Raw genomic sequence first — 57,097 nt, forward strand, 5'->3', positions numbered from 1 at the left:
GCCAGCTTGCGAAAACGTTTGTTTACACGTGCCAGAGTGCTCAGCGTTCGGTTGAGAAGGTTTCGTTTGTCCTCACCGCGTTTTTTAAGCCAAAAGGTTTGCTCTGCCCAGCGAAAGTGATAGACGTAATTTTGTTTTTTCATTTTACTTATGATCACGTACTTTGTGTTGAGTCGTGAGACTATAAAACAGTGTACAATTGCAGCAAGATAAGAAAATTTCACAACACTTTGAATAGGGGAATAAAACCTGGAGTGTCTTTCGTTGAGGGTAACCTTATCTGTGACGGCGTCACTCAAAGGTGGCCGATCTGTAACCCTTTATTTATCTCGTCGCATCCTATCTTATCGGTGATAACCGACCGTAAACTTTTGGTATTTTCGCGGAACTGCGCAAAGTCACAAACCGTGCTTAACTGAATACCAGCAATGTATACCTAGTGCACTATAACTAATTTCATGCTTTGCGAAATCATCATGAGAATCCCAATAGACGTCATATCAGTGACACCAGACTAACAGCTTCAAACAGAAACAAGCACTGCGACGCTGAGCGAAATTGTATTAGATAATGGTTTCTGATAGCAAAATCAGTTCATGCAATGAAACCTATATAGTAATGATTGCAACAGTCCGAGGGTGGCGTCGGCTGGCTGACGATTAATGATGGCATTATCGAGTTCGGTACTAGCCATAGACCACCCGGAATTACTCACCGCCAGTGTGACCAATATGGTGGCCTGATTGGTACGGCTATACCTGTGCTGCTTGGCCTGTGGGAAGTCGTTCGGAAAGACTTCAAATAAATGGTAGAGCAGGTGATAACAGGCCGGTCGAATGGGGTACGTCGAGTTACACCACGGTGATTGCCCTTAAAACGGATATTGGTTGGATAAAGAAAATCATTGAGCAGTTTGATGAGCGATTGAAAATAATAGAAAACAGATAAAGCCTGTCTATTTCTAAATAAAATGTTATACACTGCATAGACTTTAACCGATGGAGTTATGCAAATGATTAAGCCAGAAGAGTTTATTAAACAGAATGAAAGCACTATTGTTAAAATAGTAGATGCCTTTATAAGTCGACAAGAAGCTGTTATTGAGAATAATGGCTATGCCTATGAGGTGTTAACCATGACAAACTGTGCTGCGGGGCTACTTGATGAAATAGGCCTACGAGTACAAAATCACTTTGCAAAAAGCTTATGGGATGTGTCGTGTGAAATAGATAAGAGAAATCGGAAAATATCGTTTGAAATCACGCCTTCTAAAAAACCAATGGCTAGGCCAAAAACTAGCTACGGTTATTAAAATGACAGCGACTATATCTGAACTATTAATCGGTGCCAGTTGTGCATTGTTAGGTGCAATTATAGGTGCGTTTTTAGGCGCCTATTTCACCCGAATAGACAATAAAAAAAGAACAGAAAAAATGGAACATGCTTTTTATTATGAGTTTCAGCATACATCAGAAACTCTGATAAATTGGTTTCAGACATTAGTAGAGGAATATAATAATCCACTCAGAAATGAATACTCTGGACTACCAAATATAGATTTATCTTTAGTTGATGCTCTTGTTGTTGAGCTAGCGGCTACGGATAGGATGGTAACTACACCCAATCGACAGCTAATTTTACGTATGAAACCCAGTTTAACAAGTCTTCATAGCGCAGAAATTAAACGTGATGAGTTCATAAGTTCTTGGCTAACATCTGGTCATCTAATGGATAATGAGAAAAAAAGAGAATGTCGCAGAAAGATTAAGTATTTTACAGGGCGACTTTTGATTGATGTAACACAACTAATTTTCTATCTACAGAAGTTAGATGCCGAAAGAGAGCGCTTTGTATTTATGCAAGATGTTTCTAGGGTCGATATGGTTAGAGCATGTTGTATTACTACTGGTATGAACTATGACCATCACATGTGGATTCCCTTGTTGAAACAATATGGACTTGAACACGAGTAAAGTCCGCAATCGCGGGCTTTTTGCTATTTAAATTTTGTCGGGATCCACGGGGCGGCGGTCATGCGGCGACCACCCCGAAACGGCAACAAGTTTGGCTTGGCCGGGTAAATCTTGGGGTACTCAATGTGACCGTGTAACTCAATCAATTGTTGGTATTCATCGCGCCAGATGGCAAAGGACTCTAATTCTTTGGGATTGAATTCGCGGCCGGTCGGCGTTATGAGCACGCCACGCGGTTCGTCAATGCGAAAGCCTGGCCAGCGGTTGTCGTTGGGCAGATAACCCAGCGCTTTGATCAGCAGCTTTTCCGCCATGGGATTAATGACGACAGAGCCATTGGGTCAGCGTCGGTGACCGGTTGCTCAGCGCCAGCAAATGTTGATGAAGCACGTAAAGATAACTGGAGTGCGTATGAAATCCAAAGGGAAGCTTTGATAAGCTAACGTACATTGAATGTAACCAGGGTAAACCGGACAACTGTGCTAAGAAAGTCGCTGACGTCCCGCACCAAAGTTTAAGATGCTGTGGTGATCTTCTACGACAAACTCGGGCCCTTAACCGCGATGATGGCCATGCACTTAGCTTAACTCTGCGCAGCACTCGATAGACACTTCGGTCATCGTGTCGGTGTCAAAGCTGGCGCGTTAATGAATGAATGGGTTGAAACGATGAAAGAGCCAAATTTACTGGAGTCAAACTGCGTTCGAAAATCCCAGTCGATACCAAGTTCATTGGCTGGGTGATCTTATCAATGGCTTTGGACGGACTAATGCTGGCGGCGTACACCTCTTTAGATTAATTGCTCCAGTGCGCATTATGTCTGCTTATGTTGAATATGGTTGCATATGCGGTAACAAATACCCTTTCAGATAAGAAAGGGTTTTACGGTGCACTACAGAAAAATGAGTAAGAATTACATTTTTCGCAAGTTTGAATGCGGATTGAGCAAGGAAGAGACTGCAAAATTATGTTTTAAAACTGTGAGAACTGTCACGGGTTGGGATAATGGGCGGGACATACCGCCGGAATGTAGACGACTTATGAGAATGGTAAAAGGAAGAGAGCTTAGCCATATAGAGGCTTGGAAAGGTTTCAAAATAAATTATGAATTCCTAGAAGTACCTACAGGAGAGAGATTAACTCCTCAACAGATTCTGACTGGAGTAGCTTTACTGCAGATTCAATCTGAATTGGAGTTGAAAACCACAACAAAGCTACTAAGAATAGCTAGAAAGCTAGCAACGATAAAACACAAGAAAATTTAGAGGCCTGTTTCTTTGGTAGTGTTTAGAAATCTGTGTCATTTCAGTATGATATACAAAACAGGAATGACACATGAACAAAGACTTCGATCTAGAACAAGCTATTAAAGCCCTTCAGTCAGGCCAAGACCTGACAGGTAAAGATGGCTTCTTAACTCCGCTCATTAAACAAATCACAGAAGCTGCTTTGAAAGCAGAACTCGAACAGCACCTTGAAGGTGATGAGCAACCTAACCGTAAGAACGGCTCAAGCAAGAAAACGATTAAGTCTTCTGTCGGCACGTTTGAACTGGATACCCCACGCGACCGCTCTGGAACATTTGAACCCCAGTTAGTTAAGAAGAACCAGACTAAATTGACCGATGAGATCGACCGTAAGATCCTATCCATGTTCTCGCTCGGTATGAGCTACCGTGATATCCGTGGTCACGTCGAAGATATGTATGGCATTGAGGTCTCTGAGGCCACCATCACAGGTGTTACCGACCGTTTGATACCTGAACTGAAGGAGTGGCAGCAACGTCCGCTCGATGCGCTCTATCCGTTTGTCTGGCTCGATGCAATCCACTACAAAATTAAAGAAGACGGACGCTATGTCAGTAAAGCGATATACACAATCCTAGGGTTAAACATTGAAGGTAAAAAGGAACTTCTTGGGCTGTACCTATCAGAGTCAGAAGGGGCAAACTATTGGCTATCAGTGCTGACAGATTTGTATAACCGTGGCGTTGAAGATATCTTGATCGCCTGCGTAGATGGGCTAACAGGCTTCCCAGAAGCGATAGCAACCATCTATCCTGATACAGAAGTTCAGCAATGCATCATTCACCAAATCCGTAACTCTATGAAATATGTTGCCTCTAAGCATCAGAAGGCGTTTATGGCCGACTTGAAGCCAGTCTATCGGGCTGTGAGTAAAGAAGCGGCCGAGATGGAGTTGGATAGTTTGGAAGCCAAATGGGGACAGCAATACCCAATAGTGATTCGTTCCTGGCGGAACAAATGGGCAAATTTATCGGTTTACTTCAAATATCCAGAATACGTCCGAAAGGCTATTTACACGACAAATGCTATTGAAGCCGTACATCGCCAATTCCGCAAACTGACCAAAACTAAGGGAGGGTTCCCAAATGAAAATAGCTTGCTCAAGCTACTGTATGCTGGGATATTGAATGCTTCTAAGAAATGGACAATGCCAATACAGAATTGGAATATGACATTGTCTCAACTGGCGATTCATTTTGAAGGTCGCTTGGATGACGTCTTAGATATTTAGCCAAAATTAGCTGACACAGAATTCTGAACGCCCTCGTTTCTTTTCTGAACTCTTCAATAAGTTTCAAAAGTTCTTGTGTAGAGTGCGTTATATTATGGTTACAATCAAGAGCTGCGCCATGTATATCTGGGAATAGAACTCGTGTAAGAATGTTCATGTTTTTAAAGTCATTCATAGCCTCATCTCTAGATTTTTCCGGAATGTTAATCTTTACAAAATGAGCATTTATGTCTTGAGCTCCAAGCCATGCCTCTAACGACACTCCAGTTTTTATCTTTAAAAACAAACCAGATTGGGATTTGACTCTATGATTTTCATCTAGTAACGAATCAATAACCTCAAACTCTAGATCTCGGGGTGGTTTAATACCTTTATTATTAAGGTTTTCTAAATCCACCCTATCTTTATGTCTTGTAAATACATCTGACGAATTCATTAAATAGACAGTCCTAAACCCAGTACTCGATGGAGTGCGATCGTGAAAAGCAAAGTACGCAGCGATATATGGTGAGTAGGTCCAATCAGTAAAAGGCGTAGCAAGTCCATAATGCTGACCCAACTCCCAAAGCTCGTTGTTATTTAAATCTTTGGGGTTTGTGCCCCTTAAACCAACAAGGTTTTTCTTAAATCGGCTTAATTGATACTCTTCGAAATATTCTGTTTTAAAAGGAACTGAGTTATCTCGTGTTAGCCTGGTTAAAGTTGATTCTACAACCCATGATGAGTCCCTTTGTCCCCTAAAGATTAGATCATCGGTATAACTAACATTTTCTGATATATAATCCCTAAACGCAGACCAACTATTGACGTTAACTTCTAATACCATTTATTTACAATCCTATCAGCCACCTAAATCTGAATCAGTCATTATGCACAAAGGTGAAAATAAGAAAACAAATTTAGGTATCTGCGGGAACACTTTCATAAAATATTATTGAACGATGTGTAAAGATAGTTGAAGTGACTCGCAAACAAAACTTCATACGGTTTTAACTTTGACTATTTCTCGTAGAATCCTTTTTGTGCCTTGAGCACATATAAAAAGAAAGTAGCCACATAGGTAGCTTCGTGTTTGATGACAGGAAAAGATACCGCCCCTCGGGGCGGTTTTCTTTTGCCTGGAGTTCAGCAACCGTAAGAGGTTACGTGGAATTTACCCCCGTAATACAGAACGGGGGTTGGCTCCGCAGCTCCTCCTCCTCAGTCCTCGTCGTCGTCCGCTGCACCGCCAACACCAAACACCCATCGCTATTTGTTCAGAGAAAGAAGCAGAGCAGTGTCTGCGCTGGCCGTCAGCAATGGCTTGGCAGGAGGGAGGCTGTTTCTGTTTTCCCTGGACAAAGCAAAGCCCACCGAAGTGGGCTTGTCTCGCGCCGTTGGCAGCTTCTGATTGATTGACTCCGGAGCGGGGCGCTTATCCCTTCGCTGCAGCTCAGGGCATGTTATTCGGTTTTGAGGGCATCAAAGGCACTGACGAACCCGTCAACTCTGTTACGCAGGCTTCTGAGTTCATCTCTTAGCCTTTCGTTCTCGCTTCGCTCTCTTTGGTAGAGGTCGTGATACTGCAATGCCAGGTAACCACCTTTGATTAGGCTCTTTGACATGGTCGGGATGCGGGTCAGCTCTTTTAGGTCTGACAGCATTTTGTCGTGCTGCTCGGTATCTCTAATCGTTATCGCCATCATTTGTCCTTTCTGCAGAAATTACCTGGTCAAAATATGATAGCAATTTAACTCGATTATTCCAGGAAAAATCGCGTTTGTGATTGCACAATTCGACCTGGAACACCATCGCCGGCTTGAATAATGATAGCACTGAAAGGAAAGGCGCTTTGCGCCAGTGTCGCGCACTAAGGCGCGAGATACCAACGGTTAAAACACCGAGTTGAGCTGGATATCGGCTCGTTGTGGTGCTGCTTGCTGTGCGTCCGCTCTTGGCTTGCAGAACACATTCAGATGCACGGCCTGCTTGGTCAGCTTCAACAGACAATCGTCATAGTGCACATACGCGATGTCGTTCGCTCTCAGGAACGTATCATCGAACCGATAAACACCCTCCGGCGTTTTCGCTTCCAGCGTGACCATGAACTTGAAACCACTATTAGTCTTTTGGGTCGTATGGCCGGTGTAGTAAAGGGTCTGTATTTCGTACAGACCCAACATTTGCCGCATCAGTTCAACCCGACCTGCTGCAAGAGAAACTGAATCACGGGAACCGCCGTCAGCCGAATCACCAGACCGACCATCAGGTAAAACGCCATGACTCTCAGGAAGCTTTTTACCCACCCCATTGGCCGGTGAAGAAACCGCAGATTGAGTTTGTGACGTTGTCGCGTTTTGTACTTCCTCAGAAGCACCAAAAACCAAACCGGATACACCATAAAGAAAATACCCCATGCACCCAATACCCGCCGCGAATGCGCCCAGGAACTTGGGATTTTTGAACAGAACATTCACCGCACCGGAGCCTTGCGCTTTACCGGTTGCCGTGGACTTATAAAGTAGAAAAGCCTCAAGCGGGATTTTCACTTTCATCACGTTTGGATCTTTGCCCTTGGGTATCATCGGCGTGGCCGTGTTCTTCGCATGCTTGTACACGAATGGCCGCCGCCGCGCCCAGAACATGCCGTCATTCGCCTTATGGAAAAAGCACTGTTCAGCACAGGCGCGAATCGCGGTATCAATCTGACCCCAGTCCGGAGACAGCAGCTCAATATCCCAGTTGTATTTGCGGTGCCGCATGAATCCCTCGTTAAAGGAAAACGGGTAGATGATGCGGCCTTGCGCATCATATTCGGCCTGTCCGCGGTCGTCCACTTCGGACGCATCGAGCTGGGTCATGTCGACCGGTACATATCGCGAGTAAAAGAAATTGTCATAGTCCTTGGGCAGATACGGGAGGAAATCCGACAGGGGACGCGCCATGACTTTATCCATACGAAAGCCGATGTTCTTCGAGAAAATATCCTGGCATTCGTCTATGACAATGAGCGCCCCAATCGGACACCAACAAAAGAAGTGCTGCCACAGGTCAACGCCGTTTTTGTCACGGCTGAAAATACGAATCAGGCGGGTCGTGCTGGGAAACTTAATGTCCAGACGCCGTTCGATTTCTTCCAGTGGTTGCATGCCCTCGATGTTGGTGACGACAACGCGACCCGCTTTCAATGCTTCCAGGATAACGAAGTGCGCCACATAAGAAGATTTGTAAGCACCGTTTGCGCCGGTGCGAATCGTAATGGCCATAATGATTACCTCAGCATTTTCATAACAAAGCCAGTGGCCAGAAAGTTGAAATAGACACTGATTGCGCGAGGCAGACCAAACGCATGCGCGTAGTAACGCATTTCATCGGGAAGCGCATTAAACGCCGAAGCGATGGCCTGAGTAAAACCGATATCGTCCAGGAGCATTTGCGCCGTCGCGTAATACACCTGGAGCGACCAAATCAGACCGACCAATTTCAGTTTGATGTACCACACGTTAATGTACGCGACCAGCTGCTGAAAGTAAGTCGGGATGAAGTCAAAGAAATCGACAATGGTCTGGCCGAAATCGCCCAGGGAAGAAATGAGATCAACAAGAAATTGCATGGTGCCTCCTTAATCCGTTAAGGCACGAATACCAGCCATCACCGCAATAAAAAGCAAGATAGCCGCTATCAGGTTAGCGTTAGAGAGCAGAGCAGGGAACACGCCCGAACTGAAATTGACGGTTTCGCCAGTCATGAAGTGGAACTGCCATTTATGCTCAACGTATTCACCTGGATTGAGCTCGCTGGCGTCAAAGCTAAACAGGGATTTGAACTGGCCCATTTGCTTCTGGTACTGATCTTCTAAGGTTTCAATTTCGGCCTGCAACTCTTCAATGGCCCCCTCTGAGTACAGAGAGTTACTTTCGAAATCGACTTTCCCCTCAAACGACCGGCCAGACAGGCCGTCACCGTCTAACGTGGACTGGATACCATCGAGGCGGGACTCAACGCCGGACATATCAATATCTTCGCCGGTTCCTTCGCCCATTTGGGAAGCGAGTGCATCGACATTAGAGGACAACGCATTAATAGCCGCAGAGTTTTGCTCAAGATAGGATAAGATTTCCCCGTTGCCCATTCTGGTTGTGTTGGTGAGTTCATTTAAGTAACCGTTGGTTTGATCAATTCGGCCATTGACGCCACCAAACTGACCCAACAGGCCGGAAGTGTTATTCATCAATGCAGGGAAATAGTAGTTAGCCATGCCATAGAGGCTGGCGACCTGACCGGTATCACCTTTGACGGCCTGCAGATTGCCGGACAACGCACTGACCGCAGAGTTGAGCGAATTAAGCGCCGTGGCATTTGCATTATTCCCATCTTCAACAAGATCCTGAGTACGATAAATCATCTGCGGAATCTCGTGTTCCAAAGACTCACGAATGAAAGGCATTCCCTCACGGCTCATGTATCCGGCATATTGCCAAATGTTCTTTAAGTAAGCGGTGATAGCAGGGTTAACGGATACCTCACCACTACAGGTCAGCAAACCGGGATTGCAGCGCATGTTTATGCGATTTTGGATTTCGGTTGTATCGTTGTCTGAATCATCGGGTTCCCCATCTTGACCGTCTTCGCCGTCCTCACCAGTGCCTTCACCAGAACCCCCATCTGAACCGTCATCGGTACCAGAGTCGCCACCGTCAGAACCACCATCCGATCCACCGCCTCCGGGTTCATCGGGTTCAACGGCAACATCACCACCCGGCCACATCATATTGCCGCCTTGACCTTCACTCTCTGTGCAACGGCCACCCGTAGACACGAAAGAGCCGTAACAGTCATAACTGCCGTCATTTGAACAAATAGACGAATAGTCGAGTCGATAACGACAGTTGCCTGAATTCCCCAAACAAAGATAAGGTGCATCGCCATATATTCGTTGGTCCCAGGTCTGAATACCTGTAGTAACACCAATCGGACAAGTGTTTTCCTCCGAACTGGCAAAGGCCGCCGAGGAAAGGAACGCGGTCAGGAAGAAAAGGAGAGTTAAAGAGGAATTAATCGCAGTTCGCATACGCCGCCCCAGAGCAAAACGCCCCCGTTAGGAGGCGTTGATTCCAGTGTAAAAGCCGTAAATAAACGCGCCACCATTCGCCAGAGCGATAAGGATAGTGGTCACGTTAGAGACCAGCTCAAACATGGCTTAACGCATCGCGCCCATGATAGCGCGCAGACCAAAGCCAATGGCCGCCAGACCAATCAGGCCAACAACCACAATGCCGTAGTTGCCTTGACCGTTAGATACCGCTTGGTTCAGCGTTTCTTCAACGTTGGCGTTGGCCGCTGCAGAGGCCAGCAAAGTACCGGCAACAGTACCGATTTGGACAGAGCGTTTTTTCAAAGTGTTGGTAAGTTTCATGGGAGTATCTCCGTTGTTAGTGAACATTATGATTAGCCTCGACCGAGGCCTTTAACGATTCGACCCAAAATGTGGCCGCCGACCAGGGACAACAGCAGATACCCCGTGACCGATGAATACAATTCGGAATCGATACTTAACGAACCGGTTGTGCTGTCTTGCAAGGTTTGCAGTTCAACCGGCGTTAACACCACGTAATCGCAGCCACTGGATGTGGTCATCAGGTAGCCGTTGTAGTCGATTACGCACTTGCTCATGACAGCCCCTTATTTCTTGAGCTGTTCAGCAAAGTATTTCTTTGCATCTTCATCGACTGGCACAATCTCAGCGACAACCACATCAAGTGGATCATCCGGATTGCTGCCAAAGCGAATGTCATATTCGCGGTTAGGCAAAAACGCCCGTGAACTCACCAGTTTCTGTGCGTATTCCAGATTCACGCGCAGCGCCTGTTTGTTGTAAGGAATGTCCGTATTAAACCCCAGACCGTATTGCTCGAACTTCTCAGCATTGACTGTTTCAACCGGACGTAACACGCACAGTTCAGCGATTTTGGTGCCCGATTTCGGGAAGGTTTTTATTGCGATGCCTGTAATGGTTGCCATTGCCTTAACTCCGTTATGGTGTGTTTCAGATGTGAATAAGAGTCCGGAACGCCGTATTCATCAAAGGTGGCGCGCCGATGTTTTTCAGGAATGAGCATGCCAAATGCTTCACCCAAATCACCCTCAGTCATGGCGATAATCTCAGCCAGAGCCACGCCACATTGACGACGAACCCAGGCAATACGTGAGAAAAATTCCAGACCTTGTGCTTTCTTGTTTTTACTGAACTTGACCGGCGCAGCTGGCTCAATCGAGGCCGCAAAATCACACAGACCAGCAAACGAAGAGGCAGGCGAGGCGAGGTAATCCACATCGCACTTTTTCAGCTCCACTTCATTGCGGTACCAGACCAGCTCAGGGTCTGTGATTTTCTGCTCCAGCTTTTTGTTGTAGACGCGCCAGTAAACGGTCGAAGAGCGTGAGCCAACCAGTGTGGCTTCCTCCATCAGTTCGCCGCTTTCAGTAATGCGTTTATGAGGAACCATTGACGGCCCACGACCGCGATTAGCGGTGCGGAATGCGCCCTCATAAAAGCACTTTTCAGCATATTTCGCGTCAAAGTTGCCGGTGTAATCGTCAACGGCCAAATCAAGACGGGCGAGGCGAGTCACACCTAAAATGGTGGCTAACCACCAATGCAGTTTGGTGTGTGAGATACGCTCAAACAGACGTGTGCAGCCAGTACCGTTAATCTGAACAAACACGGTATCAAGGTTGCCGCCGATGCCGACCAGACCACACTCAACTGTGCCGGTCATGTCCAGAATGACCATCGAATCGTTGTAACCATGCAGGCCGCGACCGCGCATTGGTGATAGACGAAAGCCCATCACTTTCTGCATGAACTCCTCAAAGCGATGTGACAGAACCTTGCGCACCTTGTTTTTGTACTGAGTGATGGCGTTATCCAGTTGCTCAGGCGTAGACAAGGCCGGCTCCCGATATTCAGGAAACTGCAGGTTGATGAAGTCCTGGTCATTGGAACGATCCAAGTGTTTCAAGTCCGAATACGCGAACGTAAACGCCAGGTGGTCAACCTTGACCGGACGCACTTGATCATGAAATGGGTTCAGTGGCTTTTTAGATGGCATGAAAAACTCCTTTGAGCAGCAGCTCCTGGTAGTTTTCATCGGTGATTTCGACCATCTGATAAGGGTCACTGCAGTAGTGAGTTGACAGGTACAAGTCGAACTCAAACTGAGATTTGAAGAAACGGTGACCCCAAGGGAAATAGGCATTGATGCCTATGTTGGGTTCGTTGTCGAAGTAGATGGTATCCATATCAGTGACCATCCACAGTGCGAGATTCAGAAGACGTCACGCCGTAACGTTCGAGTAGAGTCAGGAAGAAGCGACCAAGTATGCAGCCGATAAAACAGAACAGCGACACATACAGTGCCAGGAACAAAGCGAGATCCTGAACGTTCTGGGCAGTAAGCAAAATTGAGTTGTTCGCCATAACCAAACACCTTAACCAGTTGGGTGGCCACCAAGGCGTCGGGTTAAGGCCGAGCTGCCAAGGTGACCGAATTCGATTTATCGGAACTTTAAATTCGATTAATCGAATGTGCAAGATGCGAAAAATCGGAACTTTAACGCTAGAATTGAAAAAAACTGGAGGTGGCCATGTACGCAAATGAACTGTTAGACGCCTATAAAGAGGCTCAAAACTACGTACAAGACAAACAGATTGCCCATGATTTGAATGTTCAAGCGAACAAGATTAGTAAAATGCGCAATGGCATTCGCTATATCACTGATGAGGAAGCAATTTTTCTTGCTAAAGGCGCAGGAATCGACCCAGAAGTGGCGTTACTAGGTTGTCACGCTGACCGCAACGATAATCCAACCATTAAAGCGATGTGGAACAACATTGCAAAAAAGTATAACGGGCTGGGATTACAAGGATTATCAATGGCTTGCGGTAGCTTGGCTTTATACGCGGCAGACGCGAATGCAGGATTAGAGCAACTACTCCAGTGCGCATTATGTACGTTATGTTAAATTATATTCGCTATTAAGAAGAGTACCTGTCTGAGGTACTCTTCTCTCTTTTCTGGTGGAAAGCTTTGTGCGGTTTACGGCATGGTTTATTGAACATAACTGTATTTACCATAAAATAGCTAATAACTACTTTGCTATCTGCCGATATCAACCTGGTTATTAGCCGATTAACCGCCGGCTAATTTGACCTTAAAACCTTTCTTTTCCAGCAGCGCTTTAATTTTGTCGCGCATGTCGCCTTGGATCTCGATGTCGCCATCTTTTACTGAACCACCGCAACCGCAGACTTTCTTAAGTTCCGCTGCCAAAAGTTTGAGTGGCGCGTCTTCCAGGTCCAGACCTTTGACGATGCAAACGCCTTTGCCTTTACGGCCTTTGGTTTCTTTGTGAATACGAACGATACCATCACCTTTAGGACGTTCGGTTTTCTCTGGTTCCTGTTGAATTCGGCCGACTTCTGTCGAATATACAAGTGTCATAACAATCTACTACTTCTTTTGTTGGGCTTCAGCGCGCTGTCTAGCGAGTAAGTATGCCTCGATATGCTTTTGAATGGCAACTTTTGAGCCTTTAATTAAGCGTCCATTGAAAAAACAATACCAACCATTCGCTTCACCAGTGTCGTTCTTCAGAGCAAATCCGTTAAAGTTCTCCTGAATTCCGGCAGCAGCTTCCCGTTTACGTCCAACCGAATCGAACTCTTTCGGGTCGATGATCGAAGCGGTTTCACACCACCAGTCGATGCTCTTTTTTACCGCGGCTAAGTTACCAGTTAAAAGATGGTTCTTAATCTTAACTTGCCATATTTCCGTAGAATTGTTCGCAGATTGGAGGTTAAACCCTCGATAAGTCGCTATTGGCATAAGCATCTGTTTCTTTTGGTTACGGTTAATTAAATAATAATTGTATATTTCGTGTTAGCAAGTATATTTATTGGTAAACAAGTTAGTTATAGTGCGTGAGAATGAAAAAAAATCTAACTGTGATCACAGATCAAGCCATTGTAAAACAGAAGGTTACTGAATTCGGTCGTCTAGTCACTCGTGACCAACTGAATGAGCTGACTCAGCACCAGTACAGTGCAAACTCGTTACTGGCATTCACGAAAGATTGGAATATCTTCCTGGAATTCTGCATTTCTCGTTCGGTACGCCCTATTCCTGCTTCTGCGACGGCTGTTCGTCAATTCCTTGAGTTTGAGGCTCGTTCCAGAAAATACAGCACGATAAAGCGTTACGCGGTCACAATAAGCCTGATTCATACCTTGCTTAATCAGAAGGATCCGACAGCGACCAGCCAGGTAAAAACGACACTCACCTCATTACGACTTGAGAAACATGGTGACGATACTCAGGCAGCCAGCTTTGATCAACATCACCTGGATGACCTGTTTGAACTGCTCAATGATAATCCGGCGACCCGAGTTATCCGCGATTTGGCCATTTATCACGTTATGTTTGAGTGCGCATTGAAGCGGTCGGAGTTGAAAAAACTCAGCTTTGAGCAATTGGTTTGCCTGAGTGAAGACAGCGATGATTATGCGATTCAGTTTGGTGAAACGACCTATGCTTTATCGTCGCAGGCCAAAGTGACGCTATCACGTTGGGTGGCATTACTGCCCCAGCAACAAGGTGTGTTATTCCGTGCTATCGATCGCCACGGCAATATCTCCGCTGGAGCTTTGGATGACTCATCTATCTTCAGAATTCTGAGAAATGCTGGCGAATATCTGCAGCAGCCTGAGTTGAAATTCTCCGGCCATTCGGCGCGAATTGGTGCTGCACGTCAGTTGGCAAAACAAGGGTATAAAGCGAGGGATATTCAGGAATTCGGACGCTGGCTCAGTGCCGCGATGCCTTACCAGTACATAGGGAGTAAGAACACCGCGGAACAAGAAAAGCTGAAATTTGTCAGCTTTAAGCCGCTGGATTGATTACGCTTTTGCGCTCAGTGATGAGCGTACGCAATCGGCCAGGAATTCTGAAAATTTGTGGCCGTTATGTTCCAGCATTTTCGGGAACATAGAGATTGGTGTCATGCCCGGGAAGGTATTCACTTCGTTCAGGTACACGTTACCTTCCGGTGTCAGGAAGAAATCAATCCGAGACAAATGACGCAGCTTCATGTGGGTAAACACCTTACGCGCGACATCCTGAATCAGTTGTTGCTGATCATCGCTTAGATTTTGTGCTTCAACTTCAGTTCTCGAGTGGCTTGAAGCACTGTATTTTTCTTCATAGGTGTAGAACACATCTTCCGGAGCAATAATTTCACCAGGCTTGGTGATAAACAGTTCACCGTTCAGCTCATACGCGGCCACTTCCAGTTCGCGTGGTTTAACGGCTTTTTCAACCAATACCTGTTCAGAAAACTTAAATGCATTCTGGATAGCATCAGCAACTTCATGCTCTTTAGTGACCTTATAACAACCTACTGAAGAGCCCTGGCGTGCAGCCTTGATAAACAGACTTCCCCACTGACGAAAGGCCGCTAATGTATCCTGATACGCCTGCTCACTGTTTTCAGACAAGAAAAGATAAGGCGTGTTCGGAATGTTTAACGCGTCATACCAGAGTTTGGAGGTGATCTTATTGAAGCTGTTAGAACTCGCTTCCGGACCACAGCCAAGGTAAGGAATTCCGGCCAGTTCGAACATCGACTGAATATCGCCGGTCTCGCCCGGATAGCCGTGAATACAAGGAACCACAAAGTCGATCTTCACTGACAGCGCTTCACCGTTCAGTGTCGCCGAATTGGTATCCAGATAAACAATCTCACCGGCGTCGGTAAACCAGCCGTCTTGTTTCATTTCGACGCGAATAACATCGAAATCTGCAGTCAAAGCTAATTGCTGCTGAAGGTAGTTTGCAGAAACAAGTGACACTTCATGTTCAGAAGAGCCACCGCCACACAACAGTAAGATAGTGTTTTTTGTCATTGAAATCTTTCCGTGACATCAGGAATTATTAGCTGGCTATGATAATCAATTCGCGCTCAACTTACACCGTTCCTGCGAATTTCTCACACAATCATGGTTTAAATGGTCATAGAACAAACAATAAAGGGGCTTCCTGCCCCTTTAATCATGACTCGTCAGAGTTAGTTCAGTTTATTCAGCGTCGGGAACTGTGAATTTTTAATCGTATCGATGCTCTTCACGAACGGTTTAAGGGACTTAAATTCGCCCGGCAAAGTTGCGATTGCGGCCTCCGCTTCTTTACGAGTGGCGTAATCACCAAATAGCACGGTATACCATTTGGTGCCGTTTACGACTTTGTAGTTTTCCCAGATAGGCTGGCCGTTGCCAGGCAGTTTATTCGCAAACTCGTCGACTTTATTCTGAGTGCCAACCGCTACCACTTGAATGGTGAACCCGTAACGCGGGTTCATCGCCACCTGTTTCGCAGATGGGGGTGTGATAGAAACCGTTGGTTTTTGCTGAGCAGCAGGTTTTGTCTGAACTGTGTTGGTTGGCGCGGCAACCGGAGCCGTTCTGACAACATTCATTTCAACATTTTGCTCTGTCACGCCTTGTGCGGTGCCCTGTGCAGACACAACAGGCTGAGAAACCGGTGCGGCAGCGTACTCTTCAGTATGACTTTCGGTCGTTACGTCTGTAATGTAGCTCCCCGATGAACATGCACCGAGTAGCGCTGACAGGCCGACTATTGCAATTTTTTTCATGGAATCTTAAACACTCTGAGTAGAAAGTAATTAAATCATGCCGATAGCAGCGCTCAGAATCAAGCGCAGCAGTAGAATTATCATCGATATCCTGTGATTTATGACACAAAGTCGCATCACCTGCATGCTGTCAGGATCACAACCAGATTAAATACAGTAACAGAGGTATAGGTTATTGGTTAAGATATATCCACGTCATCTGTGCGCGTGTGAGCCTAATTCATGAATAATTTAAGCCAGTTATTGAAACCGAAATCCGTTGCCGTGATCGGTGCATCGGTTCGCCCGTTCCGGGCCGGCAATATCGTGATGAAGAACCTGCTTCAGGGCGGCTTTGATGGTGCGATTATGCCCGTTACGCCTTATTATCCTTCAGTGTGCGGCGTTCTGGCCTATAAAACGATTGAGGCTTTGCCGCTGGTTCCTGACATTGCGATTCTATGTACACACGCTTCACGCAACACCGCTATTTTTCAGCAACTGGCTGAAAAAGGTGTGTCCTGCGTCATTGTGCTCTCGTCAGATATGCATACGCTGGATGCGCAAGGTAACGAGATTCAGCAGCAGTGCCAGTCGATCGCCAAAAGAGCCGGAATGCGTATTCTCGGCCCAAACAGCCTGGGGCTCATTCTGCCATGGATAAATTTTAACGGTTCGTTCTCACCAGTTACCGCCCTGAAAGGTAATATTGCTTTCATTTCCCAGTCAGCCGCCGTGTGCACCACCATTCTAGATTGGGCGAACGATAAACAAATTGGCTTTTCAGCCTTTGTCTCCCTCGGCAACGCCAGTGATATTGAATTCTCAGACTTGCTCGATTGCCTCAGTACGGACAAACACACTGATGCTATTCTGCTCTACGTCGACACCATCCAGGACGCACGTCGGTTCATCTCGGCTGCTCGTGCAGCGTCGCGTAACCGCCGCATTCTGGTCCTCAAAGGTGGCCGCACTGCCGCTGGTCGTAAGGCGGCGCAAATGCACACCGGCGGTGATGATACGTTAGACATCATTTACGATTCGGCGATTCGGCGTTCCGGTATGCTGCGGGTCAACAACAGCCACGAATTATTCGCGGCGGTAGAGACCTTAACCCACTCGGTACCGCTGCGCGGTGAACGCCTGGCGATCATCACCAACGGTGGCGGGCCTGCGATTATGGCGATTGATACCCTGCTCGAACGCGGTGGCAAGCTGGCCGAACTGGAAGAGAACGTTTATGAGAAGCTTAACCAGTGCCTGCCACAAAGCTGGTCGCACAGTAATCCGATTGATATCGTCGGCGATGGTGACCACACGCGTTACGTGAATGCATTAAAAGCGGTGCTTGATGGCGACAACATTGACGCCATTTTGATCATGCACAGTCCTTCTGCGATTGCTCAGTCAGAGCAGACCGCACAAGCGATTGTGGATGTAATCAAATCACACCCGCGCTCTCGTCGGTTTAATATTCTGACCAACTGGTCCGGAGAACAAACCGCCCGTCCGGCGCGACAAATCTTTGCCCAGGCCGGGATCCCCACTTACCGGACTCCGGAAAGCGCGGTGGTCGCCTTCATGCACCTGGTCGAATACCGCAGAAACCAGAAGCAACTGATGGAAACGCCCACCACAGCAGAAGCCGTTCACGTCTCAGAAGTGAACAGTGCCAAACAGTGGATTGACGAGCATCTGCAAGACAGTGATCAGGTCGAGCTTGATACCCACCAAATTGGCAGCCTGCTCAAATGTTTTAATTTCAGCGTCTTGCCGACCTGGATTGCATCCGATGCCAGTGAAGCGGTTCATATTGCGGAAACCATAGGGTATCCGGTCGCGGTGAAATTACGTTCTCCGGATATTACGCACAAATCCGATGTTCAGGGGGTCATGCTCAACCTGCGTAACAGCACCGAAGTGGCCAATGCCGCCCAGGCGATTCTCGACCGCACCCAACTCACCTATCCTTCGGCTAATATCCACGGCCTGCTGGTTCAGGGCATGGCCAAATTAGCCGGTGGTGAAGAGCTGCGAATTAAAGTCAAACATGACAACACCTTCGGGCCGGTGATTCTGCTCGGCCAGGGCGGTTCGGAATGGAATGAGGCGATCGATGCGGCTGCCGCGCTGCCGCCGCTTAATATGACCCTGGCCCGCTATCTGATTGTGCGGGCCATTCGCGGAGGCAAGATACGGCTGCAGAAACTGCCCGTCCCGATTGATGTGGATGGTCTGTCGGAGTTTTTAGTCCGAATCTCGCAAATGGTGGTCGAATGCCCGCAAGTACACGAACTGGATATCCATCCAGTTTTGGTCAACGGCAGCCAATTTACTATTCTCGATGCGGATTTAACGCTCAAGCGCTTTAAGGGTGATGTCCAGGGCCGGTTGGCTATCCGACCTTACCCATCAGAGATGGCGGAAGAAGTAACGGCAAAAGATGGTGACGTTGTCACGATACGCCCTATTCTGCCTGAAGATGAACCAGACCATGCCGCGTTTATTAAAAAGGTCAGCAAGGAAGATCTCTACAAACGCTTCTTTTCTGATGTCGGCGAATTCAACCATGAAGCCTTGGCCAATCTGACTCAGATTGATTATGACCGGGAAATGGCCTTCGTTGCTGTGACTCATCAGGGCGACAAGCCAGAAATTATCGGCGTGTCACGCGCGCTGATTAACCCGGAAAATACCGATGCCGAGTTTGCGATCCTGATCCGCTCTGATCTTAAGGGGAAAGGCCTGGGTAAAATTCTGATGGGTAAAATCATCGATTACTGCCGCAGTAAAGGCACCCTACAGATGTCAGGCATGACAATGCCAACCAACCGTGGAATGTTAGGGCTGGCAAAAGGATTGGGATTTGCCGTGGACGTTCATTTTGAAGACGGGACCGCCGATATGGTCCTCAAGCTTGAAGCGGTGCAAGAAAATGAAGCCCGACAAGCCATTTAGCCTGCCGGGCTACGTCATCATTATGCCGCCAATACCTCAACGATGTTTCGGGTTAAACCAGAGACCAGTGCTTTTTGAGATACTGGATGCACCAGGATTTGGCTTCACCAATTTTGTTGCGGCGCCAGGCCATAATCAGTTCCATATGACTTTCCGGACTACCCTCAATAATCTTCAGCTTACCTTCGGCAATCAGCGGTTCTGCGACGTGTTTCGGAATAGTGCCGATCCCTAGGCCGCTTAACAACGCCTGACATTTGGCATTAAAGTTTGTTACGGTAAGACGGGGCTGCTTTTGCAGAATGTTAACGCTCATTGCCGGCTGGTCACGTGCAGTGTCAGCAATCGCGATAGCGCGGTACTTTTGCCGTGCTTCGGCATCAAACCCACCAGTGCGTTTATGCACATAGTGATGGGTTGCTGCCACCCACACCATCTCCATACTGCCCAGCGTTTCTGCTTTGACATCTTGTGGCAAAGTTTCGATACGTGGACAAATTAACAAATCAGCGCGATCGTCAGCCAAAGACTCCCAACAGCCGGCCAGAATCTCTTCCTGGAGACGAATCCGCGTTTTGCTGACATTTCCCAGAGCTTCGACCAGCGGAAAAAAGTTAGCAATAGGGATAATGCCGTCGAACGCTAAAGTAATATCAAGTTCCCAACCATTCGCCAGCAGAGTGGAGTCATTGACCAGTTTTTCGGTCGCGTTCAGAATGCCACGACCCCGTTCCAGGATCAGCTTACCCGCATCGGTAAAATTGGCTTTGTGTCCTGAACGATCAAAGATCATGATATCCAGATCCTGCTCGAGCTTTTGAATCTGGTAACTGAGTGAACTCGGCGCGCGATTGAGCTCATTTGCTGCCGCCGCAAAACTGCCCCGACGGTCAATGGCATCCAGAATATGGAGCGCCTCTAACGTAATTGGACTTTGCAAATTATTATCCTCTCATTACAGAATGGCATACCTAACGGTGATCTTCGTCACACTTAGTTAATAAAGTAAAAACTTTACAACTTGCCAGTTTAGTTTTATAACCACTTGATTAATATCAAAATAAACATACATTTATTCGCAGAGGATCACAAAAAATCGCAATAATACAAATGCAAATGATAGTAATTATTATTTAGATCCAATAAACTCTGCCGCCGACAACGTTAATGAACTATAACAAGGTAAAGCAGATGTATAATCGATCCTTATTGTCTATTGCTATATTGCTTGCGCTCTCTCCTACTGCTTATGCAGATGATAATGCCCCAACAGAAAAAATTGTGGTATCCGCGACGCGGACAAACACTCAAATTACCGATACCGCCGCGTCTGTCACGGTGATTGACGATAAAGAGATTGAAAAGAATCTGGTTTCGGATCTCGATAGCCTGTTCAAGTATACCCCGGGGGTAACTTTGGAGACGAACGCCAGACAAGGTGTTCAGAGTATCAATATTCGTGGTATTGAAGGCAACCGTATTAAGGTAATTGTGGACGGTGTGTCACAGGCCAACCAGTTCAACTCAGGCTCTTCTTTTGTAAACTCTTCGCGTGTTGAAGTGGATACCGATATGCTCAAATCGGTAGAGATTGTCAAAGGCGCGGCCTCCTCTTTACAAGGGTCTGATGCAATTGGTGGTATTGTCGCATTCGAAACCAAAGATCCGGCCGATATACTCAAAGGTCGCCATTTTGGTGGTTATGCCAAACTGCAATACGGCTCCGCGGACAAAACCTTCAGCGAGTCGATCGCTCTGGCTAATAAAACCGGCGATCTGGAGTCTCTGGTTGCCTACACTCGCCGTGATGGAGAGCAACAAGACAACTTTGGTAGCCCGGATGAAACCGACCACAGCGCAAATAACCTGTTGGTAAAACTGCAGTATCAACTCAATCCGGAGCATCGCCTGGAGTTCTCAGGCAACTTTATTCGTAACAAAGATGACCTGAAAGAGTTGGCATATAATGGTTACACTAATGCCAGCGGCCAGAACGAAACCGAACAGTACCAAATCGGCATTAAGCATATCTGGGATGCAGGTTTTCTGATTGCGGACCGCATCACCTGGCAAGCGGACTGGATGAGCAAAGAAGAAACCGGTATCACTGACCGTACCAGCTCTTCAACCGGTAATGTGCAGCACAAAGATTACCTGTATAAAGATGAAGGCATTCAGCTGGATGCCCAGTTTGATAAGTCTTTTGCCCTGGGTAGTTCCGATCACTACTTGGTCTACGGCGCCTCTTTCAGCGATAAAGATATCGAAAATACCAACAAAGAGTTTAACAGCGTCGGTTCTGACCAGGTGATTTTCTACATTCCAGAAGCGAGCGAAACCCGCTATGGACTGTTTGTTCAGGATGAAATTACCTTGGATGATTTTATCATCACTCCAGGCGTACGTTACGATTCATTTGAAACCAATCCGGGTGACGCCAGTGCGAACCCTAGCCTGAACGATGTCAGTGAATATACCAAGTACTCAGACTCGGCAGTAACCGCGCGTCTGGGCACCGTTTATAAAATGACTGAACAACATCGCTTGTTTGCCCAGGTCAGCCAGGGATTCCGCGCACCGGATTTCCAGGAATTGTACTACTCTTACGGTAACCCGGCCTTCGGCTATGTCAACAAGCCCAATCCGGATCTTAAATCAGAAAAGAGTCTCTCTTACGAGATGGGCTGGCGGTTCAATACCGATGCCAGCAGCACCGAAGTATCAGTATTCTACAGTGACTACGATGACTTCATCGACAATCAACTGGTTTCAGGTAGTTTTGCGACACGCGATGCGGTGTATCAGTCAATCAACATCGACGAAGCAACAATCAAAGGCGTCGAATTCTCTAACCAACTATCATGGGACAGCTTCTTACCCGTTCAGGGCTTCAGCACCCGTATCGTTGCCGCATACAGTGAAGGTGAAGATGATGAAGGTAACCCGCTTAACAGCGTGAGCCCTTGGAACGCGGTGGCCGGTATCAATTACGATTCCGCCAGTGACTGGGGAACCAGCCTGACACTGAACTACACCGCGAAGAAGAAACAGAGCGATATTAACGGCGATTACCAGCCGATTTCAGCCGCTACTGTGGTTGATATCACCGCTTACTACAAGCCGATTAAAGACCTCACCCTGCGCGCTGGTGTATTCAACCTGACGGATGAAGAATACTACCACTGGAACGATGTTCGTGCTCAGTCTGCTGAAGATAAAGATCTGACGCAACCAAAACGTAACTTCTCACTGACGGCGAAGTACGAGTTCTGATTGAGTACACGAAGACTTAAACTAAAAAAGCCAGCGAAAGCTGGCTTTTTACATTTTACTCGTTTTGAGAAACTTAACTTATTCAAAAATGGATAAAAAAGATTGCGAATAGGTTAATTATTTGTTCTCAGCCATCTCTTTTTTGACCATAACGACAGCAGCAACGATAAAAGTAATGATTAACGCGAGTTCCATTGAATCCCCCTGGCAGAATTTTTAAACAGCAATATATAAACTGCGCGTAGTTTACCATTTCACCGCCATAATGGTAGTTTATTAACCAGAAAATGACAGTTTTTATAGATAAAAATCAAATTCTTTTCGGAAGCGGTAAAAACATATATTTTCTTTGCTGTATTTGTGAATTTTTACTCACTTAACTCTAAAAAAGGCTACTTTATCATCACCTTACCACCAGCAATTTTCAGCGCGGGCGTACCTCGAATTAAAGTAGAGCGGGCAAATTCACTGCCACATTGCGGGCAGATACCTTCATGCAGAGTAAAATCCTGACTAATCCTCTCTTTAAAGCATTTCACCAAAGCACCTTTGCCACCCTTGTGATATTTAAGCAACTGGGTACGGCATTTACTGCAGAATATATCGACGGTTTTTTCGGGTAACTTCTTACGTGGTTTTGCCATTTCAGTCCAACTCCGGCTTGACCCAGACCTGACTGAAATCAAACCAGCCTAACGCATTGCATTTTGCGTTTTGTAACGAACCACATTGATCTTTCGACACACCGAGCCAACAGTGGAACATAGGAACAATTTGCTGCTGTTCCACCAACGCTTTACCGAGTTCTTTAGCCGGAAATACCGCCTTCGCCTCTGCTCGCCATTCATCAACCAGCTCGCACCAGCTGTTAAAGTCATCGGCCCGGCTCATGTATTCGATATCCGAGTAATTGAGCAGCCAGCCGGCTAGCGCGTCATCACGATGGTTCGCGATCCCCATGGCTTTTATCCAGATATCCACCTGTTCGACTTCCGCGACCGTTACTTCATATTTGATAAACTCTACATCAATACCATCTTCGTTAAGCAGTTGCCGAATCACTTGTGCCAAGGTGGGAAACATCGGGTGCTGGGCATGATAAGCTACGGTGACTTTGTGCGCTGACGGCGGCTGAATGCTGCTATTGCTCGGAGCCTGATGATACCAGCCCGGTTTCAGCCCGTACGCAGGCAGTACACCAAGCTCAACAACTTTCTCTTCAGGAAGACGCCGGAACAGGTTCAGTGTGCTGAGTTTATTCTGAAAATAAGTCGCCCATTGATCATTCGCAGCGATACCGTTTTTGCGGTTAAGCAACAGATAGGTACAACCGGGATCGAGTTCGACATCCTCGGTAAACGATCCACGAGCTGTTTTGATTGGATTCGACAGGCTCGGGAACACCAGTGAAGAATGCGCTTCATCAATGACCCAGACTTCAATTCTGTCCAGCAGTGGCCGGAATCCGAAATAGCCGTCATAAGCCTGTAATACCAAACGTTTCTCGTCATTGACGACGACTTTGTAAGGCCCGCTGCCAATCGGCATCAGGTCGAAATTATCCGGGCGTTCTGCTTCGGGTAACAAGATTTTGGCACACGCTTCAGCCATCAGCAGCGGCAGACGATGATCCGCTTTTTGCAGGTGCACGTCGACCACCCAGTCTCCCGGAGAATCAACCCGGTCAATATGAGCAAATAAGTTAACAAACCGCAGCGCCCACAGACTCTGCTTCACAACCTCGGTAGTCAGTAGTTCGCCGTTATGAAAACGAACCCCCGGACGCAAATAAAAACGCCATTGCAGAGGTGTGATCGCCTGCCAGGTATGAGCTAAATCCGGCTGCAGCTGTTCATCTTCATCCAGTCGGGTTAAGCCACTGAAAATTTGTCGGGCGATGTGTTGCTCCGAGCGGCGCATCGGTTTGGCGGGGTTAAGAATAGAAAGCGGACGGTAATACGGCAGACGTACAACCTGCAAACCTTCCTGATGCTGAACGCCAAGGTAGCTTTGAATCACCTGAGTCAGCTTAGCCGCATCCTGATCCAGTACAGAGAGAGCCTGACCAATTTTGCCTTCATCCAGATAACGGCGGGCCAGCGTTTCGCTGACATCAGAGCGACTACGCTTGAAAATCAAGCGCGATAACTTACCCCGTCCGGCCGCCGGATGCCATTCCAGCCAACCGGCCTCTTCCATCTTATTGAGCACTATCCGCGCGTTCCGACGGGTACAGAACAGAATCTCTGTGACGTCCTCTAACTGGGTTTCAGCATCAAGACCGTTGAAGTGTTCAAACAGGGTTTCAAACTGGATTCGTAACCGCGGGCTGCTCATAAAGGAGGAAATCTCTTAGATCGATATTGTTAAGATATTTTCCTTATTTTAGGCTCATATTACAAGTGGGCGTGTCACAGGATTTCACACCCTAGTTCAGCCGCAATCTGCTGCAACTGCTGTTCGTTATCCAGCTTGATTGACCACTTGGCTTCACTACCATTGACCGAGATAACATTCGCGCCTTTTCCGATCAGCTGTACAGCCTCGCTTTGTGCTTGCAACGTGACTCGATGTTCACCATTGAGGCGGACAACCAGTTCAAAGGGCGTCACAACGATTTTTCCGCTTTTAAAATCAATAACCATTCAGACACCGCTATTTAGTTTTTGTTTGTTGTTTTTCGCTTTCTGCACAGCCATCGTCAAACGACTGGTGCATACCAGGCGGCCGCGCGGATCCGTAATGGTAATCTGCCACACCTGAGTCGAGACGCCCAAATGCAGTGGCTCTGCTTTGCCAGTCACATGCCCTTCACGCATAGAACGGATATGGTTGGCATTAATATCCAGACCGACACAATACGAGTCATCATCCACACAAAAGTTTGCCGCAACCGAACCCAGAGTTTCCGCCAGTACCACGGATGCTCCGCCATGTAACATGCCTAACGGCTGGTGAGTAAAATGGCATACCGGCATTGTGGCCGAGATAAAGTTATCGCCGATTTCGCTGTAAACAATATTAAGGTGTTCAATCAATGTATTAGCCGATGTGCGATTGAGGATCTCAAGACTGATCGGCTTTTTCCAAATTTCCATGCAGTATTCCTGACGGTGATAAATCGCTGTCTGCGCTGCCCGGAGCAAGGCATGCGAGCGACATTAACGATAAAAAAATATGGTAACGAGCTGAATGATAATGAAAAACCGCCAAAATCATTCCATTTTTCTTGCGTCATGTTAGGATTTAAATCTATCACATTTTATTCGTGTTGTTTTGATCGGGAGACTCCAATGCGTTCATGGACCAAAGCCTGCTGTGCGCTGGCTGTTATCGGTTTAACAGCCTGCTCGGCATCACCAACCGGGCGTAACCAACTGCTACTTTTTTCCAGCCAGGATATGACCAGCCTGGGTGACCAGTCATTTAGCCAGATGAAGCAGGAAGTGCCAATTAATCAGGACGCAAAAACCAATGCGTATGTACAGTGTGTGGCTAACGCGATTACCCGCCAGATCCCTAAACAAAGTGGCTTTGATAACTGGGAAGTGGTGGTATTCAACAGTGATGAAGTTAACGCATTTGCCCTGCCGGGCGGTAAGATCGGCGTTTATTCCGGTCTGTTGAAAGTCGCAGTTAATGAAGATCAACTGGCGACCGTGCTGGGTCATGAAGTCTCCCACGTCCTCGCCAACCATAGTAATGAACGTCTGTCCCAAACCCAGTTAGCCAATGTCGGCATGCAAATTACCGATGTTGCGATCGGTTCTACCCAGTATGCTCAATATAAAGAAGCAACCATGGCCGCGCTCGGCCTGGGTGTGCAATATGGCGTAATACTGCCTTATGGCCGCTCGCAGGAGTCTGAAGCCGATATTGTAGGCCTGGAATTGATGGCCAAGGCTGGTTTTGATCCTAAGCAGAGTATTGAACTGTGGAAAAATATGGATAAAGCCTCAGGTGGCGGTCAACCGCCTGAACTGCTCTCTACCCACCCTTCACACAATACCCGAATTAAAGACCTGACGGCTAAAATCCAGTCGATGCCCGCTTTTTCGACCCCGCGTCCTAACTGTGGCAGTGCTTAATTACAGCGATTGTGGGTTATTTATCAGCAATTATCGGTAAATAACCCACTGATTTTAAGTGTAAGTCAGAATATCCCTTTCTTTCTTGTGTGTAACGTGGATAATACGCGCTTACTAAAATTTATAAGGTGGGACTTATGTCTACTGAAGCAACACTACTTGAGCGCTGCGAATCTAAATGTGAACTTTGTGCAGCCCAATCTTCACTGTCTCCGTTCGTGGTGGCGCCGCATACTCAAATCACTGTCGATCACGCGGTTATGCTGTGTGATACATGTAAAGGTCAGATTGAAGAGCCAGAGACAGTAGATGTAAACCACTGGCGTTGTCTGAATGACAGCATGTGGAGCCAGGTGCAGCCGGTTCAGGTACTGGCATGGCGTCAACTAAAGCGCTTGTCAGCAGAAAGCTGGGCTCAGGACCTGCTGGAAATGATGTACCTAGACGAAGAAACCCAGAAATGGGCAGAAATCGGCCTGGACGACGACGCTGAAAAACCGCGTGATGTGAACGGCGTTGAGCTGAAAAAAGGTGACGACGTAACGGTAATCAAAGACCTGCCGGTGAAAGGCTCTTCTATGGTGATCAAACAAGGCACTGTCGTTCGTGGCATTAGCCTGAGCGACGATCCTAAGCACGTTTCAGGCAAGGTCAACGGCCAGTCAATGTTCATCATTGCTGAGTACTGCCGTAAGAAATAAGTCCGAACAACGACCTCAATTAAAAGAAAAAAGGAGCCCTATTCAGGCTCCTTTTTTGTCCCCTACGACTTAGCGTCAGAAAGTGACACTGTCATATTTAGCCCTATTTGACGGCTCGTTTTGCCCCAAAACTGCCCCAAAACGCCCCACGTAAAAATCAAATTGCCCCAAAGAGACATAATCATAAATAGAAAGAGCAAGTTCACTGTTTTCCTAATATAGCGCGCCGCTAAAAGTAAGCACTAGTGACTACAAAAATGAGCACAATTCTTTGTGCTCATTTTTTCTATTAAACGGCGTTTAAATACTATTTAAACTGAAAGAGCTCTAACTTTGAGCCTTCTCGCCAAACTGTGTATGAAACATAAACGGCGTCAAGGCGCTCGGTGTACGCATTGAGCACAGATTTCAGTTCAGAAACCGACGTTTCTCGCACTGAGTTGTCTGCGAGGATCCACTGCCGAACAGTATCTTCGGACATTCCCAAGCGTTCAGCATACGCGATAGCAGAGGTCATATTATCCCGACCAGACGCATCAACTTGCCAAACGACATTAAACAACTCGATGTTGCTTTCAACCACGCTTTCTCGGGTCGATTTAGCGAGTTCCTGATGATAGTCCGCCACTATCTGACTCTCATCCGATATTGCTAAAATAGGCTCATCAAGTTGCCACGCATCGATCGCAGCATCATAAAGCGCTGGCGAAAATACCGGTTCAGACTCCTCATCGATGCGCTCCAGAAATGCGCTGTCATCGAGTACGGGGGTTCGTTCAAGCCAGGCCAGATACTCATCATGAAACGCCCATTTCTCCGCTTCACACGCTTTGCTGATGGTGTATTTCACAGATTCAGGATCACCACGCTCTTTTGCTAATGAGACAAAGGCCCAACTTTTAAGGTCATCACGCGGGTTCTCAACTAGGAATGACACATCAATGTATTCATCAACTAAACGTACGGTTTCTTGCTCTACACCATCCTCATCCTGGTATTTATATACCGATGAAATTTTATTTCCCGTAGGCAATGTCCTCAGTTCTTCGTGATAGAAATTACGAATGGGATCTGGTAGGTCGAACAGCGTTCCTTGAGTATTATCAAACATTACAAGTCGACTCCTTTAGTTTGAAAACCAGCGCGCGCACGATTATCAATAAATCCATAGGGAATGGCTAATTCAGAGCAGCCACATAACAATGTGTTATTGTTTAAATCAGTGTATGAACTTATCCCATCGACGATGGTCATTACATTGCTATCCCCCCAGTCATTCCCAACAAATCGCAATTCATTCCACTGGAACTGCAATGTTCGCACCCCATCTTTAGCAATAGGATATGTGAGAACTTTTCCGGCGATTGAGCTGTTATTGGGGGCACCTAAAGGCACTTTTGCGTGGCTTGGCCCTGGAACATTTCGTATGACTCCACTATTGCCAGAGGAATTACAAGACAACACGGAAAGATGATCATATTGAACGCCTGATGAATTAGAAGAGCAGACTTTATTAATCATTGATGCTAATAAATTTCGTCCATTCATGTCCTTAGAATCGCAAGAAACAAACACACCAAGATTACATGTCGGCCCCCCTAACATTGGCATCCTTGCACTACTTGGCCAAGTGATAGCCGCCCACACATCGTAGAACAAAAGACAGATTGAGCCCTCAGCTAACGTAGCCGAGTATTGATTCAATTCTTTGTCTGTAGAACTTAATGTAACCGGTCCTATGACCCAGGTTGTCCCATAATTATTAGACCTTGCATATGTGATCGCAGGTGCTGATGCAGGGCGTGATAATGGGAACGAAGAATAGTTACCATTCGGTGCAACATGGACGAACCCACCAAGCCACCCCTCCGATAATATAGGGCTGTTGATTATAGACTCGATACTCGCTACTACATCCATCATTTTAAATGTGCCGGAAACGGAAATGCCTGCGCTTTCAAGTGCCAGAATGTACAATTCGCTGGTTGAAGCCATTGCTGTAGCAAATCCCCATTGACTCGCGGAATTCTCAACATATTGGCACCAAACATTATCGCTAGCCACATTAAATACTATTGCCTTAACAACTTCATTCAAGCCGGAATGATATAGGTATATAACATCACCTACCTTCAAAAATGACGTGTAGCTGCGTCCTAGCGTATCGTTTCCATACACTTGTACCCTTGAGCTTGTCGTATACACCCCGAATGTATTTCCATTCCGACCAGACTCATTTCCGCGAGTTAAACGGGCCTGCTTTAGCTTTTCTAACCCACGGTAAGAGCTGTTTTTACATTTCTCCAGGACTTTAGCATCATCAATAACAGAAGATGGATATGCTGGCTTACGCCAATCAATGACACCCCCAACGCCACCACCAAATATAATATCGTGCAATTTTCCATCAGGCCGTATTGCGTTGTAGTTACTCGGTTCATTAACGGAACCAGTATCCACGTATCGCCCTGGAACAAATTCTTGGCCATAGGTATTCCCTGTTTTAAACAAATAGGCTGCCGTTCTATAGTGCGCCAATGCTATCATCTGTTGCTGTATATTTGTGGCTACTTTGGAACTTGGATTGATACTGTCTGGTACCGTGGCTGTCGCTGTACCGTGTGGGTTCTTGGTCGGGTGCCATACTCCCTGATTAAGACGAGGAACAGTAGATAATACGTAAAGGTAGCACTCTCCATTTACAGCGACCCCAAGATCCTGAGCACTTCGAGAAGTAAACATTCCGACTTCTGGCAGAGTATTGTAACCGTTGCTCTCATTATCATAATAAGCAGACGGTGATGGCGAATCGAGCTGACCTCTCGCCGTGACTAATCCTGAAGAAAAGGTAGAATAACGAACTCCCGTAACTGCGTTAGATTGGAGGTTTTGCCAGTCACCATTCCCGGCACCTCTAATCGTGCGTTGTGATACTGTCCATTGGACAATTTTACCATCGCTTAATCGATAAACTTTATGCTTCTTGTTCTGGAAAATTTGAGCTAATTGTTCCTCACTCAAGCTACCGTTGAGAATATTGAAACCTCTGCCTGCTGGAGCCCCTTGGCCTGGGTAGGCATCGAAATGACTACGTGGTCGAAAATCATTAACAACTGTAGAAATACCATCAACTTGCGTCAGGGCGCATTGCTGCATCCCGTATGGATAAAGAATCGGATCATCCGTATTTATTTCACGTAAATAAATCTCAAGAGTGACAAGGTCTACGGGATGAGTTACTACACTACGAGACACGGGCGTTAGAGTAATACTATTTATAACCATAGTTCCTCCCGTATTATTGTCGTCTCTTATGCGTAGCTGAATCTTATCTCCTGAGTTTTCAGGGACTTTAAAAATTTTAGTATGAACTCCTGCATCGGCTACCCTTAGATAATCATGTGCAGAAGCTCCCGCATACGCCATCTCAGCATAGAACGTGCAACCAGGTTGCAGTTCTTCTATATCAACTTCAAATACGAACTCTGTACCGTCTGGAATGTCCATCCATTGATGGATGTATGAGTCTCCTGATGATTGGTAATCTTCAATTAACAGTGCACCATCAATAACTTCGGCTCTCTTTAGTAGGGTATCCTGACTCCAACCGTCCAAGCCATATTGGAAGAATCCATTCTTTACCAAACCTTCATGAGCACGCAACACTGCTTCGTCTCTTGTCAAAGCAACGTTCCCGTAACGAGGGTCTAAATCTGTCTCGTAATTGATGTGCTCCCCTGTTGAGGCATCATATACTTCCGTTCCTTGCGGTGCGGGAGGTAGGCTAAATTGAAACTCCTGTTCAACATTCCTACCTACACCTTTTAATGCCATTGAAACGCGCGACAAATTAAACTCTGCATGAGGGGTTTTCGATGTTCCGCTAGGGTCAGATCCCAAAGGTCTACCAACTATTATTTTATTCGCAAACGCAGCTTGATTGCTTAGTACCCATAAACCTTCGTTTATGATCGATGCGCTGCTGTTATAAGCTCGCCCTGCGTGGATCATCCCACTACCAGCATATTCTCTCTGCATGGCCTCTCTGTCTGCGATCAAGTCAGATTCTGAGCGCAGGTTTTTAAATGCAGACATATCAGTAAAAATAGACTGAGCTTGTTGCTCAAACTCTGCGATTATTTCACGGCCATTAATTTCTAGTTCTTCGATATCAGAATCCATCTGTTTGGCACTGCGCACTTGGTGCTCAATGCCATTCTGGCCTTTAAATATCACGCTTCCTTGCTGGGTCCACCATGCTTCCATCGCAGCCAGATTACCCTGTGTCGTTTGAGTAAACTGGCGCATTGTGGCGGCAGCATTGTCGAAGTCGCCAAACGTTGGCATAACCGCCGCTGCACTGCCATTCTGTGCTGCATTCTCCCAATTGCTGGCGATACGCAAGCTGTCAGCGTATACGCCCGTGATTTCCACCGGGCTGAACCCAGCGATCACTAAAGCATCACCGACACGCACAGAGACCGTAGAAAGGTTGTTATTGACTGTGACAATATTGCTGCCGTTCGTCACCGTGACATTTAGTTGAATCCAACTCATTAAGTATTTCCTCAAAAAAAGAAAACCCAGCCGAAGCTGGGTTTGAATCATGGTTAAATTTAATTGTAAAAAGCAGAGCCGGACCGAAACACCTGAGCTACGGTGTCGCATTCCGCACGCATAGTCGCGGTGCCGTCACCATTCCCGAAGTTTTGCATTTCACAATAGATTTGAAGCGTTAGCGTAAATTCTTCATCCGCTTCAATTTTTCTGCAGTAGGTCGGTGACATAAAGCTCGCGTATCTTATGGATGAACCACCTCCGGTCTCTGACCACAAGCGGCTGGATGTCCTGGCCACCTCACTACCGTTATAAAGCACACGGCAATAATACGTACCATAACCTCTCATCTGTTCGTCACGATTAGGGCTTAAACCATACTGGGTATAAATTGAAATCGGATTCAAAACCACCGAAGCCAAATGACCAGTATTGTTAATGCCTGATATTGTACCGACTGATTTCCACGATGCGGATTTGTGCTCGCTCTTATTGATCGTGACAGATTCAGCGCTGACCACGTCACCAATAATTTGGTTAGCTCTCACTCTACCCATAACGTCAACATTACTACCGATCGTCAGGTTATCCAGGTAACCGCCACCGACCGAATACAAGTTGCCGTTGCCCTGCACAGCAAACACCACGTTACCGGACGAATTAACCACCTCAATAACGTTATAGCCGGCATTGGTCACACTGCGCATAAACACGCGATAGCCACCGGCTGACCCGATTTCAACTTTATCGATGAAAGAGCCATCCTGCGCGCGAACCGCACCGGAAAACTCGCCGGTGCCACCTTTGAGTACCGGCGTCTGGATTTCCGTACCGGCCACAAAACGGTCGCCCGTTACCGTGCCGGTCGTGATCTGGTCACCGTGAACGATCATGGTCGGCGTTGACCATGCCGCACCTGTCCAGCGCTTCATCGATGACGCTGTGCCCGCCGCATTGCGGTAGGTCAGGTGCGCATCCTTTTCCGGCGCGCGGCCATAGGTCGATACAAAGTCATTAGTGGCTGTTGCATCATCCGGGAACGCGCCATTTCGCAGCGTGAGCGTGTATGACCCGGCCCCGACTTGCGCTTGAATTGAGGCGGCGTTTTTCAACTCAACCCCATCGCCGAGGATCATACGGCCTCGCAGTATCAGCTCGCGAAGTTCCGCATCCAGCTGCAGTAATGGCACAAAATTATCGCCCTGCATGACTCCTACACGCAGATAATCGGCGATAAGATCCAGTGCTGACTGCTCACCGTCGTTTGTGTTGACCATCCCGCTGACCCGTCCGTTGACGTCCGTAGTCAGGCCACCTTTGGCCGTCGCTTTGCCATCCTTATCCACAAAAGCTTCTGCGTGATAAGCCACTTTCGCCGCTTGCTCACCTATCTGTGCAGTCAGCTGCTGAGTGGCGGTCGCTAAAGACTGAGCCGAATCACTCACTACTTGCGAAATTGCATTGATGCGCGCCTGGCTTTCGTCATCCAGCTGGCTTTCCAGCGTGTTCTGCAGTGTGGCCAGAGACTGAGCCGTGTCACTCATCACCTGCGAAATTGAATTGATGCGCGCCTGGCTTTCGTCATCCAGCTGGCTTTCCAGCGTGTTCTGCAGTGTGGCCAGAGACTGAGCCGTGTCACTCATCACCTGCGAAATTGCATTGATACGCGCCTGGCTTTCGTCATCCAGCTGACTTTCCAGCGTGTTCTGCAGCGTCGCCAGAGACTGAGCCTTGTCACTCATCACCTGCGAAATTGCATTGATACGCGCCTGGCTCTCATCGTCTATCTGAGAGCTCAGTGTCTCGCTGCTTTCTGCGATAGCCTGCTCATTGTCCGCTACCACTTTATCCAAACGGGTCAGTTGGGCCTGCTGAGCATTTCGCGCCGCGAACAAATCCAGCAAAGATTGAGCCTGACTGGCCAGTTTGGTGGTCAGTGTCGTTAAACGTTGATTGGCGTAGGACAACGAAATGTCCTGGTCGCTAATTTTCTCCTCTTGTCGGTGGCTGTCGAACGCCGCCAGCAGCGCATCCCGGCCCGCATCGCTGGGTAACTGGTTCTCAACGTTGGAAATCTGAGACACAAGCATCTGCTCAGAATCCGCCCGGGCCTGATCCGCATCTGAGACCACTTTAGAAATGGCCTGGACACGCGCCTGTGTCTCATCATCCAACTTGCTTTCCAGATTACTCTGCAGCGTCGCCATCGACTGATTCAAGTCACTCAGCACCTGAGACACGGCATTGATGCGCGCCTGGCTCTCATCGTCCAGCTGACTTTCCAGATTGCTCTGCAGCGTCGCCATCGACTGATTCAGGTCACTCAAAACCTGTGACACGGCATTGATGCGCGCCTGGCTCTCATCGTCCAGCTGACTTTCCAGATTGCTCTGCAGCGTCGCCAGCGACTGATTCAGGTCACTCAAAACCTGTGACACGGCATTGATGCGCGCCTGGCTCTCATCGTCCAGCTGACTTTCCAGATTGCTCTGCAGCGTCGCCATCGACTGATTCAGGTCACTCAAAACCTGTGACACGGCACTGATGCGCGCCTGGCTTTCGTCCTCAATCTGAGCGGTCAGTGTTTGATTAGATTCAGCTATCGCCTGCTCGTTATCAGCGGTCGCTTTATCCAATCGCACAAGGCTGGCTTGCTGGGCATCTCTCGATGCGAAAAGTTGCAACAGTGACTGAGCCTGGCTGGCCAGCTCCGTGCTGTGAGCGTTGATTTTCTGCTGCGCGTAAGACAGCGAGACTTTTTCTGTCTCGATCTCCCCAGTACGCAGAAAGTCATTAAAACTCTCCAGCATGGATTGATAGCCACGCTCACGGTCACCGGCCGCATTCCGGACGTCGGTGATGCTGACCACAGTCTGATCAATCTCGGCATCCAGAGCATCAATTTTCTGCTGCGCCGCCTGCAGTTGTTCTGCCTGCTCGGCCAGCTGATCATCGGTGCCGCCCGATTTCCCGTTGTAAGCCACCACCAAATCGGTGATATGCGCGTCAGCGCCATCAATCCAGCTTTGTGCGGAGTTGGCTTTGTCCACCGTGCCATTGTCCGACAGTGTCTGCAGTGTGGCCGTGACGCCATAGGTGCTGTTCCAGGCATCGATTTGAGTACGGACATCAGATTGCTGCAGCGCGTTCTTATTCCAGAAATCCTGGGTGATGTACACCGACCAGCGCGCATTCTCGGCATCCAGTTCTTGTTCTGCCTGCGTCACGCGATAAGACAGGTCACGCAGTTGCAGCTCTGACGCCGACGGCTTACCAATTTCGATGCTGGCGATTTCCGCATCCATCACCAGGCGAATGCTGTTAATGGGTCCGGTCCAGCCATCTTCCGGTGACAAAGCAAGGATCACCGTTTCAAATTCACCAGGTACGCCAGGCGCTGGCATCGCGACAGCTTGGTTTCCGCCGTTCCAGGACAGAGTGCCGCCACTGGCCGCATTGACCCGGAGTCGGATCGCGGTGTTTTCATCCGCATCAAAGGATAAGTCCGAGCGGCTGAACACGGTGCCGGTAATGGTCCCGCCCACATTCCAAGTGACATCCGGCCATCCCTCGGCGGTCGTGTTGAACTGCCACGAGTACGCAGGCGTAATTGCGGCCATGGCCCCAGAGATCGCCTCATTCACATCGGAGTATGATGCTTTCTGTGTGATAGCCGACGCATTGAGCTGAATTGCCGCCTCTGCCGACACCAGGCGATCACCGGTTTCCGTTTCGACCCGGTTGATGTCTTGCGTCGCCAGCAGGATTTGCGCGGCCACGCCATCGATACGCAGCGAGGCTTCACTGTAACGGGTATCCGTGTACTGGTAAGCCCGGTTAATGATCAGACCCGTTTCCCGGTCACGATACACCACCGCATCGGTCAGGGTTTCCCCCTCAAGTAACCGGCGCTCATGCTCCTGCATGAATGTCTGCATCCGGACTGCAGAATCAAACACGCTCTTGGCTGCACTTTCACTGCTGCGAGTCAGCGATTGTAGCTGCATATCTTTGCGCTGCAGGTCCGCTTTGACCGCTTCAATACTTTCCGTCGCCGCGATCCGGTTGACTTCGGTGACGTCTTTCAGTTCTACCACTGAACGTTCAACGTCACCAATCATGTCTGTCAACGCCACTTCGCTGGCAGCCTGATTCTCATGCAACGCCGATAACGACTCATCCAGTGAGTCAAAATAGGCGTTAAGATTGTCGTCCAGGATTTCCCGGGTCAGATTGCCGGCCAGAATATCCAGCAGTACCGAAGCATCATTTGTCGTCGCTGCGGATACCTGCACGAACTCGCTCTGCCCGACCGCATTCACGGCGCGTACCTGGAAAGAATACAAGGTTTCCGGCTGCAGTCCCTCGATCTGCCAAGCAACGCCAGTGCCACGTAACTCCCCGTTAAACCAAAATTCGTACTCCGTACCAAACGCCAATGTGGTCGATTTGGGACGCAGGATGATGTACGTGTTCCCGGCGTCCACTTGGATTTCAAAAGGAGCATCTGGGGCGACTATGTCGATACTCAATACCGACCAGCCCGATACCGCAATCGCACCGACCGTTCTGACGGCAAGCTCATAGCGACCGCTCAAAAAGACCGGAATGGCGACATACTTGGTGCGGGTTCTCTGGCGCCAGATTTCCTCGCCATCGGCCACGACGATGACGTCATAGCCGTCGGTGTAGCCACCGGCGCTGTTCCATGCCAGGACGCCGGATACGCCCGGTAGGTCTGACACTAAAAAAGAAAGGTCGCTCGGAGGAGCGACCTTGTTTGGATTGGGCAGTTCAGTGTCCGGATAATCCGGCTTCGGTGGCTTTTGGTGCCACAAGTAATGACTGTCCTGATACTCGACCAGCTTTAACTTGGTCTCTTTTTCCTTGTAGCTGATTTCCCGGACAGAGAAGGGCTTCGCGATCCAGCCTCTCGACTGAGACGCGACGGTGACCACATCCATCTCTTCCACTTGCCAGCCAACAAATGACTGCACCGACAAGTTGAGTGTGGTTGAGTCCCGGCTGGCTCTCGCCAGTACCTCGGCATATTGCATGGCATGCTCAAAGGTATCGATACCCGACACGGTTTCTTCTTTGGTTAAATCAACACCGTTGTCTTCTTCTAACCATTGAAGATGGAGTGCGCTGTTTTTCTCCGGGAACGTGACTTCATCCGTTTTCCACTTCAAATCCTTATTAGGAAAACGAATGGTCACCGAGTTGTAGCGTTGGTTAATATTGACCGACGCGGACGACATTCCACCGGTCAGCATGTCTTCACTAACGTGCATGACCGGATCTTTGGCGCGGTCAATTTCGAGCTTCAGACCGAACTGGCCCTCAATCAAATAACCGCGACAGGTTTGCAGGATGTCTTCCACGTTCTCCTGCAATTTTTTTTCGGTATCAATGACCATATTACAGGTCATTAATCGCTGCCCATCATAGACGTTATTGCAATACGAACGCATGAGTTCGTTATGCTCTGCATCCCAGTCGACATCCCACCCACAACCATAGTCAGAATTGAACAGGTAGTCGTAGATCACGTCAACGGGATTGGATGAGCGCGCAGTTATCGTGGCTTTGAACTCAGGACGGCCTTGCGGATAACGTTTGTATTCGTCATCCATGCGCAATTTGAGATAAGTGACTGCCAAACCACGAAAGTCCATGCCGGACATGTCATCCGGGGCTTCATTACGAAACCATGCTGGCATAGTCTGATCATCACTGCCGTAGCAATGCTCTAATCGTTGGTCCCCTGGCGTCGCAGACACACCAAAGGTTGAATAAGGTAAATCATCAAAAGTGAAATCTGACAGACTGGTAATCGGGCCGACCGTCCAGACCAGAATCGCATAGTAGACTTCATTATCCGGATCGCCGGATACATCTTTGACTCCTTGGTACACGATAACCGGCGGAACCTGCCTGGTTCCGTAAATCACCGGGATAGACTTATCGATACCAAACCGGTTAACGGCCAGACCACCACGCTCCTGGTCCGGCATCTTCATCCGCTTAGCCATAGCAATGCTATAGGCAGCGGTTGCAAGAGAAACAACTATTGCAATTAATCCAAACACTATTTCGCTCCTGCTTTCCCGGCCCAATACACGGTATTTGAGGCCATGGCCGCATATTTCATCGCTTCATCTTCAGAATGACGTTTCTTATGCGAATGTGGGGAGGTTCGCCATGTGTTTGTCCGCTCAAACTGAGACCACCGGCTAGCGGCGGTCAGTTGAATCTGGCCGTCAGAATCATCGTCAGATTTGCCCACCACGGTTCCGCTCCACACTCTTTCAACGAACAACACTTCACCGGTTGTCTGGCTGAGGTACGCACGTTCAACTCGAACTTCACGTTTAAAAACATCCGTGCCCAGGATAGTGGCGACAATCGCCGGGTCCGCCATGCTGAAACCAAACTTCACTTCCGACACGCGCATTTCAGCGGTTCGGTTGAGTGAATCTAACCCCTGAAACGAACCTGATGCCTGATAGACAGAACCACCATATTCAATATCATGGCCACCACTGGTAAACGTCAGCTCATTTTCAAGCGAAAACTTGACTAAGTAGACATACGACACCAACCGGCTTGCGAGCATGTCCACGACACTTTGAGGGTAACTTTTCATAGAAACTCAATAAAATCTAACTTGGCGTAAGCGATCAAAGGCGTTCCAGCTTTCAACTCGTAAGACTGCGGTTTAGAGCCGGGCTTTTTGATCAGAGTAAATTCCGCACCGCTGCCGTTCACAGTGGTACCGGCAGGAATGCGTTTCTTGATGGGACAGTTCAGTTTGACTACTCCTTCCCCTGCCTGGTTCGTGATGACATCAGCCATCACCCGATACACTTTGGTTTGATTGGCCAGTGTGATGAGGTCACCGGCCTTTAACCACACCACATCTGGCGGCGCGTTATAAACGGAAAACTCAAAACTACCTGGTGGGGTTTCCTGTACAATCGCATTCCCGCCCACCCCACGAATTTTGCTAATAATCGGTGGCTTCCAGGTGAATGCAACAGCTGGCCGCATGCTTTCTACCATGGTCCAAAACTCCATGTGTTCATCTTGGTCCTTCAACTTTCGACTGGTGTATTCCAGTTCAAACCGGTGGCCTGGAATATCTAAGACTTCAACATGGAGGTTGGGGCTTTCATTGCTTTCTGACGGGTAATTGGATTTTAGCTCGAGGTCTTTGCAAAACTTGGATAAGTCCACTTATAGGTTCTCCCCTCGGTCTCGTTTCACCGCCGCCACCGCGTTATACACATCTTCGCGATGGTCCATAATCATCTGCCGCATTTCACGAGAGCCGAGCGCGGTATAGGTAAAATGTTGGTGGATAGGCTGACTATCAGAGGAGGATACCGATGGCATTGAACCGCTGATTGACGGCCCCCCAACATCACGAAAGGATGGCGTGTCATGAAGAGACATAATGCGTTCATACATACTGTCGATTTGGTTAGCGGATTCATTGGTGTAAACCCGTTCGCCTTTATTCAGTAGCCAGGTACCTTCGGCCGGAATTTCAGAAATACCGCTGTGGGCCATACCGGCAAGACCTTGTCCCATAATCAGTCCGGCGCTCACCGCAGCCATAGCACGAATCCTTACAGCCATCGCCTCACCTGCCAGAGTAGGCATTTCGGCTATAGCACCCATCGCAGCTACTTCACCCTGCTGTATCACTGACATCGCCGCCAGTGCCTTTTGCGCAACAAAGGCAGCTTTCTGTAGCGCAGACCCTTCTTCTGCAGTAGAAGCGATAATCCCCAGCGCTTGAGACGCAATCTGCATTTTCATCTGAAGAGCTTGTTTTTCGTAACGCTCTTCAGCTTTGGCTCTCCGTTCAGCTTCTCTGGTCGCTTTCTCGGTTTTCGCTTCTTCTTTGGCGGCATATGCATCAAGCTCTCGCTGCATCGCCTCTTCTTGTCGTTCGGTAAACTCCTCCTGTTTCTCTTCATAGAAGTCATTCTCCCGAGAGCGATACTCAGCTCGGAGCGCTTCCATCGAGTCAAAACCACGGCGGCGAAGCTCTTCTTCAGAAACATTAAGCTGCGCGATTTCCTCTAAACGGTCATCATGAGCAAGCTTGAGCTTTTCACGCTCGGAGGCGTATTGATTGTCGAGTGAGGCAAGGATGTTCTCGCTGGCTTTCTGCTGTTTAGCCACTTCATCACTGTTACCGCTGCCGCTTGAGCCTGATGAGCCGGAGTCATCACGGAGACCTGGCTGAGGTGTGTCATAGTTCATACCGAACCGTAGGGTGTTGTACTTTTTCTGCAGCCGGTCAATTTCCTGTTGACCCTTTTCAATGCTTTCATTGACAAGACTCAGGTCAGTGTTGATGTTCGCCAGTTCATTTTTGCTTTGACCAAACGGGTTAATGCTCGGCAGGCTCTGACGATCTACACCGCGATACTTTTCAAACTCCTGAGTGAGTTTTTCCCGCTCAGCCTGGTCTTCTTTCAGTTGAGAGCGCAGCTCTGAAAGTCGGCTGACTAATCCTGATTCCGTGCGAGGGGTGTCCGCCATGCTGTCAAACATCGTCCCCCAGTAATCCACTGCCGTGGTCAACTTGTCCGTGAGCCAGTCAATCTGATCACTGGAACCAATCACAGCATTGGCAAAAGAGCGCTGGAGCTTCATGCCGACTTCATTGAGCTTTTGGTCCATGTCTTTGAACTTCTGGATGTCGAATTCCGACATGGCCACGTTCAAATCATCGTAACGACCCGTCAGCTCATAGAGCTTCTGGCCGTTATTTTCCAGCAGCGGCATTAACCCGGAGGCTTCATCCGCAATGGCTTCCAGGTAAGTGATCTGCTCCTTCATCGGGACGTTGGCTTCATCCATCGCGTTTTTCACCGCGACCAACACTTCCGGACTGGACAACTTACTCAGCTCATTCGCCGTCAGGCCCACTTTTGGCGCGACATTGTCAAAAAAGTCTTTAAATTCACCCCCACCGTTAGCCGTGAAATCACCCAACTTATCGTTGGTGTCTTTCAGGATGTCAGCCATCTTATCGCCACTGATGCTGTACTGCTCAGAGGCATAAGCTAACGCCTGAATCTGCTCGGCAGATACCTGAGCGACACCGGCCATGCGCTCAATCTCACGGCCTTGGTCCGCCGTTTTACTGATCATCATGGTGGTCGCAGTGGCCAGTGAACCCAGCCCGGCTGAAATAATCCCGGTCGCTTTGAGCGCAGTTGAACGCAAACTCTGAAAACTGGCGCTGGCTTTATCCAATTTCTGAGTAAAGCCAGCGGTCGAATCGTTAGCCGCTTCGGCTTCTTGCGCATAGCCCCGCAGCATCTTCTTTGCGTACTCAATATCGCGATTAAACTGCGCATTCTCCGTATTAAAACGGATATTAAAGTCAGCTACTTGGGCACTCAAAACGCACTCCTCCGGCAGCAGCGGCCATGGCCATCAACTGCTCTTCATTCGGTTCATCGGGTTCTATTGGTTCAGGATTTGGAAGGTAGTCACGAACCGAGGCGGGTTTATCAAGTTTTATACCAGCGGCCGCTGCCGTGATGTTCCAGTTGGACGCGCAAGCGACTGCAAAACGCCAGTTATCCATTTCATGGGTGAATCCATGCTTTGAGAAATGATCCTGCCACTCAACCACCATTTCTCCGCTGATTGAATCCAGCGCGCGCCGCCAACACAGCATGTTGAACTCACGCGCAAGATTCTGTGCGAAGGATTTTTCAGCCAGCACTACGCTTTTGGGTCGATGGGACCCTCGCTAGGCTCAGATTGCTTATGGTCGGCTTCTGGATCTTTGCTTTTGGGCAAAGGAATACCCGAAAACTCAGCCACTTCATCGTGGAGTGTATTGATGTGCTCTTCCGTGAAGTGTGCCATCACGTACTGGTGCCGTTCATCCAAATTCGGCATGTCCCAATCTTTCATGCCATAAGCCACCAACCGGGCACGGGCCTGAAACGTGATTTTTCCGAATAAGTTGATGACCTTGGCCATCGCATCCAGATACTGCTGTTTTTCGCTTTCTGGTGCAGAATCATCCGGCTTGACCGGCATAGATGGCTGCTCTAAGTTCGAGGTGTACTCGATATACTCATAACGCTCCAGACCGGAAAGCTGGGTCACGGTGACGGAGACGTCACCGATAGGCACTTTTTTCTTGCTAAGAAATGAGGCCGTCATGCTTACGCCCCCGCATTAGCTTGTTGAACAATCAAATCTTCAGCGATGATGGGCTTGCCCACTTGCATGAATTTGACGGTGCGCGTCATTTTTTCATTGATGGTGACGGTTTTACCCAGCTGGTTAATGTAGCCACGGAACGCATCCACTGCACCATTGGGGTATTTACTGCGATACACTGTAGTGACGCTATTGTTCACATCAGCGATCAGTTTTTGCTGACCGAGTTCACCGGGCTTCCACTCTAAAACCAGCGAGGTTTCGCCCGGAGTTTTCTGGCCCGGCGTGGTTTTGGTCCATTCGGCATCATCGTCATCCAGACGACTATCGTCCTCATCGGCCACGGTGATTTCGTTTGGCGTGATTTCTTTCAAACCGGCCAGCTTTTCCCATTTATCATCCGCCAGGTAATCGGCATAAGTTAGGGCGGTTTCATCCTGTCCATCTTTCAGACGCCAAAAAGACGTTCCGGCACCTTTAATCGCTTTGGAGAGATCAGTGATTTCACTCATCGTTAAACCTCTTCGTTGTATTCCACATTAAAAATAAGATCGAGCATGCCCCATGGCTGCTCGTCATCTCGCACATAGTCAAAACCGCTCCGATTACAGTTCTCCAGCAAACCGGCGGCATTGTAATGCTGACCAATCACCTTGAGGACAGCCTGTCCCAACGCATCCAAATCAGCATCCACATCGGTGTCTGCGACCAGATACACACGCACGATCATCTTGGCTGACCAGGTAATCTCGCTCATCGAGCTTGCGCCTGGTTCGCCGTCACCCAAACTGACGGCGATAGCCGGGATGTCTCCACCCTCGTCATAAATGCTGCTTTCAGGCACATTGATGTACGCCGGAAAGCCGTCAAAAAAGGAGGCTATCGTCGGCTCACCATCGGGCGGGTTCAACTTGGCTTTCAAGTCACTGATGACTTGCTGTCGGATCTGACGGTTAATTTCCACGAACGGCTCCTCGTCTCACGACCAAACGAACTTGCTGCTGCATCGCGCTGGCCAGCTCTTTGGGCATGTCAGATTTCATTAAACGCGCGCTGTGACGCTCAAACGCACTGGTGATTTCAGCAGACACCGGCACCTTACACACCTGAATCGGATAACGGCGGTTGCTGGTGCGCTGCATGATGTGCCAGCGACCATTTTTCAACTGCTGGATAAACGCGTTCTCAAACTTATGGCGACCGACCACAATCGCGGTATTTCCAGAGAGTGTCCGTTTGGCAAATCGTCCCCGCTCACCCCGCACCGCACTGCTGACCTGCATACGGCCCTTTTTACGCTTAACCTGCGTACGGGCCGTACCGATAGAAATGGCGGGTAAGTCGTTACGACGTACCCGCACATAAGCCACCGGGCGCTTAGCAGAAGCCCGGCGAACAGTGGCCCTTGGTTTGATGACTTTTTGCGTGACTTTGATGGCTTTCGCTGCATCTTTGATTGAGTAGACCACCGCCCTTGTGGCGACGCGGTTAATCGCCATAGCGCTGGCGCGCGGTACCGCTGATTTTTGCAGGCCAGCCAGGTTTTTAACCGCAAGGGCTAATTGATCATCAATCGCGCTCATAACACCACCACCGTCTCGCCGTCTTCGTAGTAAGGGCCACTGGTTACTTTGGCTATTTTCCCGCTGGCAACGAATTCGATCTGGTCATTACGCTTCACCCGGACATTATCCGTGCGGCGAAATTTCAGACGGCTGACCCGGCCAGACATGGCATCAAACTCGTTGATGTTTTCGTCATAAATGGCCGTGACTGAATCCCCGCCATTTATACGAACCTCAACCCCCATGGTCTGATAAATGGCGTGGTCTGCGTCATCCATCAACCGATCAAACTCGCTATCAAACATGGTTAGCCCTTCATGCTGGCAACAAAAGCCGCCACACCGGCATCAACCGCATCCATGGCCGCTTGTTCGTCCAGGTACTTTTCCTGACCTTGCAGCACAATGGCCGTTTGACCGTGTGAGCGGCACTGGAATGTTTTGAGGGCATGAACCAGCAGATCGCCGGCATCGTCTGTTTTCACTTCCGGAACCGGACCATCTTCAGTCAGAGTGGATCCGTCCGGGAGCAGACCTGACGTAACCAACACATCCGTTTGAGCCGATGCCGGACCCGCTGCCGTTGTGCCTTCCGGTGTTTCTTCACCGGCAGTATGGTTAAGGAGAGGATCTGACGATGTGGTGGTCGCTCCTGATTGAACATTCTCATCACTCCCGTCGTCTGGTAGCAGTTCTTCAAGCTCATCAATGATGGTATTGAGCTGAGCTTCCGTCGTTTTGTCGGTGTATTTTGGCTCGGTGATGCCCAGCTCTTGGCAGAGTTCATCGATACGCTTTTGCAGTAGTTGTTTCTTACTCATGGGACCTTCCAAAAAAAATGGGGCCATGGCCCCATTGTGTTCGATTCAAACCGAGCGATTACTCGGCCACTTTCACCACCACGACGTGATTCACGTCGATCATGTACATGGCTGGCGCAGATTCCGTTTTGGTGTAACGGATTTCCGGGTCACCATTTTCGGTCCAGTCTTTGACATAGCGTTCGGCCTCATCCACACCTTCGCGCTGGGCGGAAAGGTCTTGAATCTGACCGTACAAACGCGCACCACGCACCGCCGCATTCGCCAGAACTAGGTGATAATCGCGCTGCACTTTCTTGGTGGCACCATCGCGGTCAGTGTATTCTTCGTTCACCACGATGATGGTGACGTCACCCAACTGACCTTTGATGCTGACGGTTTTACCCAGATCTTTCAGCGAAGTTTCCAGTTCTGACGTTGAGCCGCGACGCGTCTCCAGCTTGTCATTGAACTTCTTAAACTTGCGCATCAGCGCCCAGGTTTTCGGGTCACAAATGAGGGTATCGGTCAAACCATCCGAGTTCGCCGCCCACTCTTCGATGTCGGCTTCAATGTCGTAGGTTTCGAAATCCTGATTGATCCACATCGCTGCACCAATCAGCGTAATGTTGTTGCTGGCGCGGCGACCCGCATCGATTTCATACGGCGTTTCGATAAACTCGCTGTCGATGATAGTTTTGCCGTCATAAACCATTTCCGCACACATCAGCTCTTCACGGTCACGGATTGCCTGCTCTTCCGCTGCCAGGTTCTGCATCACAATCGCATCCTGGCGATCACCGGCGCTCATTTCACCGGTGTATTTCTCACCTGGGCGACGCTTCACGGCTTGGTTGGCGGTGACCTGATGCTTTGATTTCACATAAGCAGGTTTGAACGAGGAAGTTTTGAAACCTTGGTTACGATCAACGGCTGCGCCAATCATGGGTGAGCAAAACACCGCAATCTTGGTTTTATTCGGGATCATGTCCAGGTCGACTTTCTCCGTTGAGAACGTATAGCTTTCACGGAAAAAGAAACGCTGGAAAAAGTTGTCACGACGAATACCGGCTTCATGAATGGCCATCAGTAGTTCGCGTGTAGTGTAGTTATCGGCCATAAGGGTCTCTCTAATCAGAATTCAAAAAAAAGACGACGATTATGCTTCGTCGTCTACATAAATGGCGCTGCCCAGGAACGCGGCACGTTTGGCCTTGTCAGTGTCCACAGATTCCGGCCAGTTCACGGCACTGATGCGAAATCCGCCTTGAAGATACACCGCCTGGCGCTGATCAGAGCCATTGTCGGTGACCGGTTTTGCCGCCATCACAGTAGCTTTACCCGGTGTGCCGTCCCACACTACCAATGTGGCCGCATCGGTAGCGTCCTGCATCAGCGGGGTCAGCTTCGGGAAAGATTGACCGGCCTTAATCACAACGCGGCCCGTTACCGGAGCACTCAGCAGTGAGTCATCCGGCGTGTATTGAGTGAGTTCCATGAATCAGTCCTTAATCAATGTGTGAATAGGATGCCGCCAGGCGGCTAACGTTTTTCTGCTCTTCCGACGCTTCGCCGGTACCCACATCCTGACCTAACTGCTGACCATGCTCGGCACCAATCGCGGCCAGCGCCGCATCGTTACCGGTTGGTGTGCCCGGTCCGGCAGCAGCCAGCAAGGTCTTGGCCATATCGACAGAGATATTGGCATTTTTAGCCAGCTCCATCGCCAAACCTTGGTTCGCTTGCGCTTCCGGCAAAGACAAAATACCCATGCAGCGGTCACGCTCTTGGTTCGCGGCACTTGCGGCCATGGCCGCAGCATCTTGCGACGGTGCGGAAGGTTGGGTTTCACCCGTATCAACCGTGGCTTGTTGCTCCGGCTGTTGAGTGGTTTGGTCGGTTTCCGCTGGCTGAGAGGCCGAGGCGGAAGAGTTATTTGTTGCAACCGTCATAGCGGCTCCCATATCGACTGTTGTTGAGTTTTTCTTGAAGTGTTCAGACATCATCTGAACTGCGTCGAGGCCGTTCACGACTTCATTGGCAAAACCAATCTCCACCGCGTCCTGTCCCTCATAGGTTTGTGCTTCGGTATTGAGCACCTGATTAACATCGATGCCCATATAACCGGCGGCTTTGTTGGCAAACGTCTGACGATTCGCCTCCAGTTCTTTTTGCCATTTCTCACGAACATCCTTTGGCAAGGCCGCGTAAGGATTGCCGTCAGCCTTATGACTGCCTGCCGTGAGCAAGGTGATTTCAATCCCCTCCTGCTCGAGCATCTTTTCGACGTTGGTGTGTGCGGCAATGACGCCCACTGACCCGGCCACACCGGTTTGAGTAATCAACCGGCGGGAGCAAGCCGAAGCAATCATCTGCCCGGCGCTGCAGTGCATGTCATAACCCAATGACCAAATCGGTTTGATACTGCGGTACTGAGCAATCTTGTCGGCCAAATCGAAACACCCGGCGACCATGCCGCCTGGCGTGTCCATATCCAGCATGATGGCTTTTACTTCCTGGTCGTACACCGCCTGAGTCAGTCGATGCATGATGCCGTCATACCCGGTCATGCCTGACATGGGCTGGATGTATCCGTATTTGTGTACCAGTGAGCCACTGATTGGGATGATCGCAATTCCATTAACGACCTGATAACTCCGGTCATTCGAACGCCGGGGATTGTAGGATGCGGCCTCTTTTTTCAGGTCCGCACTCATCAAGACGTTGCCGTCCATATCGGTCAGCTTGTGAACATTGCCAAGGCGCTGGCTCAACGCCGAAAAGAACGTGCGCGCATAACCGGCTTCTAATGCCAGAGGCCGGTTGAACACCATCGTGATTAAATTGAGATGTGATCCGTTATTCATTGCTTCCCTCGGGTTGGTTATCCGGTGCCAGAGCCTGCAATCGCATCCAGCTTGGTGGCGGCAAGCCTTGTTTTTTCCGCTCTTTCATTTCAGCGACCTGCTGCTCAAACACTTCCTGATAATCCTCGCCCATCTGTGCCAGCTCTTTCTCGTAAGTGGATAGCCCACTGTCGATTTTCAGCACAGCCTCTTTCACTTCTTTCAGGCCATCAATGGCCAAGCGACCAGAGCCAATCCAGTCCGATTTGGTCCAGGCATGGCGGCGCTCGCAAAAGGTAAAACGTGCTTTTCGAGGCAACGTGATGTATCCGCGTAGGATCATTTCTTCAAAAATGAGCGCAAAAATCTGGCTGGCGAACCGGTTAGCGATGATTTTTCGTCGCCCCATGAAGTAGCGCCATGAATCGTTGTGAGCGGCGCGAATGGTGCTGTAGGACATCTGCGAGTAGTTGCGGGACAGCTGAGCGTAATCAACGCCGGTACCGGCGGCGATATAACGCAGAATCGACTGCTCCAGAGCAGAAAATCCGTTGTCCGCATTACCGGCGCTGTGCAGGTTGATTTTATCGCCTGGCATCAGGTGAGGCAGTTTGACCCCGTTGAACTTGATTTCGTTGGCTGAGTAATACTCACCATACGTCATCAGCATTTTCTCGATGGCACCATTTTGAGTGTCCGCTCCAAACAGAAACTCCATCGCTTGATCTGATCCCAACTCCGACTCAATGCTGGCCGCGTACATCGCATTCACGACCGCACGTTGCAACGTGGTGTTTTGCAGCGTATCGAGCATTTTTAACTGCTCAAGGCTTGACATGAACCGGTTTACGCCGCGTGTCTGACCACCCTCGACCGGCTCAAAAATATGAATGAATCCGGCACGACCAGAACGGTTGGTTTTGGCAATGCGCCGCCAGGTTTTCATCAGGCCAAAGTTATCCGCGCCTTCCTCGACGTAAAATGCCACCGGCGCACCATGCCGGTTAAGCTCCACGCCGCCTCGGCGCTCCGGCCGATCCATGGCATGGTTAGGGTTAGTGACTTTACGCGGTGATACCATACGAATCGCGGTCGAAAATGGTGAGTGCCGGTCGTTAATCCATTCCGGTTTCGCCATAATGTCGCCGGTCATGGCATGCGTTTCCACCGACTCACGCATCATCATAGTGAACGTGCGGCGACGTTCGGCATCAATGAAGCAACCCGGGTCTTCGGCAATGTCACGAAATATCGCCTCCACCTCCTGCACAAACCCTTTGTCCGGTTTAATGCCAAGCAGGCGCCAGTTCGGTTTGTAACTCAGGCGAAATTCAGACCCGATGATGTGGTCTTTGTGCAGCTGAATACCGTTAGCCGCGATGCCATTGTTGCGTACCACGTCATCGGTTCGGGCGTTGGCCTGCTTCATCACTGGCAGCAAGGCCGCATCCGTGGATTTTGACGGTGGATTCCACCCTTTCAACTGTCCACCGAACCCGACCCCGCCAGCTCTGAACACCGATTCTCTGAGTGGTGTTTGACCATCTGCGGCCAGTAATCCGGTGTGTTTCATCAGAATCCCACTCCTGCTGGACGGCGGCGGCGCGCATTGGTGATACCAAGCTGCGACTTCAAGTCGTCAATGTAAGCGCGTAGCTCATGGATATTGGCCCGGTTGTAATCAACCCGGCGGTCCCCTTTTTGGATGCTCACGGCCAGTGAGCCAGTTTGCAGCCGGTGATACGCGTTTTCCGCTTCACTCAGCCTTTCTTGTAAAGTCATGCTCCACCTTTAAGACGTGCCGCTAACTCAGCAATGCTGCTGGCTTTGGGCGTTGATTTGACTGGCTCAGGGGCATCCAATACCAGTCCGAATTTTTGCACCAGGATATTTAATGCGGAATAGGCGTAGTTCCAGCCATCCAACGCTTCATCGTATGCGTGATACTGTTTCACCCAGCGCCAGACAGTGCGGTTGTTTTTGTCGTATTCGAGTTTCTTGTTGGCAGAGCAGAGTTGCTTGAAAAACTCATCACCAGCAATCTCATCATCCAGCGGGAAATGAACGCAGCCAGGTACGGGTTCGGTGCCATTCGGCATAATCGACAAACGGCTGTATAGGCGTTGTTTAATGCCATCGGTACCGAGTCGGGTCAGATACACTTTCTTGGCGTTTTTCTTGCGCGGGAAGTTTTGAATTGGCTTACCATACTGGTTCTCACCCTGGATAGGGATCACCCACATCACGCCATGGCGGCGGCTCATTTCATAAACGTCATCCGTTTTATGGCCCATGGCATCCCAGCACCACAGCCGGACATCCATTTCTTCGCCATTACGCTTTTTATAGGTCCGGGTTAACACCGAACCAGCCGTATTCTTTAAGGTCTGCGAGGACAAGTCGCCCAGCAAAACAATGTGAGACACCAGCCAGCACTCTTCACCGGCCCCCCATGCCCACACGAACATTTCAATTCGGTCATCCTGGGTATCAATACCGCCAGTCAGGACGATGGCCTGATCCGGTACCGGGTTGTCCACTCGATTACCTGACCACCAAATTTCACGACGGGACTTGAGCACATCCCATTCCAGTTTCTCGCCGTTTTCGCCTTCCCACAGCTCACCGAGAAACACATTCACAAACGTTTTTAACTTCGAGGGGTCTTTGTAACGGTTCAGATATTCCCGCACTAACCCGACCCAGCCATCGGTCATGGTGGTGTTGTAAGCGGCCCAGCAATGAATCCCTACACTTACCGGAACCGGGATAGGCTTATCGTCGCAATCAAAGAAATGCTCTCCATCCTGAGTCCAGGTTAAGTCCTCCGCCTTCCAGCGGCCCTTCAGTTCCATCGCTTTCAGCTGCGGATAATGGATCGCCTGGTGACATTGGCAGCACTGGTAATAGGCAGTCCGGGCCTTAGCTTCAATGCTCTGCTGTGTGCTGTCCCACTTCATGCCGTAGGGCGCGTCTTTGCTTCCCCATTCCAGCACCTGCTCACAATCGCAATAGGGACAAGGCAGATAAAAACGGAAAGTGAGGTCCATCTCCATCATCAAGCGCTCGATGTGAGACTCGCCCGTATTGGTTGGTGTTGTCCCCCAGCGCTCCATCGGAAACGCCGCCCCTTCAAGACGGGTCCGAGCCAACGAAATAGGATCGCCCTCTTTCCCCAGCTCCCAATCCCAGCCATCCACTTCATCGCCAAACAAAGCGGTTTTGGTTATCCGTCGCATATTCTTAGGCGTTGCCGCTCCAAGAATGTCCAGAATCCATCCCAGTCCCACTTTCTTTTTGGTGGTGTTGTTTTGGTCTTTGGCGAACAGGTACGGAAATATTTGTCGAATGATCGGCATGTCTAACCACGCACCGTCTATCTCATCGATGCAGAAGTTTTTGGCGTCGTCGTCCGTGGGCTGATAAATCACAGTGTTCGCTTTGAACTGATGCAGTAAACACGTCACCGCAGCAATCATCATTTTCGACCAACCGATACGCGCCGATTTCTGAAACGCCAGCCTTCGGATTGCCCGGTTACACATCATATTCAGGATCGCAACCTGAAACGGTAGCGTGACCCATGCCCCTTCTTCCTGCGATGAACCGGAAGCAAGCCGGTAATGCTTGTTCGCCCATTCTGCGCCGCTAACTAGTGGCGTCTTCTTCAACACTGTTAAACCACGACGAACCGATTTCCGGATCGCTGTCAATGTAATCGGAGAGATCGGGTTGGACATCAGCACACTCATTACAGACCGCGATAATTTCTTCCTCCAGAACAGAGACGGCTTCTGGCGGCATGTCCAACCAGGATTTCTTCATCTTGGGGATCAAACTATCTAGGCGTGATCGGATTTGCGACGCCACCTGACCAATGACATCGGGAATAATTTCTACTGGTGCGTAGAACTTTTCAAAGGTCAATCGCTTGGCCCGCATCATGGCGACGGTTTCGTCTAGTTTGTCGAGCTCGAGTTCGCGCTTGCGTTGCTCGTAGTGTTGGGGATCATTTTTCTTGTCGGTTTCCGCTTTTTGATCCGCATTTTTGGACTGTCTTAGGTATGCGTTATAGGCATGATTGCAGACTAAAGGGTCCATGCCTCCGCGACCTTTCGCCGCAGGCAAGATCCCTTGCTGGATAAGGTTTCTGACCTGTCTGTCGGATATTCCAAGAAGCTCGGCTATATCCGACTGCGTGAACTTTTTGTCTGGATTGAATAGCTGATTCATTCATGTTTTATAACCGGAAACCGGAAACCCCAATTTTGAAAAAAAATTTTAGCGAGCGACTTCGTGCGAGGCATAAACCCCGTGGTAATTCCAGATCCGTGGAAGGACCCATTCCATTGAGCCGGCATCTACAACCTAACGCTCTCATGCAAGCAATTGACTTGACTGACATTTCATTCCAGATGTTTAAACAATGGAGGACAACACAACTCACGAACGCGCTGCTCTTCTTCAAGTAAACGAGGCTTTTCTTTCTTGCGTTCGTTCATCAAGCGACTACCAATCGTACCTTTCAGCTTTGACCGGGTTTCTTTAACCACGAACTGATTCATGGCTTCCTCACCCATAGCCTGACGGCCACGCAGTTTCTCAGCCATCCAGTTAAAGGCTTGGATATAGCTTTCTTTAACAGAAAATGCGACCTGACCAGTGAATCCCATAACCAACATAATCCACCCATCCTTGGTTATGTGGTACATCGGTCTACACTTTCCTTGGTCATCCAAGTAGTTAGCCAACGCAAAATTGCGTTGGCTGAATTCAGGAGAGCAGTCACGAACTATTTGCCTGATTTTTCTCATCACATCACTATGACGTTTGAGAAAATACTGAGCCACTTTAAGTGAGGTAGTAATAACCTCACCATCATTCACAATAACCATCTGGTTGAAATCAAACGCTGGGAGCACATGGATATTTGTCATTATCTTCACCTTATAGAAATGAGCCCTGTCGCCCAGAAATGCCGTCCAAAGAGATAAACGATAATTCTCCAGGACTCATTTCTGTAAGGCTCTTTGATTAGCGAGCGCCGGGCGTGGCGCAGATACAAAAAAGCCCCAGCATAGGCAGAGGCTGGGTTACTTCTGATTCAGGCACTGAGTCCTGATGTAGTCCTGCAGATACTTCGTCTGCTGTCGGTTCTCCGCCATCATTCGTCGGAGATGTAGATAATCTTGCTGAGCTGTTTCGGTAAGTCGTGCGGCGGTTGCATCGTCCACGCTTCCGGTGCTGGTGGCGTTGGACACTGCGGCTGGACAATCTGCCTTGACGTACACCCGTTCAGGGCCAGTGCGCAGACGATCACTAAGCCGATCAATCTCTTCCTTTGCTGCTGACAGTTGTGTGGCATGTTCTGCTCCGAGTTGATTAAACGCTATGACTTTCGCAACCTGCTCGTTGTTCAGAGCAATCAGTGAATCACGCTGCTCGGTAACTTGATTGAGTTTTACCTCAGCGTTTTCTCGCTTGTGTCGCTCAATCACGAGCAGGCTTGTCACGCTGATGAAGGCGATGATCATTGCGCCAAAAGCAATAAGCCTTACGGTGGAGAGAGTTTGCATACTTCCTCCTCGACCTGCCTGCGATTAATCAGGCCATTCCATTTCTTTCCGCCGGCATACACCCAACGCTTAAGCTCATTGCATGCGTCGGTCAGGTCACCTTCATTGAGTCGCTTGAGTAATGTCGATCGCTTAAACGCGCCGACACCGACATTGTACGTAAACGAGTACAGCGCAGCGCGTGTTGTAACCGGGATGGCGGGCGGGATAAGCGGGTCAACCTGACGTTTCACAGCCAACAGGTCTTGTTCAAGCAACGATTCACACTCTGCCTGCGTATAAACTTTGCCTTCAACGATGTCAGAGCCTGTGTGCCCGTTACATACTGTCAGCACACCAACAACGTCGCGGTATGGCACATTTTCATGCCCTTCAAATGGCTTCACCATAGAAACAGCGATTGTCAGCGCACTGGCGCCGGCTGCAACTAAAACCTTTACCGTTTTGCTAATCCTGCTCATTGCCAAACTCCGCGTTGAATCGTTTCTTCTGCCAGTAGTTATTGATAAATGCCGTGAGTAACATACCCGCCAAAGCGATCAGCACCATGTAAGCATCTGTCGATATTGAACCGAACACGCCAATAGCGGTATTCCACCAGTACGACAGAGAACTGGAGACTTTTTCATTCATACGCATACCCACCCCCGGCAGGAGTGTCCTGGTTTTTAGAGTGAGAAGAGAGGAATTTCAGGCACAAAAAAACCGCCTCTTGGGCGGTTTCAGTGGTTTAGGCGCAATAACCCAAACTAGGAATACATAGGCTAATATGCCCCCATTTCATTTGCAAGCTCTTTTCTGAACATTGCTTGAGCGCATTTTTCATATCCCATCAGTGTGTTTCGAATACAGTCGATATGCTCTTGCCAACGTGACCAGTGTTTTTGATGATACAGAGTCCGCTTTTTCTTAAAACCATCGCTGTACTCATTCTTTTGCTCGCAATCGTAATCTACCAGCAAAGAGATGAGATGCGCTTTGTCGGTTGGTGGTACATAACTTGGGCCTTCTGCAGTGCTTGTTACTGAGGCGCCAGAAGCCAATTCCAAAGCAATACCACCAGCAATGAATGGCACGATCACAGCAAACTTATCGAAAGTCCGTCGTTGAATCAGCACATCATTCACCAAGCAGTTGGTGAGTACCCAATCGTTCATCAATGTGGTGAGCAGTCGTTCCCGGTTCTGCTTCGCATTCCAGCCAGGTGATGCGTACGCAAAGTAACACCAATCAGCAACGTGACGTTGTCGCTTTTCGATTCTGTCTAAAGCAGCAAGCACTTTGGCCCCATCCAGCTTGGAGCCAATTTCCCGATCGGCAGCGCCAAATCCGCCACCGCCAACACCTGAGTTATAGTTGGCTTTTACACCTTCGGTCGCTAATGCAATCGCTGCGGCCATTGGCCAACGTTCTATCTGAACGACTAAGCCCATATATCACCTCACTGATAAATAACTGTTCAAAAAAACAGTATATCTGAGACTAAAAAAGACTACCTAAAAGTTGCGGAGTAGTTCAGGGAAGTGCACACATTCGTGATGTTTCTTTAAAATATCAACTTCGTGTGTTTGGAACTAGCTCAATGACCGAAGATATTGAACAAAACCCTATAAGAACGGAAATTTATTCGCTAAACTTATGAACTTTCATTGAATTGACTGGTTCCGATTCGCTAAAAGTTGCTGATTAGTGTCAGAAGGTTTATACAAAAAACCATAATCTAAAAATGGCAACCATTTCGAATCAAATCCAACCATTTTTAGCGCTTATTTTATTGATTTAAAAATACTTACTAATGTATCTGCACGATCCTGCCCACAATGACAGTAGTTCTGAATCTCGAAAGACGACTCAACGGATAGTACAATATTCGTTTCTTTAAGTATGTTTAAGTTGTCTTCACCGGATTGTACACTGCGTCTGATTAAATTGGATTTGATCAATTCAGCTTCTTGCTGTGATAAATTAGAAGCAACTATCTGTCTAGTTGCGTGGCCGTTAAACTTCAAATATTTTTCGACTAAAGGTCTCTGACGCTTTTGAGCCTTTGCCCAAGCCAAACTTTTTTTGGCATTTTCCGGCCACTGTGTCTTCGCCGCATAGTACACCGAACCATCCTCGAACTTCTCGAGAAAGACTGAATGCTCGCGAATCGATACTTCCGAAGGTAACTTCATAATAACATCCTCATTTTTCATAAATTCAAACCAGTGAGGAAAATTTTCCTCTGCCTGTTATATATAACAAAATAGTTTCGGTTGTGTTTTCTGATGGGCTGTCGCCAGTCAACGCCGAAAGTAAGCTTAAATCTGTATCCGGAATTTGTTAACCACTACACACCACCGTGCACTGAGAATGTGATCTGTACTGCTTACCTCTTGAACGCTTTATTATGTCCCCTTACACTAAAACAAACTTTCTTGACCCAAATTTTTCTAATGTCCAGATATGACATAGACACAACCGAGACTCAATACCAACCAGGTTCAAACGATCAGGTTCTCCTTAACGAACTGGAGATCACAGACGTCAATGAGATGGACGATGCCGAAGCATTCCTTCTAATGAAACTTTATGAGAAAGTTTTTTCAGATGATGCACCTACGTTTCAATTAAGTTTTCAAACAATTATTGATTGGCACAGACAATGGCTAGGTAACGTCTACACTTGGGCTGGGAAAATTAGAAATGTTAGGATGTGGAAAAGTGATTTCGAGTTTGCAGCCCCTCTGCAAATTGAACGTATAATTCGAGAATTTGAAAGAGACTACTTATCTCAGTCCCTGAATATTGCGGATTTCAGTAAAGAAGAGCTTGTCTCTTTCCTTGCTCAAAGTCACGTTGAATTTATCTTGATCCACCCTTTCCGAGAAGGAAACGGAAGAATCAGTAGACTGCTAATGGACTACATAAGTGTAGAAGCCGGGTATGGCCTTTTAGACTATTCGTTGTGGGACAAACATAAGGAATACTATATCTGCTCCATACACGCTGGTCACTGTGGTGATTACCAGCATATGGAGCGTCTAGTTCGGGACATCTTAGATAGCTAACGTTAGAGAATCATACTTACGTTTATCGGCTTTCAACTTGCGTTCGATAGACTTTACAGACTTACCTGTCTCAATAGCCGTGGAACTTGCAACAGAACGAAAGATCATAGACTTAGTTACTTTTTTCTTTTCAACTTTCATATGGAAACACCCATGTCTGCTAGACCTTTTTTTATCTTAAATCAACACTAAAACATTTTCAATACAAACACTTCTTCCCAAATCATTTTAACTCCCAAATAACTTTAAATAGCTCTTACCAATCATTCTCATCTGGCTAATCTAGGTCGTCAAATGAAATCCTCTTTAGATATGAAGGATCTCACGTGACTTCGAGCTACTCTCATCAACATACATCAAACTAACGCCCCGAATTCCAGCGCCCTCTTAATCGTCTGCTTCACATAAAACAACTGGCTACCATGCCGCGCTTCCCACTCTCTCGGGTCATGATGAAACCGGTGGTGTTCATCTGCAGCCAGCGGTATGGTGAAAAGGTCATGCGTTTTACCGCCCATATTGCCCTCACCATGGCCTATCAGTTTGTGAGCAACTACATCTTCGGTCGCTAAAACTATCGCTGTGGCCATCGGCCAACGTTCTATCTGAACTACTAGGCCCATTACGCACCTCATAAAGATTACTGTTCAAAAAGACAGTATACCTGAGGTTAAAACAAGCCACCCGAAATTAGGGGGAGTGCTTCAGGGAGGCCATATTGAAAGATTGTCAGTAGTGAAAATACATTCAATGTTACTCGCAAAAACTACTTTCCTCATAAAGCGGGAATTTGGCGGGCTTTCTATAAGTTACATTTGGAACTCGCCTCACCTCACCAGTATTCGTGTAGGCATATATGCCTAAAGTACAGCCATCAGGAACTGCTTCAATTCTAGCTATATATTTAGTTCCCATCTTTGGTTCGAAAGTTACGTAAACTCTACAAAAAGCATATCCCGATAAATTATTTCCGTAGATATTATATCCAAAAGAAAAAGATAGAGGAGAATCTGCAGCAACCTTTAGATCCAAACTTTCACCGTGCTCAATAGTTTGGGTTATTCGCCTACCTTCACAAGTTTCTGCACCCTTAAATATTGAAACACCACCAACACCAATACCTTCATTTTCAAAAGTAACTTCTGTCACAGGACCTGACGTTGGTTCTTTGTACGAAATAGGCCTTATTGCACAAGATGACAAAAAAATTGAAATGACTACTAATAAATACTTCAAAATATTTTTCCTTACTTAAATAAAATACAATGGGTTAATTAACATCAATAAATTATATATT

General features: G+C 48.4%; 61 protein-coding genes and 1 pseudogene (1 of these 62 only partly in view). 12 read left to right on the forward strand and 50 right to left on the reverse strand.

Going from position 1 to position 57,097, the window contains the following annotated elements; all coding sequences use genetic code 11:
- A protein-coding gene (locus J0X00_RS04640; protein ID WP_282476454.1) for a hypothetical protein crosses the window boundary here: on the reverse strand, window positions 1–143 show its beginning. It extends 583 nt beyond the left edge of the window; 143 of the gene's 726 nt are visible here — the first part of the coding sequence; its start codon is at window positions 141–143; its stop codon lies off the left edge, out of view.
- A 479-nt stretch (window positions 144–622) separates the two neighbouring features.
- Between J0X00_RS04640 and J0X00_RS04645 the strand changes: the two genes are divergently transcribed.
- The 3 genes from J0X00_RS04645 (at window position 623) to J0X00_RS04655 (ending at window position 1,973) form a co-directional block, all read left to right on the forward strand.
- Window positions 623–805, forward strand: a complete 183-nt coding sequence (locus J0X00_RS04645) for a hypothetical protein (protein WP_282477019.1) — start codon at window positions 623–625, stop codon at window positions 803–805.
- Window positions 806–1,012: 207 nt separating this feature from the next.
- Window positions 1,013–1,312, forward strand: coding sequence for a hypothetical protein (locus tag J0X00_RS04650; protein WP_282476455.1), 300 nt, complete (start codon window positions 1,013–1,015; stop codon window positions 1,310–1,312).
- Between the two features lies 1 nt (window position 1,313).
- Window positions 1,314–1,973, forward strand: coding sequence for a hypothetical protein (locus J0X00_RS04655; protein WP_282476456.1), 660 nt, complete (start codon window positions 1,314–1,316; stop codon window positions 1,971–1,973).
- 23 nt (window positions 1,974–1,996) lie between these two features.
- On the opposite strand, the pseudogene J0X00_RS04660 reads toward J0X00_RS04655, so the two are convergent.
- A pseudogene (locus tag J0X00_RS04660) lies at window positions 1,997–2,311 on the reverse strand (phage protein); the annotation flags it as partial.
- A 549-nt stretch (window positions 2,312–2,860) separates the two neighbouring features.
- Between J0X00_RS04660 and J0X00_RS04665 the strand changes: the two are divergent.
- Both J0X00_RS04665 and J0X00_RS04670 read left to right on the forward strand, forming a co-directional pair.
- A complete protein-coding gene (locus J0X00_RS04665; protein ID WP_282476457.1) occupies window positions 2,861–3,238 on the forward strand; it encodes a regulator in 378 nt (125 codons plus the stop codon).
- A gap of 70 nt (window positions 3,239–3,308) precedes the next feature.
- Complete coding sequence (locus tag J0X00_RS04670) at window positions 3,309–4,511, forward strand: IS256 family transposase (protein WP_282476458.1); 1,203 nt, start codon at window positions 3,309–3,311, stop codon at window positions 4,509–4,511.
- On the opposite strand, the gene J0X00_RS04675 is transcribed toward J0X00_RS04670, so the two are convergent.
- The 11 genes from J0X00_RS04675 to J0X00_RS04725 form a co-directional block, all read right to left on the reverse strand.
- Window positions 4,414–5,337, reverse strand: coding sequence for an FRG domain-containing protein (locus J0X00_RS04675; protein ID WP_282476459.1), 924 nt, complete (start codon window positions 5,335–5,337; stop codon window positions 4,414–4,416). The two genes, J0X00_RS04670 and J0X00_RS04675, sit on opposite strands and share 98 nt — an antisense overlap.
- A 616-nt stretch (window positions 5,338–5,953) precedes the next feature.
- On the reverse strand, window positions 5,954–6,196 hold the full coding sequence (locus tag J0X00_RS04680; protein WP_348984816.1) for a hypothetical protein: 243 nt from the start codon (window positions 6,194–6,196) through the stop codon (window positions 5,954–5,956).
- Window positions 6,197–6,382: 186 nt separating this feature from the next.
- Complete coding sequence (locus J0X00_RS04685) at window positions 6,383–7,756, reverse strand: zonular occludens toxin domain-containing protein (RefSeq protein ID WP_282476460.1); 1,374 nt, start codon at window positions 7,754–7,756, stop codon at window positions 6,383–6,385.
- Window positions 7,757–7,761: 5 nt separating this feature from the next.
- Window positions 7,762–8,103: a DUF2523 family protein gene (locus tag J0X00_RS04690; protein WP_282476461.1), complete on the reverse strand. Its 342-nt coding sequence runs from the start codon at window positions 8,101–8,103 to the stop codon at window positions 7,762–7,764.
- A gap of 9 nt (window positions 8,104–8,112) precedes the next feature.
- Window positions 8,113–9,561 carry a hypothetical protein gene (locus tag J0X00_RS04695; RefSeq protein WP_282476462.1) on the reverse strand — a complete coding sequence of 483 codons (1,449 nt, stop codon included), beginning with the start codon at window positions 9,559–9,561 and terminating at the stop codon, window positions 8,113–8,115.
- 129 nt (window positions 9,562–9,690) lie between these two features.
- On the reverse strand, window positions 9,691–9,906 hold the full coding sequence (locus J0X00_RS04700; protein WP_282476463.1) for a hypothetical protein: 216 nt from the start codon (window positions 9,904–9,906) through the stop codon (window positions 9,691–9,693).
- Between the two features lie 32 nt (window positions 9,907–9,938).
- On the reverse strand, window positions 9,939–10,163 hold the full coding sequence (locus J0X00_RS04705; RefSeq protein WP_282476464.1) for a hypothetical protein: 225 nt from the start codon (window positions 10,161–10,163) through the stop codon (window positions 9,939–9,941).
- Window positions 10,164–10,172: 9 nt separating this feature from the next.
- On the reverse strand, window positions 10,173–10,511 hold the full coding sequence (locus tag J0X00_RS04710) for a DUF1293 domain-containing protein (protein ID WP_282476465.1): 339 nt from the start codon (window positions 10,509–10,511) through the stop codon (window positions 10,173–10,175).
- Entirely contained in the window at window positions 10,484–11,602 is a 1,119-nt protein-coding gene (locus tag J0X00_RS04715) for a replication initiation factor domain-containing protein (RefSeq protein WP_282476466.1), read from the reverse strand. The genes J0X00_RS04710 and J0X00_RS04715 overlap by 28 nt, the downstream gene beginning before the upstream one ends.
- On the reverse strand, window positions 11,592–11,792 hold the full coding sequence (locus tag J0X00_RS04720) for a hypothetical protein (RefSeq protein ID WP_282476467.1): 201 nt from the start codon (window positions 11,790–11,792) through the stop codon (window positions 11,592–11,594). Before J0X00_RS04720 ends, J0X00_RS04715 begins: the two co-directional genes overlap by 11 nt.
- A 1-nt stretch (window position 11,793) precedes the next feature.
- The gene (locus J0X00_RS04725) at window positions 11,794–11,970 is read right to left on the reverse strand and encodes a hypothetical protein (protein ID WP_282476468.1); all 177 of its coding nucleotides are present in this window, start codon (window positions 11,968–11,970) and stop codon (window positions 11,794–11,796) included.
- A gap of 167 nt (window positions 11,971–12,137) precedes the next feature.
- Between J0X00_RS04725 and J0X00_RS04730 the strand changes: the two genes are divergently transcribed.
- Complete coding sequence (locus J0X00_RS04730) at window positions 12,138–12,515, forward strand: DUF3693 domain-containing protein (protein WP_282476469.1); 378 nt, start codon at window positions 12,138–12,140, stop codon at window positions 12,513–12,515.
- Window positions 12,516–12,682: 167 nt separating this feature from the next.
- Here J0X00_RS04730 and yciH read toward each other — a convergent pair whose 3' ends face one another.
- Together yciH and J0X00_RS04740 are read right to left on the reverse strand one after the other, a co-directional pair.
- Complete coding sequence (gene yciH, locus J0X00_RS04735) at window positions 12,683–12,994, reverse strand: stress response translation initiation inhibitor YciH (RefSeq protein ID WP_136485767.1); 312 nt, start codon at window positions 12,992–12,994, stop codon at window positions 12,683–12,685.
- A 9-nt stretch (window positions 12,995–13,003) separates the two neighbouring features.
- Window positions 13,004–13,378, reverse strand: a complete 375-nt coding sequence (locus J0X00_RS04740; protein WP_218561932.1) for a DUF3319 domain-containing protein — start codon at window positions 13,376–13,378, stop codon at window positions 13,004–13,006.
- 101 nt (window positions 13,379–13,479) lie between these two features.
- Between J0X00_RS04740 and J0X00_RS04745 the strand changes: the two genes are divergently transcribed.
- Entirely contained in the window at window positions 13,480–14,448 is a 969-nt protein-coding gene (locus tag J0X00_RS04745) for a tyrosine-type recombinase/integrase (protein WP_282476470.1), read from the forward strand.
- Here J0X00_RS04745 and J0X00_RS04750 read toward each other — a convergent pair whose 3' ends face one another.
- On the reverse strand, window positions 14,449–15,453 hold the full coding sequence (locus J0X00_RS04750) for a D-alanine--D-alanine ligase (RefSeq protein WP_136485761.1): 1,005 nt from the start codon (window positions 15,451–15,453) through the stop codon (window positions 14,449–14,451).
- Window positions 15,454–15,614: 161 nt separating this feature from the next.
- Window positions 15,615–16,199: an SPOR domain-containing protein gene (locus J0X00_RS04755; protein ID WP_282476471.1), complete on the reverse strand. Its 585-nt coding sequence runs from the start codon at window positions 16,197–16,199 to the stop codon at window positions 15,615–15,617.
- 222 nt (window positions 16,200–16,421) lie between these two features.
- Between J0X00_RS04755 and J0X00_RS04760 the strand changes: the two genes are divergently transcribed.
- Entirely contained in the window at window positions 16,422–19,136 is a 2,715-nt protein-coding gene (locus J0X00_RS04760; RefSeq protein ID WP_282476472.1) for a bifunctional acetate--CoA ligase family protein/GNAT family N-acetyltransferase, read from the forward strand.
- 52 nt (window positions 19,137–19,188) lie between these two features.
- On the opposite strand, the gene J0X00_RS04765 is transcribed toward J0X00_RS04760, so the two are convergent.
- On the reverse strand, window positions 19,189–20,076 hold the full coding sequence (locus J0X00_RS04765; RefSeq protein ID WP_136485755.1) for a LysR family transcriptional regulator: 888 nt from the start codon (window positions 20,074–20,076) through the stop codon (window positions 19,189–19,191).
- Window positions 20,077–20,327: 251 nt separating this feature from the next.
- Between J0X00_RS04765 and J0X00_RS04770 the strand changes: the two genes are divergently transcribed.
- Complete coding sequence (locus tag J0X00_RS04770; RefSeq protein WP_136485753.1) at window positions 20,328–22,409, forward strand: TonB-dependent hemoglobin/transferrin/lactoferrin family receptor; 2,082 nt, start codon at window positions 20,328–20,330, stop codon at window positions 22,407–22,409.
- A 392-nt stretch (window positions 22,410–22,801) separates the two neighbouring features.
- On the opposite strand, the gene J0X00_RS04775 is transcribed toward J0X00_RS04770, so the two are convergent.
- From J0X00_RS04775 to J0X00_RS04790, 4 genes are all read right to left on the reverse strand, one after another.
- Window positions 22,802–23,053 carry a hypothetical protein gene (locus J0X00_RS04775; RefSeq protein ID WP_136485750.1) on the reverse strand — a complete coding sequence of 84 codons (252 nt, stop codon included), beginning with the start codon at window positions 23,051–23,053 and terminating at the stop codon, window positions 22,802–22,804.
- Window position 23,054: 1 nt separating this feature from the next.
- The gene (locus tag J0X00_RS04780) at window positions 23,055–24,746 is read right to left on the reverse strand and encodes an SgrR family transcriptional regulator (RefSeq protein WP_218561936.1); all 1,692 of its coding nucleotides are present in this window, start codon (window positions 24,744–24,746) and stop codon (window positions 23,055–23,057) included.
- Window positions 24,747–24,820: 74 nt separating this feature from the next.
- Window positions 24,821–25,054 (reverse strand): DUF3389 domain-containing protein, encoded by a 234-nt coding sequence (locus J0X00_RS04785; protein WP_136485746.1) that lies wholly within the window; start codon window positions 25,052–25,054, stop codon window positions 24,821–24,823.
- Complete coding sequence (locus J0X00_RS04790) at window positions 25,055–25,507, reverse strand: hotdog fold thioesterase (protein ID WP_136485744.1); 453 nt, start codon at window positions 25,505–25,507, stop codon at window positions 25,055–25,057. It lies immediately after the preceding gene.
- 195 nt (window positions 25,508–25,702) lie between these two features.
- Between J0X00_RS04790 and J0X00_RS04795 the strand changes: the two genes are divergently transcribed.
- Window positions 25,703–26,497, forward strand: a complete 795-nt coding sequence (locus tag J0X00_RS04795; protein ID WP_136485742.1) for a M48 family metallopeptidase — start codon at window positions 25,703–25,705, stop codon at window positions 26,495–26,497.
- A 137-nt stretch (window positions 26,498–26,634) separates the two neighbouring features.
- Window positions 26,635–27,198: a PhnA domain-containing protein gene (locus J0X00_RS04800; RefSeq protein WP_168797023.1), complete on the forward strand. Its 564-nt coding sequence runs from the start codon at window positions 26,635–26,637 to the stop codon at window positions 27,196–27,198.
- Window positions 27,199–27,505: 307 nt separating this feature from the next.
- Here J0X00_RS04800 and J0X00_RS04805 read toward each other — a convergent pair whose 3' ends face one another.
- The 26 genes from J0X00_RS04805 to J0X00_RS04930 form a co-directional block, all read right to left on the reverse strand.
- Window positions 27,506–28,309, reverse strand: a complete 804-nt coding sequence (locus J0X00_RS04805) for a DUF4376 domain-containing protein (protein WP_282476473.1) — start codon at window positions 28,307–28,309, stop codon at window positions 27,506–27,508.
- A complete protein-coding gene (locus tag J0X00_RS04810; RefSeq protein ID WP_282476474.1) occupies window positions 28,309–31,755 on the reverse strand; it encodes a hypothetical protein in 3,447 nt (1,148 codons plus the stop codon). Before J0X00_RS04810 ends, J0X00_RS04805 begins: the two co-directional genes overlap by 1 nt.
- A gap of 59 nt (window positions 31,756–31,814) precedes the next feature.
- Complete coding sequence (locus J0X00_RS04815; RefSeq protein ID WP_282476475.1) at window positions 31,815–37,847, reverse strand: hypothetical protein; 6,033 nt, start codon at window positions 37,845–37,847, stop codon at window positions 31,815–31,817.
- The gene (locus tag J0X00_RS04820) at window positions 37,847–38,404 is read right to left on the reverse strand and encodes a DUF2163 domain-containing protein (RefSeq protein ID WP_282476476.1); all 558 of its coding nucleotides are present in this window, start codon (window positions 38,402–38,404) and stop codon (window positions 37,847–37,849) included. Before J0X00_RS04820 ends, J0X00_RS04815 begins: the two co-directional genes overlap by 1 nt.
- Window positions 38,401–38,994 (reverse strand): hypothetical protein, encoded by a 594-nt coding sequence (locus J0X00_RS04825; RefSeq protein ID WP_282476477.1) that lies wholly within the window; start codon window positions 38,992–38,994, stop codon window positions 38,401–38,403. Before J0X00_RS04825 ends, J0X00_RS04820 begins: the two co-directional genes overlap by 4 nt.
- Complete coding sequence (locus tag J0X00_RS04830) at window positions 38,995–41,184, reverse strand: hypothetical protein (protein ID WP_282476478.1); 2,190 nt, start codon at window positions 41,182–41,184, stop codon at window positions 38,995–38,997. It abuts the gene before it with no gap.
- Window positions 41,165–41,512 carry a phage tail assembly protein T gene (locus J0X00_RS04835; RefSeq protein ID WP_282476479.1) on the reverse strand — a complete coding sequence of 116 codons (348 nt, stop codon included), beginning with the start codon at window positions 41,510–41,512 and terminating at the stop codon, window positions 41,165–41,167. The genes J0X00_RS04830 and J0X00_RS04835 overlap by 20 nt, the downstream gene beginning before the upstream one ends.
- Window positions 41,512–41,961, reverse strand: coding sequence for a phage minor tail protein G (locus J0X00_RS04840; RefSeq protein WP_282476480.1), 450 nt, complete (start codon window positions 41,959–41,961; stop codon window positions 41,512–41,514). The genes J0X00_RS04835 and J0X00_RS04840 overlap by 1 nt, the downstream gene beginning before the upstream one ends.
- A gap of 2 nt (window positions 41,962–41,963) precedes the next feature.
- On the reverse strand, window positions 41,964–42,473 hold the full coding sequence (locus J0X00_RS04845) for a phage tail tube protein (RefSeq protein ID WP_282476481.1): 510 nt from the start codon (window positions 42,471–42,473) through the stop codon (window positions 41,964–41,966).
- Window positions 42,474–42,475: 2 nt separating this feature from the next.
- Window positions 42,476–42,925 carry a phage tail terminator protein gene (gpU, locus tag J0X00_RS04850; RefSeq protein ID WP_282476482.1) on the reverse strand — a complete coding sequence of 150 codons (450 nt, stop codon included), beginning with the start codon at window positions 42,923–42,925 and terminating at the stop codon, window positions 42,476–42,478.
- Complete coding sequence (locus J0X00_RS04855) at window positions 42,915–43,544, reverse strand: phage tail protein (RefSeq protein ID WP_282476483.1); 630 nt, start codon at window positions 43,542–43,544, stop codon at window positions 42,915–42,917. Before J0X00_RS04855 ends, gpU begins: the two co-directional genes overlap by 11 nt.
- Window positions 43,541–43,831 (reverse strand): head-tail joining protein, encoded by a 291-nt coding sequence (locus J0X00_RS04860; RefSeq protein ID WP_282476484.1) that lies wholly within the window; start codon window positions 43,829–43,831, stop codon window positions 43,541–43,543. Before J0X00_RS04860 ends, J0X00_RS04855 begins: the two co-directional genes overlap by 4 nt.
- Window positions 43,832–43,833: 2 nt before the next feature.
- Window positions 43,834–44,346 (reverse strand): hypothetical protein, encoded by a 513-nt coding sequence (locus J0X00_RS04865; protein WP_282476485.1) that lies wholly within the window; start codon window positions 44,344–44,346, stop codon window positions 43,834–43,836.
- A 58-nt stretch (window positions 44,347–44,404) separates the two neighbouring features.
- Complete coding sequence (locus J0X00_RS04870) at window positions 44,405–45,445, reverse strand: major capsid protein (RefSeq protein ID WP_282476486.1); 1,041 nt, start codon at window positions 45,443–45,445, stop codon at window positions 44,405–44,407.
- A 39-nt stretch (window positions 45,446–45,484) separates the two neighbouring features.
- On the reverse strand, window positions 45,485–45,823 hold the full coding sequence (locus tag J0X00_RS04875) for a head decoration protein (RefSeq protein WP_282476487.1): 339 nt from the start codon (window positions 45,821–45,823) through the stop codon (window positions 45,485–45,487).
- A gap of 10 nt (window positions 45,824–45,833) precedes the next feature.
- On the reverse strand, window positions 45,834–47,192 hold the full coding sequence (locus tag J0X00_RS04880; RefSeq protein ID WP_282476488.1) for a S49 family peptidase: 1,359 nt from the start codon (window positions 47,190–47,192) through the stop codon (window positions 45,834–45,836).
- Complete coding sequence (locus J0X00_RS04885; protein WP_282476489.1) at window positions 47,185–48,744, reverse strand: phage portal protein; 1,560 nt, start codon at window positions 48,742–48,744, stop codon at window positions 47,185–47,187. The genes J0X00_RS04880 and J0X00_RS04885 overlap by 8 nt, the downstream gene beginning before the upstream one ends.
- Window positions 48,744–48,953: a gpW family head-tail joining protein gene (gene gpW / locus J0X00_RS04890; protein WP_282476490.1), complete on the reverse strand. Its 210-nt coding sequence runs from the start codon at window positions 48,951–48,953 to the stop codon at window positions 48,744–48,746. The genes J0X00_RS04885 and gpW overlap by 1 nt, the downstream gene beginning before the upstream one ends.
- On the reverse strand, window positions 48,950–50,845 hold the full coding sequence (locus tag J0X00_RS04895) for a terminase gpA endonuclease subunit (protein ID WP_282476491.1): 1,896 nt from the start codon (window positions 50,843–50,845) through the stop codon (window positions 48,950–48,952). The genes gpW and J0X00_RS04895 overlap by 4 nt, the downstream gene beginning before the upstream one ends.
- Window positions 50,820–51,404, reverse strand: a complete 585-nt coding sequence (locus J0X00_RS04900; protein WP_282476492.1) for a helix-turn-helix domain-containing protein — start codon at window positions 51,402–51,404, stop codon at window positions 50,820–50,822. The genes J0X00_RS04895 and J0X00_RS04900 overlap by 26 nt, the downstream gene beginning before the upstream one ends.
- A 173-nt stretch (window positions 51,405–51,577) precedes the next feature.
- Window positions 51,578–52,108, reverse strand: a complete 531-nt coding sequence (locus J0X00_RS04905; RefSeq protein WP_282476493.1) for a Rha family transcriptional regulator — start codon at window positions 52,106–52,108, stop codon at window positions 51,578–51,580.
- Window positions 52,109–52,264: 156 nt separating this feature from the next.
- Entirely contained in the window at window positions 52,265–52,747 is a 483-nt protein-coding gene (locus J0X00_RS04910) for a lysis protein (protein ID WP_282476494.1), read from the reverse strand.
- Complete coding sequence (locus tag J0X00_RS04915) at window positions 52,726–53,208, reverse strand: lysozyme (RefSeq protein ID WP_282476495.1); 483 nt, start codon at window positions 53,206–53,208, stop codon at window positions 52,726–52,728. The genes J0X00_RS04910 and J0X00_RS04915 overlap by 22 nt, the downstream gene beginning before the upstream one ends.
- Entirely contained in the window at window positions 53,195–53,386 is a 192-nt protein-coding gene (locus tag J0X00_RS04920) for a hypothetical protein (protein ID WP_282476496.1), read from the reverse strand. The genes J0X00_RS04915 and J0X00_RS04920 overlap by 14 nt, the downstream gene beginning before the upstream one ends.
- Before the next feature lie 125 nt (window positions 53,387–53,511).
- Window positions 53,512–54,180: a hypothetical protein gene (locus J0X00_RS04925; protein WP_282476497.1), complete on the reverse strand. Its 669-nt coding sequence runs from the start codon at window positions 54,178–54,180 to the stop codon at window positions 53,512–53,514.
- A 333-nt stretch (window positions 54,181–54,513) separates the two neighbouring features.
- Complete coding sequence (locus tag J0X00_RS04930) at window positions 54,514–54,924, reverse strand: hypothetical protein (RefSeq protein ID WP_282476498.1); 411 nt, start codon at window positions 54,922–54,924, stop codon at window positions 54,514–54,516.
- Between the two features lie 360 nt (window positions 54,925–55,284).
- Between J0X00_RS04930 and J0X00_RS04935 the strand changes: the two genes are divergently transcribed.
- Complete coding sequence (locus tag J0X00_RS04935; RefSeq protein ID WP_282476499.1) at window positions 55,285–55,800, forward strand: Fic family protein; 516 nt, start codon at window positions 55,285–55,287, stop codon at window positions 55,798–55,800.
- A 356-nt stretch (window positions 55,801–56,156) separates the two neighbouring features.
- Here the strand turns inward: J0X00_RS04935 and J0X00_RS04940 are convergent, their stop codons facing one another.
- Complete coding sequence (locus J0X00_RS04940) at window positions 56,157–56,423, reverse strand: DUF968 domain-containing protein (RefSeq protein WP_282476500.1); 267 nt, start codon at window positions 56,421–56,423, stop codon at window positions 56,157–56,159.
- Between the two features lie 130 nt (window positions 56,424–56,553).
- A complete protein-coding gene (locus tag J0X00_RS04945; protein WP_282476501.1) occupies window positions 56,554–57,036 on the reverse strand; it encodes a hypothetical protein in 483 nt (160 codons plus the stop codon).
- Between the last annotated feature and the right edge of the window lie 61 nt (window positions 57,037–57,097).

The organism is Vibrio sp. ABG19 (assembly GCF_029962385.1).
GTDB classification, from domain to species: domain Bacteria; phylum Pseudomonadota; class Gammaproteobacteria; order Enterobacterales; family Vibrionaceae; genus Vibrio; species Vibrio ostreae.

What these genes read in the sequence shown, in the direction of transcription:
- J0X00_RS04805 (WP_282476473.1), bottom strand. Translation starts at nt 28,309, where the DNA reads ATGTTTGATAATACTCAAGGAACGCTGTTCGACCTACCAGATCCCATT.
- J0X00_RS04690 (WP_282476461.1), bottom strand. Translation starts at nt 8,103, where the DNA reads ATGCAATTTCTTGTTGATCTCATTTCTTCCCTGGGCGATTTCGGCCAG.
- J0X00_RS04860 (WP_282476484.1), bottom strand. Translation starts at nt 43,831, where the DNA reads ATGTTTGATAGCGAGTTTGATCGGTTGATGGATGACGCAGACCACGCC.
- J0X00_RS04680 (WP_348984816.1), bottom strand. Translation starts at nt 6,196, where the DNA reads ATGATGGCGATAACGATTAGAGATACCGAGCAGCACGACAAAATGCTG.
- J0X00_RS04785 (WP_136485746.1), bottom strand. Translation starts at nt 25,054, where the DNA reads ATGGTTATTGATTTTAAAAGCGGAAAAATCGTTGTGACGCCCTTTGAA.
- J0X00_RS04675 (WP_282476459.1), bottom strand. Translation starts at nt 5,337, where the DNA reads ATGGTATTAGAAGTTAACGTCAATAGTTGGTCTGCGTTTAGGGATTAT.
- J0X00_RS04920 (WP_282476496.1), bottom strand. Translation starts at nt 53,386, where the DNA reads ATGCGTATGAATGAAAAAGTCTCCAGTTCTCTGTCGTACTGGTGGAAT.
- J0X00_RS04875 (WP_282476487.1), bottom strand. Translation starts at nt 45,823, where the DNA reads ATGGAACTCACTCAATACACGCCGGATGACTCACTGCTGAGTGCTCCG.
- J0X00_RS04760 (WP_282476472.1), top strand. Translation starts at nt 16,422, where the DNA reads ATGAATAATTTAAGCCAGTTATTGAAACCGAAATCCGTTGCCGTGATC.
- J0X00_RS04745 (WP_282476470.1), top strand. Translation starts at nt 13,480, where the DNA reads ATGAAAAAAAATCTAACTGTGATCACAGATCAAGCCATTGTAAAACAG.
- J0X00_RS04780 (WP_218561936.1), bottom strand. Translation starts at nt 24,746, where the DNA reads ATGAGCAGCCCGCGGTTACGAATCCAGTTTGAAACCCTGTTTGAACAC.
- gpW (WP_282476490.1), bottom strand. Translation starts at nt 48,953, where the DNA reads ATGACTTTACAAGAAAGGCTGAGTGAAGCGGAAAACGCGTATCACCGG.
- J0X00_RS04795 (WP_136485742.1), top strand. Translation starts at nt 25,703, where the DNA reads ATGCGTTCATGGACCAAAGCCTGCTGTGCGCTGGCTGTTATCGGTTTA.
- J0X00_RS04855 (WP_282476483.1), bottom strand. Translation starts at nt 43,544, where the DNA reads ATGAGCGCGATTGATGATCAATTAGCCCTTGCGGTTAAAAACCTGGCT.
- J0X00_RS04940 (WP_282476500.1), bottom strand. Translation starts at nt 56,423, where the DNA reads ATGGGCCTAGTAGTTCAGATAGAACGTTGGCCGATGGCCACAGCGATA.
- J0X00_RS04695 (WP_282476462.1), bottom strand. Translation starts at nt 9,561, where the DNA reads ATGCGAACTGCGATTAATTCCTCTTTAACTCTCCTTTTCTTCCTGACC.
- J0X00_RS04870 (WP_282476486.1), bottom strand. Translation starts at nt 45,445, where the DNA reads ATGGCCGATAACTACACTACACGCGAACTACTGATGGCCATTCATGAA.
- J0X00_RS04865 (WP_282476485.1), bottom strand. Translation starts at nt 44,346, where the DNA reads ATGAGTAAGAAACAACTACTGCAAAAGCGTATCGATGAACTCTGCCAA.
- J0X00_RS04700 (WP_282476463.1), bottom strand. Translation starts at nt 9,906, where the DNA reads ATGAAACTTACCAACACTTTGAAAAAACGCTCTGTCCAAATCGGTACT.
- J0X00_RS04810 (WP_282476474.1), bottom strand. Translation starts at nt 31,755, where the DNA reads ATGAGTTGGATTCAACTAAATGTCACGGTGACGAACGGCAGCAATATT.
- yciH (WP_136485767.1), bottom strand. Translation starts at nt 12,994, where the DNA reads ATGACACTTGTATATTCGACAGAAGTCGGCCGAATTCAACAGGAACCA.
- J0X00_RS04900 (WP_282476492.1), bottom strand. Translation starts at nt 51,404, where the DNA reads ATGAATCAGCTATTCAATCCAGACAAAAAGTTCACGCAGTCGGATATA.
- J0X00_RS04720 (WP_282476467.1), bottom strand. Translation starts at nt 11,792, where the DNA reads ATGGATACCATCTACTTCGACAACGAACCCAACATAGGCATCAATGCC.
- J0X00_RS04820 (WP_282476476.1), bottom strand. Translation starts at nt 38,404, where the DNA reads ATGAAAAGTTACCCTCAAAGTGTCGTGGACATGCTCGCAAGCCGGTTG.
- J0X00_RS04725 (WP_282476468.1), bottom strand. Translation starts at nt 11,970, where the DNA reads ATGGCGAACAACTCAATTTTGCTTACTGCCCAGAACGTTCAGGATCTC.
- J0X00_RS04750 (WP_136485761.1), bottom strand. Translation starts at nt 15,453, where the DNA reads ATGACAAAAAACACTATCTTACTGTTGTGTGGCGGTGGCTCTTCTGAA.
- J0X00_RS04755 (WP_282476471.1), bottom strand. Translation starts at nt 16,199, where the DNA reads ATGAAAAAAATTGCAATAGTCGGCCTGTCAGCGCTACTCGGTGCATGT.
- J0X00_RS04930 (WP_282476498.1), bottom strand. Translation starts at nt 54,924, where the DNA reads ATGAAGTTACCTTCGGAAGTATCGATTCGCGAGCATTCAGTCTTTCTC.
- J0X00_RS04775 (WP_136485750.1), bottom strand. Translation starts at nt 23,053, where the DNA reads ATGGCAAAACCACGTAAGAAGTTACCCGAAAAAACCGTCGATATATTC.
- J0X00_RS04730 (WP_282476469.1), top strand. Translation starts at nt 12,138, where the DNA reads ATGTACGCAAATGAACTGTTAGACGCCTATAAAGAGGCTCAAAACTAC.
- J0X00_RS04790 (WP_136485744.1), bottom strand. Translation starts at nt 25,507, where the DNA reads ATGGAAATTTGGAAAAAGCCGATCAGTCTTGAGATCCTCAATCGCACA.
- J0X00_RS04655 (WP_282476456.1), top strand. Translation starts at nt 1,314, where the DNA reads ATGACAGCGACTATATCTGAACTATTAATCGGTGCCAGTTGTGCATTG.
- J0X00_RS04705 (WP_282476464.1), bottom strand. Translation starts at nt 10,163, where the DNA reads ATGAGCAAGTGCGTAATCGACTACAACGGCTACCTGATGACCACATCC.
- J0X00_RS04710 (WP_282476465.1), bottom strand. Translation starts at nt 10,511, where the DNA reads ATGGCAACCATTACAGGCATCGCAATAAAAACCTTCCCGAAATCGGGC.
- J0X00_RS04740 (WP_218561932.1), bottom strand. Translation starts at nt 13,378, where the DNA reads ATGCCAATAGCGACTTATCGAGGGTTTAACCTCCAATCTGCGAACAAT.
- J0X00_RS04800 (WP_168797023.1), top strand. Translation starts at nt 26,635, where the DNA reads ATGTCTACTGAAGCAACACTACTTGAGCGCTGCGAATCTAAATGTGAA.
- J0X00_RS04685 (WP_282476460.1), bottom strand. Translation starts at nt 7,756, where the DNA reads ATGGCCATTACGATTCGCACCGGCGCAAACGGTGCTTACAAATCTTCT.
- J0X00_RS04845 (WP_282476481.1), bottom strand. Translation starts at nt 42,473, where the DNA reads ATGAGTGAAATCACTGATCTCTCCAAAGCGATTAAAGGTGCCGGAACG.
- J0X00_RS04715 (WP_282476466.1), bottom strand. Translation starts at nt 11,602, where the DNA reads ATGCCATCTAAAAAGCCACTGAACCCATTTCATGATCAAGTGCGTCCG.
- J0X00_RS04670 (WP_282476458.1), top strand. Translation starts at nt 3,309, where the DNA reads ATGAACAAAGACTTCGATCTAGAACAAGCTATTAAAGCCCTTCAGTCA.
- J0X00_RS04915 (WP_282476495.1), bottom strand. Translation starts at nt 53,208, where the DNA reads ATGAGCAGGATTAGCAAAACGGTAAAGGTTTTAGTTGCAGCCGGCGCC.
- J0X00_RS04910 (WP_282476494.1), bottom strand. Translation starts at nt 52,747, where the DNA reads ATGCAAACTCTCTCCACCGTAAGGCTTATTGCTTTTGGCGCAATGATC.
- J0X00_RS04905 (WP_282476493.1), bottom strand. Translation starts at nt 52,108, where the DNA reads ATGACAAATATCCATGTGCTCCCAGCGTTTGATTTCAACCAGATGGTT.
- J0X00_RS04935 (WP_282476499.1), top strand. Translation starts at nt 55,285, where the DNA reads ATGGACGATGCCGAAGCATTCCTTCTAATGAAACTTTATGAGAAAGTT.
- J0X00_RS04925 (WP_282476497.1), bottom strand. Translation starts at nt 54,180, where the DNA reads ATGGGCTTAGTCGTTCAGATAGAACGTTGGCCAATGGCCGCAGCGATT.
- J0X00_RS04840 (WP_282476480.1), bottom strand. Translation starts at nt 41,961, where the DNA reads ATGACGGCCTCATTTCTTAGCAAGAAAAAAGTGCCTATCGGTGACGTC.
- J0X00_RS04885 (WP_282476489.1), bottom strand. Translation starts at nt 48,744, where the DNA reads ATGAAACACACCGGATTACTGGCCGCAGATGGTCAAACACCACTCAGA.
- J0X00_RS04880 (WP_282476488.1), bottom strand. Translation starts at nt 47,192, where the DNA reads ATGAATAACGGATCACATCTCAATTTAATCACGATGGTGTTCAACCGG.
- J0X00_RS04770 (WP_136485753.1), top strand. Translation starts at nt 20,328, where the DNA reads ATGTATAATCGATCCTTATTGTCTATTGCTATATTGCTTGCGCTCTCT.
- J0X00_RS04650 (WP_282476455.1), top strand. Translation starts at nt 1,013, where the DNA reads ATGATTAAGCCAGAAGAGTTTATTAAACAGAATGAAAGCACTATTGTT.